General features: G+C 69.4%; 47 protein-coding genes (1 of these 47 running past the window's edge). 18 read left to right on the forward strand and 29 right to left on the reverse strand.

The window, feature by feature from the left end; translation table 11 throughout:
- Positions 1–947: 947 nt before the first annotated feature.
- A complete protein-coding gene (locus D7X99_RS22045) occupies positions 948–2,033 on the reverse strand; it encodes an SGNH/GDSL hydrolase family protein (RefSeq protein ID WP_120575795.1) in 1,086 nt (361 codons plus the stop codon).
- Positions 2,034–2,260: 227 nt separating this feature from the next.
- Between D7X99_RS22045 and D7X99_RS22050 the strand changes: the two genes are divergently transcribed.
- Positions 2,261–3,547, forward strand: a complete 1,287-nt coding sequence (locus D7X99_RS22050) for a chloride channel protein (RefSeq protein ID WP_121779494.1) — start codon at positions 2,261–2,263, stop codon at positions 3,545–3,547.
- Between the two features lie 7 nt (positions 3,548–3,554).
- Here the strand turns inward: D7X99_RS22050 and D7X99_RS22055 are convergent, their stop codons facing one another.
- The 11 genes from D7X99_RS22055 to D7X99_RS22100 form a co-directional block, all read right to left on the reverse strand.
- The gene (locus D7X99_RS22055; RefSeq protein ID WP_121779495.1) at positions 3,555–4,280 is read right to left on the reverse strand and encodes a carbonic anhydrase; all 726 of its coding nucleotides are present in this window, start codon (positions 4,278–4,280) and stop codon (positions 3,555–3,557) included.
- 128 nt (positions 4,281–4,408) lie between these two features.
- Positions 4,409–5,698 carry a CapA family protein gene (locus D7X99_RS22060; RefSeq protein ID WP_121779496.1) on the reverse strand — a complete coding sequence of 430 codons (1,290 nt, stop codon included), beginning with the start codon at positions 5,696–5,698 and terminating at the stop codon, positions 4,409–4,411.
- Positions 5,698–6,456, reverse strand: coding sequence for a trans-aconitate 2-methyltransferase (locus D7X99_RS22065; protein ID WP_120575799.1), 759 nt, complete (start codon positions 6,454–6,456; stop codon positions 5,698–5,700). The genes D7X99_RS22060 and D7X99_RS22065 overlap by 1 nt, the downstream gene beginning before the upstream one ends.
- 63 nt (positions 6,457–6,519) lie before the next feature.
- Positions 6,520–7,365: a hypothetical protein gene (locus D7X99_RS43810; protein WP_233613608.1), complete on the reverse strand. Its 846-nt coding sequence runs from the start codon at positions 7,363–7,365 to the stop codon at positions 6,520–6,522.
- 7 nt (positions 7,366–7,372) lie between these two features.
- A complete protein-coding gene (locus D7X99_RS43815) occupies positions 7,373–7,912 on the reverse strand; it encodes a hypothetical protein (protein WP_233613610.1) in 540 nt (179 codons plus the stop codon).
- Positions 7,913–8,019: 107 nt separating this feature from the next.
- Entirely contained in the window at positions 8,020–8,793 is a 774-nt protein-coding gene (locus D7X99_RS22075; protein ID WP_158627048.1) for a serine protease, read from the reverse strand.
- A gap of 55 nt (positions 8,794–8,848) precedes the next feature.
- Positions 8,849–9,493 (reverse strand): uracil phosphoribosyltransferase, encoded by a 645-nt coding sequence (gene upp, locus D7X99_RS22080; protein WP_121779498.1) that lies wholly within the window; start codon positions 9,491–9,493, stop codon positions 8,849–8,851.
- Between the two features lie 23 nt (positions 9,494–9,516).
- Complete coding sequence (locus D7X99_RS22085) at positions 9,517–10,725, reverse strand: URC4/urg3 family protein (RefSeq protein WP_121779499.1); 1,209 nt, start codon at positions 10,723–10,725, stop codon at positions 9,517–9,519.
- Positions 10,718–11,971, reverse strand: coding sequence for a GTP cyclohydrolase II (locus D7X99_RS22090; RefSeq protein WP_121779500.1), 1,254 nt, complete (start codon positions 11,969–11,971; stop codon positions 10,718–10,720). The genes D7X99_RS22085 and D7X99_RS22090 overlap by 8 nt, the downstream gene beginning before the upstream one ends.
- A gap of 70 nt (positions 11,972–12,041) precedes the next feature.
- The gene (gene mmsA, locus D7X99_RS22095; RefSeq protein ID WP_121779531.1) at positions 12,042–13,526 is read right to left on the reverse strand and encodes a CoA-acylating methylmalonate-semialdehyde dehydrogenase; all 1,485 of its coding nucleotides are present in this window, start codon (positions 13,524–13,526) and stop codon (positions 12,042–12,044) included.
- 180 nt (positions 13,527–13,706) lie between these two features.
- Complete coding sequence (locus tag D7X99_RS22100) at positions 13,707–14,147, reverse strand: hypothetical protein (protein ID WP_120575805.1); 441 nt, start codon at positions 14,145–14,147, stop codon at positions 13,707–13,709.
- 268 nt (positions 14,148–14,415) lie between these two features.
- Here D7X99_RS22100 and D7X99_RS22105 point away from each other — a divergent pair, with 268 nt between their 5' ends.
- From D7X99_RS22105 to D7X99_RS43825, 3 genes are read left to right on the forward strand one after another with little or no spacing between them, the layout of a single operon-like run.
- Positions 14,416–16,155 (forward strand): PilZ domain-containing protein, encoded by a 1,740-nt coding sequence (locus D7X99_RS22105; RefSeq protein ID WP_158627049.1) that lies wholly within the window; start codon positions 14,416–14,418, stop codon positions 16,153–16,155.
- Positions 16,152–16,481: a hypothetical protein gene (locus D7X99_RS43820; RefSeq protein WP_233613612.1), complete on the forward strand. Its 330-nt coding sequence runs from the start codon at positions 16,152–16,154 to the stop codon at positions 16,479–16,481. The genes D7X99_RS22105 and D7X99_RS43820 overlap by 4 nt, the downstream gene beginning before the upstream one ends.
- A gap of 45 nt (positions 16,482–16,526) precedes the next feature.
- Complete coding sequence (locus D7X99_RS43825) at positions 16,527–16,898, forward strand: hypothetical protein (RefSeq protein ID WP_233613614.1); 372 nt, start codon at positions 16,527–16,529, stop codon at positions 16,896–16,898.
- A gap of 15 nt (positions 16,899–16,913) precedes the next feature.
- Here the strand turns inward: D7X99_RS43825 and D7X99_RS22115 are convergent, their stop codons facing one another.
- The 4 genes from D7X99_RS22115 to D7X99_RS22130 form a co-directional block, all read right to left on the reverse strand.
- Positions 16,914–18,143, reverse strand: coding sequence for an AAA family ATPase (locus tag D7X99_RS22115; RefSeq protein ID WP_121779502.1), 1,230 nt, complete (start codon positions 18,141–18,143; stop codon positions 16,914–16,916).
- 179 nt (positions 18,144–18,322) lie between these two features.
- Positions 18,323–18,847, reverse strand: a complete 525-nt coding sequence (locus tag D7X99_RS22120; RefSeq protein WP_121752984.1) for a GNAT family N-acetyltransferase — start codon at positions 18,845–18,847, stop codon at positions 18,323–18,325.
- Positions 18,848–19,085: 238 nt separating this feature from the next.
- Entirely contained in the window at positions 19,086–21,071 is a 1,986-nt protein-coding gene (locus tag D7X99_RS22125) for a DUF4091 domain-containing protein (protein WP_121779503.1), read from the reverse strand.
- A gap of 103 nt (positions 21,072–21,174) precedes the next feature.
- On the reverse strand, positions 21,175–22,419 hold the full coding sequence (locus D7X99_RS22130; RefSeq protein ID WP_121779504.1) for a phosphatidylserine/phosphatidylglycerophosphate/cardiolipin synthase family protein: 1,245 nt from the start codon (positions 22,417–22,419) through the stop codon (positions 21,175–21,177).
- Positions 22,420–22,614: 195 nt separating this feature from the next.
- Between D7X99_RS22130 and D7X99_RS42885 the strand changes: the two genes are divergently transcribed.
- Positions 22,615–23,457, forward strand: a complete 843-nt coding sequence (locus D7X99_RS42885; protein ID WP_158627050.1) for a hypothetical protein — start codon at positions 22,615–22,617, stop codon at positions 23,455–23,457.
- A 166-nt stretch (positions 23,458–23,623) separates the two neighbouring features.
- Positions 23,624–23,797 carry a hypothetical protein gene (locus D7X99_RS43185; protein WP_167548584.1) on the forward strand — a complete coding sequence of 58 codons (174 nt, stop codon included), beginning with the start codon at positions 23,624–23,626 and terminating at the stop codon, positions 23,795–23,797.
- A gap of 86 nt (positions 23,798–23,883) precedes the next feature.
- Here D7X99_RS43185 and D7X99_RS22140 read toward each other — a convergent pair whose 3' ends face one another.
- The 4 genes from D7X99_RS22140 to D7X99_RS22155 form a co-directional block, all read right to left on the reverse strand.
- A complete protein-coding gene (locus D7X99_RS22140; RefSeq protein WP_167548614.1) occupies positions 23,884–25,104 on the reverse strand; it encodes an ABC transporter permease in 1,221 nt (406 codons plus the stop codon).
- Between the two features lie 27 nt (positions 25,105–25,131).
- Positions 25,132–26,358 (reverse strand): ABC transporter permease, encoded by a 1,227-nt coding sequence (locus D7X99_RS22145; protein WP_121779506.1) that lies wholly within the window; start codon positions 26,356–26,358, stop codon positions 25,132–25,134.
- A 153-nt stretch (positions 26,359–26,511) separates the two neighbouring features.
- The gene (locus D7X99_RS22150; protein WP_121779507.1) at positions 26,512–28,521 is read right to left on the reverse strand and encodes a lysyl oxidase family protein; all 2,010 of its coding nucleotides are present in this window, start codon (positions 28,519–28,521) and stop codon (positions 26,512–26,514) included.
- A gap of 100 nt (positions 28,522–28,621) precedes the next feature.
- Complete coding sequence (locus D7X99_RS22155; protein WP_121779508.1) at positions 28,622–30,607, reverse strand: lysyl oxidase family protein; 1,986 nt, start codon at positions 30,605–30,607, stop codon at positions 28,622–28,624.
- A 247-nt stretch (positions 30,608–30,854) separates the two neighbouring features.
- On the opposite strand from D7X99_RS22155, the gene D7X99_RS22160 reads away from it, so the two are divergent.
- Positions 30,855–32,615, forward strand: coding sequence for an MDR family MFS transporter (locus tag D7X99_RS22160; protein ID WP_121779509.1), 1,761 nt, complete (start codon positions 30,855–30,857; stop codon positions 32,613–32,615).
- A 66-nt stretch (positions 32,616–32,681) separates the two neighbouring features.
- Here D7X99_RS22160 and D7X99_RS22165 read toward each other — a convergent pair whose 3' ends face one another.
- On the reverse strand, positions 32,682–34,193 hold the full coding sequence (locus tag D7X99_RS22165) for a M20/M25/M40 family metallo-hydrolase (protein WP_121779510.1): 1,512 nt from the start codon (positions 34,191–34,193) through the stop codon (positions 32,682–32,684).
- Between the two features lie 644 nt (positions 34,194–34,837).
- Between D7X99_RS22165 and D7X99_RS22170 the strand changes: the two genes are divergently transcribed.
- Positions 34,838–38,230: a PAS domain-containing protein gene (locus tag D7X99_RS22170; protein WP_121779511.1), complete on the forward strand. Its 3,393-nt coding sequence runs from the start codon at positions 34,838–34,840 to the stop codon at positions 38,228–38,230.
- A 4-nt stretch (positions 38,231–38,234) separates the two neighbouring features.
- Here the strand turns inward: D7X99_RS22170 and D7X99_RS22175 are convergent, their stop codons facing one another.
- Together D7X99_RS22175 and D7X99_RS22180 are read right to left on the reverse strand one after the other, a co-directional pair.
- Positions 38,235–38,702, reverse strand: a complete 468-nt coding sequence (locus D7X99_RS22175; protein ID WP_158627051.1) for a hypothetical protein — start codon at positions 38,700–38,702, stop codon at positions 38,235–38,237.
- A gap of 409 nt (positions 38,703–39,111) precedes the next feature.
- Positions 39,112–42,555: an amidohydrolase family protein gene (locus D7X99_RS22180; RefSeq protein ID WP_121779513.1), complete on the reverse strand. Its 3,444-nt coding sequence runs from the start codon at positions 42,553–42,555 to the stop codon at positions 39,112–39,114.
- A 160-nt stretch (positions 42,556–42,715) separates the two neighbouring features.
- Between D7X99_RS22180 and D7X99_RS22185 the strand changes: the two genes are divergently transcribed.
- Both D7X99_RS22185 and D7X99_RS22190 read left to right on the forward strand, forming a co-directional pair.
- Complete coding sequence (locus tag D7X99_RS22185) at positions 42,716–43,165, forward strand: PaaI family thioesterase (protein ID WP_121779532.1); 450 nt, start codon at positions 42,716–42,718, stop codon at positions 43,163–43,165.
- On the forward strand, positions 43,165–43,617 hold the full coding sequence (locus D7X99_RS22190) for a PaaI family thioesterase (protein WP_121779514.1): 453 nt from the start codon (positions 43,165–43,167) through the stop codon (positions 43,615–43,617). The genes D7X99_RS22185 and D7X99_RS22190 overlap by 1 nt, the downstream gene beginning before the upstream one ends.
- A gap of 21 nt (positions 43,618–43,638) precedes the next feature.
- Here D7X99_RS22190 and D7X99_RS22195 read toward each other — a convergent pair whose 3' ends face one another.
- The gene (locus tag D7X99_RS22195; RefSeq protein ID WP_158627052.1) at positions 43,639–43,965 is read right to left on the reverse strand and encodes a pilus assembly protein N-terminal domain-containing protein; all 327 of its coding nucleotides are present in this window, start codon (positions 43,963–43,965) and stop codon (positions 43,639–43,641) included.
- Between the two features lie 2 nt (positions 43,966–43,967).
- Here D7X99_RS22195 and D7X99_RS22200 point away from each other — a divergent pair, with 2 nt between their 5' ends.
- The 3 genes from D7X99_RS22200 to D7X99_RS22210 all read left to right on the forward strand — a co-directional run bounded on the left by D7X99_RS22200 (position 43,968) and on the right by D7X99_RS22210 (position 46,947).
- Positions 43,968–45,374 carry a tetratricopeptide repeat protein gene (locus D7X99_RS22200; RefSeq protein ID WP_255429489.1) on the forward strand — a complete coding sequence of 469 codons (1,407 nt, stop codon included), beginning with the start codon at positions 43,968–43,970 and terminating at the stop codon, positions 45,372–45,374.
- 107 nt (positions 45,375–45,481) lie between these two features.
- Positions 45,482–46,597: a TIGR02269 family lipoprotein gene (locus tag D7X99_RS22205; RefSeq protein WP_233613615.1), complete on the forward strand. Its 1,116-nt coding sequence runs from the start codon at positions 45,482–45,484 to the stop codon at positions 46,595–46,597.
- Positions 46,597–46,947: a DUF2019 domain-containing protein gene (locus D7X99_RS22210; RefSeq protein WP_121779517.1), complete on the forward strand. Its 351-nt coding sequence runs from the start codon at positions 46,597–46,599 to the stop codon at positions 46,945–46,947. The genes D7X99_RS22205 and D7X99_RS22210 overlap by 1 nt, the downstream gene beginning before the upstream one ends.
- Before the next feature lie 78 nt (positions 46,948–47,025).
- On the opposite strand, the gene D7X99_RS22215 is transcribed toward D7X99_RS22210, so the two are convergent.
- Positions 47,026–47,307, reverse strand: coding sequence for a hypothetical protein (locus tag D7X99_RS22215; RefSeq protein WP_121779518.1), 282 nt, complete (start codon positions 47,305–47,307; stop codon positions 47,026–47,028).
- A 235-nt stretch (positions 47,308–47,542) separates the two neighbouring features.
- Between D7X99_RS22215 and D7X99_RS22220 the strand changes: the two genes are divergently transcribed.
- Both D7X99_RS22220 and D7X99_RS22225 read left to right on the forward strand, forming a co-directional pair.
- The gene (locus D7X99_RS22220; protein WP_120575829.1) at positions 47,543–48,901 is read left to right on the forward strand and encodes an RtcB family protein; all 1,359 of its coding nucleotides are present in this window, start codon (positions 47,543–47,545) and stop codon (positions 48,899–48,901) included.
- 112 nt (positions 48,902–49,013) lie between these two features.
- Positions 49,014–49,910, forward strand: a complete 897-nt coding sequence (locus D7X99_RS22225; protein ID WP_233613617.1) for a TIGR02266 family protein — start codon at positions 49,014–49,016, stop codon at positions 49,908–49,910.
- Positions 49,911–49,914: 4 nt separating this feature from the next.
- Here D7X99_RS22225 and D7X99_RS22230 read toward each other — a convergent pair whose 3' ends face one another.
- Positions 49,915–50,637, reverse strand: coding sequence for an immunity 52 family protein (locus D7X99_RS22230; protein ID WP_121779520.1), 723 nt, complete (start codon positions 50,635–50,637; stop codon positions 49,915–49,917).
- A gap of 76 nt (positions 50,638–50,713) precedes the next feature.
- Positions 50,714–51,979: a Tox-REase-5 domain-containing protein gene (locus D7X99_RS22235; RefSeq protein ID WP_233613618.1), complete on the reverse strand. Its 1,266-nt coding sequence runs from the start codon at positions 51,977–51,979 to the stop codon at positions 50,714–50,716.
- Between the two features lie 127 nt (positions 51,980–52,106).
- On the opposite strand from D7X99_RS22235, the gene D7X99_RS22240 reads away from it, so the two are divergent.
- Positions 52,107–53,558: a metallophosphoesterase gene (locus D7X99_RS22240; protein ID WP_121779521.1), complete on the forward strand. Its 1,452-nt coding sequence runs from the start codon at positions 52,107–52,109 to the stop codon at positions 53,556–53,558.
- Between the two features lie 76 nt (positions 53,559–53,634).
- Here D7X99_RS22240 and D7X99_RS22245 read toward each other — a convergent pair whose 3' ends face one another.
- Entirely contained in the window at positions 53,635–54,708 is a 1,074-nt protein-coding gene (locus D7X99_RS22245) for a hypothetical protein (protein ID WP_121779522.1), read from the reverse strand.
- A gap of 157 nt (positions 54,709–54,865) precedes the next feature.
- Here D7X99_RS22245 and D7X99_RS22250 point away from each other — a divergent pair, with 157 nt between their 5' ends.
- Entirely contained in the window at positions 54,866–55,348 is a 483-nt protein-coding gene (locus tag D7X99_RS22250; protein WP_121779523.1) for a hypothetical protein, read from the forward strand.
- Between the two features lie 147 nt (positions 55,349–55,495).
- Entirely contained in the window at positions 55,496–57,028 is a 1,533-nt protein-coding gene (locus tag D7X99_RS22255; RefSeq protein WP_121779524.1) for an ATP-binding protein, read from the forward strand.
- Positions 57,029–57,038: 10 nt separating this feature from the next.
- Here the strand turns inward: D7X99_RS22255 and D7X99_RS22260 are convergent, their stop codons facing one another.
- Positions 57,039–57,233, reverse strand: the 3' portion of a protein-coding gene (locus D7X99_RS22260) for a hypothetical protein (RefSeq protein ID WP_147476216.1). It continues 366 nt past the right edge of the window; only the last 195 of its 561 coding nucleotides appear in the window; its start codon lies beyond the right edge, outside the window — the gene reads right to left on this strand; its stop codon occupies positions 57,039–57,041.

Raw genomic sequence — 57,233 nt, forward strand, 5'->3', positions numbered from 1 at the left:
GTGTTAGGCACGCCGCCAGCGTTCGTTCTGAGCCAGGATCAAACTCTCCAATTGTATTCTTGGTTTGCTTGAACCGGCGTTCCCCGAGACCCGGCTAAGGAGTCTCGGCTCGCTGATTCGTCGGCACCTCCCTCTCGCTGCGCTTTTCAGCGCTGCTCTTGAGGTGAAGCGCCCTCAAAAAATTGACTGCGGGTTTCCGCAATCCATTACTTCTTGGGCTTGCTATTTGGTTTTCAAAGACCGAGCCGCTTGTCGCGACTTTGTTGCTTGCCGGCCTGTTCCGTCCGGCGGGGTTGCAGCTTCTATTTCAGTTCGCAGTCAGCGTCAACTTCGCTTTTGCGTCCTGCAGGCTTCTTCGAAGTTCGTCGGCGCCGTCCAGTGACTTCCGCCGCTTCTTTTCGAAGGGGAGCGGCTTCTACTTCAGCGCCGCGTTCCCTGTCAACCGCTTGCTGTCAGCTTTCCTCACCGCTTTGCGTCCGTCGTGTTGCTTTCCGGACTGCTGCTTCTTCGGTGGGGCGCGGCTTCTATCTCTTCGCCGCGTTCGCTGTCAACTCGCTTGGTTGACTGCCCTATTTTCTTTTCGGTGCTGCTCTCTCCCCGAAGTGCCTTCCGCGCCAGTGCGCGGGCTTCGAGGTGAGGGGCGCGGCTTCTACCTCTTTGCCGCGTTCGGGATCAACAACCTTCGTCGATCCTTTTCTTCCCCCGCGCTGACCTTCCGAGGCCCAGGGGCCCGCCGGTCGTCGCGGAGGGGGCACTCTCTAACGCTTCAGGCCGAAGACGTCAAACCTTCGTTTGAGCCGAACCTGATCATTGGCGCTCCGACGAATAGAGGCCTGAACGCCTGGCCGCTGACAGGGCTGCTGGCCGCTCCGTCGGTACGGACACGACAAGGCCCCCGACCCGGTGACAGGTCGGAGGCCCTTTCTCCCTACGGATGCCGCCTCAGCTCACGGCGTCGCGGGGTCGAACGTGGAGATGCTCCAGCCCATGCGCTCGTGGCCGAACTTGTTCCAGTCCGGGTTCTTGCCGTTGACGACCTGGGCGTCCGTGTAGGACGGCGCTCCGGAGCCGGAACCGGAGCCGGAGAAGATGTTCACGCTGATGGTGGAGCCCGTGTACGTGGGGTGCGTGTTGTCCGACTGGATGTAGTCGTAGCTGGTGCTGCTGTTCGCCAGGTGGCCGTTCGCGTCGCGCAGGGTGCTGCGCAGGGTGACGCTGATGCGCTGCACGTAGGCGTCCTCGGTCTCGCCGGCGCGGTACGCGATGGCCTCGGAGTCAATCTGGCCGTCGCCGTTGCGGTCGTAGTCCGACGCCATCATCTCCGCGAAGGCGTCCGAGCACTTGAAGCCGTACTTCGCCGCCAGGTTGCAGGCGCGCCAGTTGCTGCGCGCCAGCAGCGGCAGGAAGTACTGCTGCTTGTTCACCTTCTGGCCCGTCGTCGCGTCCGTGCAGGCCGTCAGCACGTTGTCCGCGTCGTAGCCGGGGTAATAGATGTTGGAGATGACCTTCACCTTGGCGGTGGTCGCGTACTGGTTGATGGTCTGCATGCCACGTTCCATGTACGTGGTGCAGGTCGCCAGCGCGTTCTGCAGGCCGCTGTAGTTACAGGTGCCGGTCTGGTCGGTGAACGCGCTGCGGGCCTGCAGGTAGTCGTTGCCGCACATCTCGAACATCACGACGCGCGTCTTGGCGTCCTGCATGTAGGAGCGCTCAGAGACGATCTTGTTGTTGTAGATGTCGTCCGCCTTCGCGCCGGACTTCGTGCGGCGGATGACCTCCACGTTGGCGCCCCACTTCTTCGCCGCGTACTCACCCTCCACCACCGGGGCCGCACGACGCCCCACGCTGGAGATTCCGCCGTTATAGCCGGCGAAGATGGAGTCGCCGTAGGCCACCACCCGGTACGTCTGCGACGCCGAGCGGTTGATGGTCCACGACGTGTTCTGGTTGATGGTGCTGGCCAGCGCGGTGCCACTGAGGGTGGTGGCGGCGAGGACGGCGGCGAGGGACAGCCCGCTGCGACGAACGGACATACCGGCTCCTGAAGAGGTAGGGGGTTCCCGCCCCGGCAATGGGGAGAGGCCGCGCACGGTACACGGCTTTGATTCAGGAATCACTCCGCAGACCGGAATTAACTCCGCACTATGTATTCCATGTTGAACATGAATTCCGCCACGATGCGTCAGAGTGGTGCTGTCGCGCGCCCTTCTCTGACGCGGCGCTTCCGGTTGACGCGTTGTTTCACGACTGGAGTGCGGCCATGAACATCTCCGGGAGCGCCCGAGCACTGGGCCAGTGGCTGCTGTTGGGCGCCATCGTGGGGGGAGTGTGCGGCGTGGCGTCCGCGGTGTTCCTGGCGCTGCTCGAGGAGGCCACGGAGTTCCGGCTGGCGCATGAGTCGCTGGTGTACGCGCTGCCCGTGGCGGGACTCGTCCTGGGCTCGGTGTACGGCCGGTGGGGCGCGTCCATCCGGGGCGGCAACAACCTGGTGCTGGACACGGTGCACGCGGGCGACGCGGTGATTCCCCTGCGCATGGCGCCCATGGTGCTGCTGGGCACGGTGCTCACGCACCTGTTCGGTGGGAGCGCGGGACGCGAGGGCACCGCGGTGCAGATGGGTGCGAGCCTGGCGGACCAGATTGCCTGGCGCTTCCGCGTGGCTCCGGATACCCGGCGAGAGCTGCTGGCGGCGGGCATCGCGGGCGGCTTCGGTTCGGTGTTCGGCACGCCGCTGGCGGGCACGGTGTTCGGGCTGGAGGTCGTGTGCGTGGGCCGGCTGGGCTACGAGGCGCTCCTGCCCGCGCTCACGGCCGCCGTCGTGGGCGACCTGGTGACTCGCGGCCTGGGCATCCATCACACCGCGTACCCGGTGCCTCAGGCGCTGGCGCTGACGTTGCCCGTGCTGGGCAAGTGGCTGGTGTTCGCGGTGGGCATCGCGGGCGTGGCGGTGGCCTTCATCGAGGGCACGCATGGACTGAAGCGGATCCTGGAGCGCCGCGTGCCCTGGCTTCCTGTGCGCATGGCCCTGGGTGGCCTGGGGGTGGTGGGGCTCTGGAAGCTCGCGGGCACCAGCGACTACCTGGGCCTGGGCGTGCCCGGCATCCTTCGCGCGTTCGAGGACGTGTCGCTGCCTTGGGGCGCGTTCGCCTGGAAGCTCGTGTTCACGGTGGTGACTTTGGGCGCGGGGTTCCTGGGCGGTGAGGTGACTCCGCTGTTCTTCATTGGCGCGGCGCTGGGCAATGTCCTCGCTCGGCTGTTGGGACTGCCCGTGGACCTGGGCGCGGCGGTAGGCATGGCGGCGCTGTTCGCGGCGGCGGCCAATACGCCGCTCGCGCTGTCCCTGATGGCGGTGGAGCTGGTGGGCGCCTCCGTGCTGCCTCACGTGGCCATCGTCGCCACGGTGGCGTACCTGCTCACGGGCCACCGGGGCATCTATCCGTCGCAGCGCATCGCCCGGAAGAAGCTGGGCGGGCCCCTGCTGGACCGTGTCGTCGCGTTGCGCGACCTGCACGAGGCGCCCCGGAAGGAACCCGGGGCGCCTCGCTGAGCGGGCGCTACTTGGAGGGGACGAGCCCCTCCGTGTGCCAGAACTCCACGTGCCCGGTGTCCAGCGAGTAGATGGCGGAGACGACCGCGAGCTCGCCCGCGTCGACCTTGGCCTTGAGGAGCTGGGAGCGCTCGGTGAGCTGGCGGGTGACGGCGTCCACGTTCGCGTGCGAGGCCTTCACCACCTTGGGGTCGTGCTTGTCCGCGTCCGTGAGGTGGGCGTCGATGAGGTTGCTCTTCACGGCGGAGACGAGCGCGTCGAGGTTGGGCGAGCCGGTGCTCTGGCCGTCCGGAATGGCGAGACCCGCCTTCACTGCGCCGCAGGACTCGTGGCCCATGATGACGATGAGGCGCACGCCCAGGTTGGCGACGCCGTACTCGATGCTGGCGATGGCGAGGGGCTCCAACTCGTTGCCGGCCTCGCGCACGACGAAGAGCTCACCCAGGCCCTGGTCGAAGACGAGCTCCGGGGGCACTCGCGAGTCGCTGCAGGCGACGACGATGGCGTGCGGGTGCTGCTCGTTGGCCAGCGCGTGGCGCACCGCGAGGGTCTGCGCGGGGTGGCGTGCCACGCCCTTGGTGAAGCGCAGGTTGCCCTGCTCCAGCCGGTGGAAGGTGACCGGCGGCGCTTCGGGCTTCACGGCGGGGTGGGCTGGATGCGGGTCCTCGGCGAGCGCGGGCATGGCGAGGCCCAGCAGCGCGATGGCCGCAGCGGTGCGAAGAAGAGGAATCATGGGGTGTGACCTGGGGTGGGGTGTACGCCAGGACGCGAGTCCAAGCGCCCCTCAGGGGTAACAGGGCGGCGGACCGGAAACCATGGACTCCACGACACTCCGCCGTCGCACGTCCTCCTACCTGAGGTTCAGGGCACGGTCTGAGCCGCCAGCCCCACGGCTCTGTCGTCCCTCCGCCTCAGCTCCGGGGTGGCTACCCGGAACTCCGCGGGCAGCATCCTCAGGATGCGTTCGCGGCGGTATCGGGCGCTTGCCAGGCGCTGCTCAAGGGCGGCCTTCTCGGCTCGGGCTGTCTTGTCGGGCGTCGCTGTGCGCTGGGTCAGTGCGGCCAACCTTCGTGATACCTCTTCAATCTCGCGGTCGATGAGTACCGGTTGGATGTTCCGCTTCGCTTTCGCCTTGCGGCCCTGGGCGTTGTTTTCAATCCAGACCGGCAACACTGAAACATCCGCCAGGGACACCGGGGCTCCGGGCTCCGCCCTGGTCACTCCGACTCGCAGGAGCAGTGTGTCTCTCTTGTCTCCGTCCTTGCCCAGCTGCCCCTTCACGTGACGGTAGAAGCGCGCCTGGTTCGCCACCAGATTGCCCAATGAGTAGGCGATGAAACCCCGGCGCCCGGACTTCGTCGTGTATGCCTCCAACGGCTGCAACACGTGCGGATGGTGACCGATGACCGCGAAGGCTCCTGCTTCCAGGAAGGACTGCCCCAAGGCCCTGTCCATGGGATTCTGCGTGTCCGTGTACTCGCGCCCCCAGTGCCCCATCACGAAGAGCGCGTCACATTTCGCCGCCGCTGCTCGCACCCGCTCCAGTGCTTCCTCCGGTTTCAGCCCCCTTCTCGACGCGTGCTCCGGATAGGGCAACAGCGCCACGTGCGGCGCGTCCGATTCCTTCGGGTTGCTGAAGCCGTTCAGGCTCCTCGTGAAGGAGAGGAAGCCCAGCTTGATGCCTCGCACCTCCATGAACACCGGCTCCCAGGCCGCGTCTCTTGTCGTCCCCGTTCCCGTGTGGCGCAGTCCCGCCGCGTCCAGGTGTCGCAGCGTCTCCACCAGGCCTTCCATGTGCTGATCCCTTGCGTGGTTGTTGCCCGTGGACACCACCTTCACTCCGGCGTTCACCAGGGCCTGCACCATGGCTGGGGGCGCGTTGAAGACCAGCTCCTTCGTGAAGGCCTTGGTGTTGGCCGTGACCGGCGTCTCCAGGTTCACCACGCCCACGTCCGCTGTTCGCAGCACGTCCGACATTGGGCCGAAGACGTGGTCCCAACCTTCGTGGTTTCCACTGCGCGCGTGGGCTTTCGCCACCGACTTCACCTCGCCGTGCGGAATCACGTCTCCGCCAAAGACGAGCTCCACTCGCGCGGGCGCGGCCATCCCACACAGCGGGATGAACACCAGCAGGGCCCCCCACCCTCGCATCAGTCCTGCTCCCGCACTCCGATGAATACTTCCCGGTTCCAGGGGTCCCTGCGCGTCGTCGCGGGACAGCCGGCCTCTCGCATCCATTCGAGCCAGTCTTCACGCCGGAACAGACCGAAGCGGTGGCGCTCCTGCGACATGCTCACCGTTCCGTCCGCTTCGCGCAGCAGATAGGCGAACGCGGTCTCGAACGTCTCGTCGTCCGGATCTGGATCCCACGTCCACATGAGGTAGCGCATTCCGCGCCCGTCCGGCCCGTCGTGTCCTCCAGACTCGGTGAGGGGCTCGAAGGTCTCACGCACGCAGTCCGGCAACAGCACCACCCGGCCTCCCGGACGGCAGTGCGCCGCCGCCGTGTGGACCGTGGCCCGCGCGTCCTCGCGATCCACCGCGTACATGATGGCGTCGTGCACCATCACCCGGTCGAAGGTGCGCCCCAGCCGCAGCGAGCGCATGTCCCCCACGCGGTGCTCGCACTCCGGATTCACCTTGCGGCTCACCGCCACCATCTCCGCCGAGCGGTCCGTCAGCGTCAGCGTGAAGTGCTTCTTCATGTGGAAGGCCAGGCTTCCTCCGCCCGACCCCAACTCCAGCATCGTGCGCGCCGGGCCCTCCTCCGGATGCAACATGGGGAGCAGGTCCTCCGCCTCCTCGCCATACTCCTCCGGTGGCGAGAACAACGGCCACCAGCCGGCAAGGTCGGTGTAGAGCTGTGGCTCCTCCACGGGAGGCGGGAGCACGGTGCGCAACGACGCCATGGATGACTTCCTCGGAGATGGGGCACCGTTCTACCGCCCGGACAACCCGTGCGTCCATGAGGCCTAACGGACCTGGATGGCGTCCGCGACCACGTAGGTCCCCGCCGTCACCCACCGGCTCAGCTGGACCTTGTTCCACCCCGCCGGGAAGCTCCACGTGCCGAGCGTGTTCCACCTTGCGCCGTTGACCGTCTGGTTCACCTTCACGTTCGCCAGCTGCGTGCCGGAGGCGTTCGTGACGATGAAGGGCGCGACCGTGGAGCGGTCGCTCGCCGCCGTCCACCATGCGTCCACCGTCTTCGTTCCCGCCGCGGCCAGGTAGAACCAGAACGTCGCTGGCTCCGACACCGCCGCTCCCGCCGACACCAGATAGCTGGTGCCGTAATAGCCCGCCACGTTCGTGGACGACGCCCAGCTGGTGCCCGTGAGTTGGATGTAGCCCTTGGACTGGTCGTTGTTCGCGTTGTTGCTGTCGATGACCAGCCCCGTCGACGAACCTCCGCCGGACGTCCACAGGTACGTCACGTCCACCCAGTCATTGTTCGACATGCCCAGGTCCGTCCAGAACGTCCCGTCCGCGAGGTCGATGCCCGCGGGGTTCGCCGGCCGGAGCCCGAACTGGTCCAACCCGCCGTTGAAGTTGTCCTGGTACGCCGCCTGCGACTCCGGCTTGCCCTGCGGCAGCGTCTTCCACATCTCGCGCACGCTGGACGGGTTCCAGTAGTCGTCCTTCGTGTTCCACGGGCCCACGTCCCAGACGGACGTCGTCGCGCACTTCGCTGTCTTCGAATAACAGACGCGCACCTGGTACTCGGAGCCTCCGTTCGACGCGAGCCCTCGCCGCGACGGCAACGCGACGAAGCGGTCGTTGGTCTTGATGACGTGGCCGTTCGCCGTCGTGCCGCCCACCAGGCCCTCACGGGTGGCGTAGACGCGGTAGGTCAGCGGCGCGAGCGTCTGGAGCCCCTCCTCCGCGCCAGCCCTCCAGGCCCACCGTCTGGACCACGGGACCGCGGCCTCGCTCGTCCGCGATGAGCACGAGGCGCACCTGCACCTCCGTGCCCGAGCGGGGCAGGCGTACGGCTTCGTCTCCCGTGGCGGTGCGCCATTCGCTCCAGGCTCCTCCGGGGGTTCTCACGCGCACGTCCACTTCGACGCCCTGCCCCAGGCCTACCGACGCCTGGACCTGGGGACGGAAGGTGTCCACCGGCTGCTCGAGCGTGCGCGCCGGGAACTCGAAGAGGCCCGTGAGCCGGCTCAGGCCTTCGGGACGGCGCATCACGGCGTTGGGTTCGTAGAGCAGCCCGTCTCGCGTGCCCACGAGCTCCGACGTGCCTGTTCCGGCGGAAAGATTCTCCGCCCAATGCTGCGTGCCGGGCTCCGCCGCCTCCACTCCTTCCGCGAAGACCGCGCCCAACATCACCGCCATCAGGGTGGACCGCCACGACGCGCGCATGCCTGGACTCCCGGGAAATGGACAAAAACGTTTAGACCGTTCAACGTTTAAATCCGTCTTTCCAGGTTCTCAAGAGCCAAGGTGCGAAACAGCGTTGGCTCAGTGCATCACGTCCCGTTGATGACGGAGCGGATCCACGGCGTGTACGTGGCCACGTTGGTGAACATGGAGAACGTGTTGCACTGGTTGGAGCCGAACCCGCTCACAATCCCATACAACTTCCCGTTGAAGGCCAGGGGCCCGCCGTCATCCTTCGTGCAGACGTTGGCAGTGGCGCTCGGCGCCGTGCACAGCACCGCGCCGTTGACGTAGTCGCTTCCCACCATGTCTCGGCAGGTGGCCGTGGAGGTGATGCTCAGGCTCACTCGCTTGAGCGCATCGGAGGTGGGCGCTGTCTGGGTGCGGCCCCAGCCGCTCGCGACGTACGGCGCACCCAGGGGCGCGGGCGCATCCGGCAGCGTCAGCGTCCGCACCGCCTGGGAGAGGTTGAAGGGCTGGGCGAGTTGGAGGAGCGCGACGTCGTGGACCGACCCGTCGTAGGACGGGTGCATCACCTTGCGCGACACCGCTCGGTACTGCTCGTCCGCCTCCACCGAGCCCAGCCGCAGGTCTCCCGCGTAGATGCGCATGGAGGCGGGGGTGACGCCCTCGACACAGTGGGCGGCCGTCACCACCCAGCCGGCCCGGAGGAGCGTGCCTCCGCAGGTGAACGCGCCCGTCACGTGGAGGCGCACCTGGTGGGGCAGCTCGTACCGGGCCGCGAGGCTTCCGCCGAGGATCTCCTGGGTCTGGACGCCGGGGACCGCTACCTCATCCGGCTCTCCACCACAGGCGAGGAACCCCAATGCCATCAACGCGGATGCGAAACGGGATGTCTTCATGCGGTGAGACATGAAGGATTCATGCCTCACCGTCAATCCAGGAAATCGAGACTAGTCAGTCCACCGACTTCGTGCCGAAGAGGCGGTCTCCCGCGTCGCCCAGGCCGGGCAGGATGTAGCCGTGCGAGTCCAGCTTCTCGTCGATGGCGGCGGTGAAGACTCGCACGTCGGGGTGGTGCTCGCGCAGGTTCGTCAGGCCCTCCGGACACGCGAGCAGACACACGAAGCGCAATGAGCCCGGGCGGCTTCGCTTCACTCGCTGGAGCGCCGCCACCGCGGAGTTGCCTGTCGCGAGCATCGGGTCGCAGACGATGACGTCGCGGTCCTCCAGGTTGGCGGGCACGCGGTAGTAGTACTCCACCGCGGTCAGGGACTCCGGGTCGCGGTACAGGCCGATGTGGCCCACTCGCGCGGAGGGGACGAGTTGCAGCAGGCCGTCCAGGATGCCCTGCCCCGCTCTCAGGATGGGCACCAGCACCAGCTTCTTGCCGTCCAGCGCCCAGCCCGTGGTGCGCGCCATGGGCGTTTCAATCTCCTCCTCGCGCAGCTTCAGGTCTCGCATCGCCTCGTACCCGAGCAGGAGGGAGATCTCCTCCAGCAGCGCCCGGAAGGACGCCGTGCTCGTGTCCGTCCTGCGCATCACCGTCAGCTTGTGCTTCACCAGCGGGTGATCCACCACCGTGCAGTTCGGGAAGTCCATGTGTCGCCGTCCTTGTATGGGTTTCAGAACACCGTGCCGTCACTGCGGATGCGGATGGGCGGCACTCCTCCGGGGCGCAGCTCCGCGGCCACCCGGCGCCCCGCTGTCCACGTGCCGCCCTGGAGCACCTTCGCCAGCGGCAGCTCCTCCGCGCTCAATTCCAGACGCCCTCGCACCAGCGCGGCCACCCGGTCCAGCAGCGCCACCGTCAGCGCACGCCACTCCACGATGGGCGGGTCACCCGGGCCGTAGACCTCCGTCGTCAGGCGCGGGTCCTGCGGCACCAGCACCCCCAGGTCCACGAAGAGGCCTCCGTTGCGGTACTCCGGCAGGCCGGTGAGCGCGTCCAGCTCCGTCACCGTCACGCCCGCCTCCGCCAGCGGCTCCACCAGCGAATAGGCCAGCCACTGGGACAACTTGTGGAAGGGCACCAGCGCGTCCGCGCTCCCCGGCGGCCCGAGCGCCGGATGCGGCCACACGTCCCCCAGGTTCACTCCGTCCACCGTCGTGCGACCCGGCCAGATGGGGCCCAGCACCTCCAGCAGCGTGCCCAGCACCTCCGCCGCTCGCACGCTGCGGCGGTGCGCGGCCAGCATGTCGAACAGCGCCCCCGGCCTGGGCAGCACGCGCGACAGCGCCTGCATGAGGTGCAGGCGCCCCTCCACGCCCAGGAGCGGATTGGACTCCGACACCTGGAAGCCGCGCTCCAGCTGCTCGCGCGTCATGCGGCCCAACGCCTCCGCATCCGCGCGCAGCGGCCGGTCCGGATCCGACGAGAAGCCGCCCGCCATGAACATGCGCAGCGACGCCACCGCCAGTCCCTCCGAGCGCACGTAGGACGCGCCTCCGGGTTCCTGGTAGCGCCACGCGGGTCCGCTGCCCGCGTCCAGCAGCACGCTCACCACGCCCAGGTCCACCTTCGCCCTGGCTCGTTCCTCCGGCGGCAGCGGGGCCAGCTTCGCCTCCAGTTGCGCGAGCCTGGGCACTCCTCCCGCGTCGAAGTGCCTCCAGCGGCTGTGCACCGGGATGTCCAGCCGGGGGTATGCCTCGTGCGTCACCGCCAGCACCCGGTCCACCACCGTGGGCAACCGGGACGGCTCCACCCGGAAGTACTCCAGCCGGCCGGCGAGCCCCAGGTCCAACACCTGATGACAGCGCTCGCGGATGGCCGCCGGGCTGCGCAGCCACGCCACCGTCGGGGACACCTCCTGCACCCGGATCGCGTCAAGCATCGAGGTCCCGTCCCTTCACCTGCGCCAGCTCCCCCGCGTCCGCCACCGGCCCTCGCGTGAAGTAGCCCGCGGCCTTCTTCGCCTCCATCTCCACCTTCGCGTCGGCGGGGATAAGTCCATCTGGGATGGGTACCCGCTCGAGAATCTCGATGCCCGAGCGCACGATGGCGTCGTGCTTCATGTCGCTCATGGAGATGAAGCGGTGGATGCGCGTGATGCCCAGCCAGTGCAGCACGTCCGGCATCAGCTCCTGGAAGCGCATGTCCTGCACGCCCGCCACGCACTCCGTGCGGTGGAAGTACGTGGCCGCGGAGTCTCCGCCCTCCTGGCGCTTGCGTGCGTTGTAGACGAGGAACTTGGTCACCTCGCCCAGCGCTCGGCCTTCCTTGCGGTGGTAGACGATGAGCCCCACGCCGCCCTGCTGCGCCATCCGCACGCACTCCTCGATGCCGTGCACCAGGTAGGGCCGGCAGGTGCAGATGTCGCTGCCGAAGACGTCCGAGCCGTTGCACTCGTCATGCACTCGCGCCGCCAGCGGCACGTCCCGGTCCGCCAGTGCGGCGATGTCTCCAAACACATACAGCGACAGACCGCCGATGGGCGGCAGGAAGACGTGCAGGTCCGGGCGGGTGATGAGCTCCGGGTACATGCCTCCGGTGTGCTCGAAGAGGCCGCGGCGCAGCGCGCCCTCCGTGAGACCGAAGCGTTCGGCGATGCCGGGCAGGTACCAGACGGGCTCCACCGCGGCCTTCGCGACCTTCACGTCGCCATTGGCCGCGACGAGGTCGCCGTCCACCTTGAGGCGCCCGGCGGCCATGGCCTCGCGCACCTCCGGCATGTTGATGTGGGCCCGGGTGACGGCGATGGTGGGCCGGTAGTCCACGCCCTGCTCGGCGTAGGCCCGGAACACCTGCGATGCCACCGCGCCCCAGGGGTCCAGCGACACGATGCGCTTGGGGTCGCTCCACGCCGGATGCGGGCCCACCTGCGCCGCCGGCGAGGTGTTGGTCAGGTCCGCCTTGTGGTCCTGCGGCAGCTTGCCCGCGGACACCGCCAGCGCCCGGTAGATGGAGTACGCGCCCGAGTGCGTGCCGATGACGTTCCGGTTCGCGGGGTCGGAGAGCGTGGCCACCACCGGGCCCCGGCGCAGCGGCTCCGACTCGCCCCAGCGCAGGGGGACTCCGGGCGCCTGCCCGTCGGGATGGGACGTAAGACGGATGTGATTGACGGGCTTCTTGTCAGCCATGGGTGCACCCTCCTTGGGGGGCGCGGGAGAGGAATGATGTCTGGGAATGGAAAGACGCCGGCGTTCGGCGTCAGCTCATCCACGAGCCGTCGGTGCGCGCGGACCACTTGCGCGTCACCTTCTTGAGCTGGCTCCAGAAGTCGAGGCTCGACGGTCCCGTGATGTCCCCGTGGCCGAACTTCGACTCGCCCGTGCCCCCGAAGGAGAAGGGCTCGCGCGGCACCGGCACGCCCACGTTCACGCCCACCATGCCGGCCCTGGCGCCCTCCACCACCGTCTGCGCCACCGCGCCGTGGGTGGTGAAGATGGACGCCGCGTTGCCATACGGCGACGCGTTCTCCACCGCGAGCGCCGCTGACAACGTGGGCACCCTCACGATGGACAGCACCGGGCCGAACAGCTCACGCCGCGCGGCCTCCATCTCCGGACGCACCCCGTCCAGCACCGTGGGTCCCAGCCAGTGGCCGTTCGCGTACGCCTCGCCCGCGGGCCTCTTGCCTCGCCCGTCCAGGAGCACTCGCGCCCCGTCAGCCTGGGCCTTGGCGATGGCCGTCTCCAGCCGGTCCACCGCGCCCCGGTCGATGAGCGCTCCCATGCCCGGGCCGACCTCCAGGCGCGATGCCCGCCGGAGGATTTCGTCCACCAGCGGCTGCACGTCTCCCACCGCGAGCATCACGCTGGCCGCCATGCAGCGCTGGCCCGCGCAGCCGGTGAACGAGTCCACCACCGCCTGCGGCGTGAGCTCTGGGTCCGCGTCCGGCACGACGATGAGGTGGTTCTTCGCGCCGCCCAGCGCCAGCACGCGCTTGCCGTGGCGGCTGCCCTCTACATAGACGTGCCTCGCGACCGGGGACGAGCCCACGAAGGCCAGGGCCTTCACGTCCGGGTGCTCCAGCAGCGCGTCCACCGCGGGCTTCGCGCCGTGCACCACGGAGAAGACGCCCGGCGGATAGCCCGCCTCCACCATCAGCTCGCCCATGGCTGTCGCGGTGAGCGGCACCTTCTCCGACGGCTTGAGGATGAAGGCGTTGCCCACCGTGACGGCGATGGGGAACAGCCACAGGGGCACCATCGCTGGGAAGTTGAACGGCGTGATGCCGGCGACGACGCCCAGGGGCTCGCGGCGGTATTCGCAGGTGACGCCCCTGCTCACCTCCAGGTGCGCGCCGCTGTCCAGGTTCTGGAGTGACAGGGCGAAATCACAGACCTCCATGCCCTTGAGCAGGCCCGCGCGGCCCTCCGCCACCGTCTTGCCGGATTCGCTCGCGGCCAGGTGCGCGAGCCTTTCCAGGTGCGTCTCCAGCAACGTGCGGAAGCGTTGCAGGAATTGGGTGCGCTCGCGCAGCGGGGTGACGCGCCAGCCTTGCGCGGCGGCCTTCGCGGCCTCCACGGCCTGGGCGACACCAGACGCGGTCGTCAGCGGCACCCGGCCGATGAGCGCGCCGGTATAGGGACTGCGAACATCCTGCGCGGACGCTCCGGACGGAGAGACCCACTCTCCGCCCACGAGGTTGCGACAAGAGACCACGCTCTCGGGTAACCGAACAAAGGACACGCGCACCCCCCCGGTGTTGCGTGACAAATGGGCGGCAAGGATAGACGCAAAGCCGGAAGCCAGGGCAAGGCGGGGAGCGTCACCGTGTCATTGCTTGATCGGAAGCAATGGATCTCCCCATGTTGCTCTGTCGCAAACCCGACCGATGCACGGGTGCGCGAACGTGCGCGCCGCGCCTCGTCAGGCCTGGGAGAGCATCCGCTGGTGCCGCTCCGACAGCGCGGAGGTGTCCGTGAGGGTGCGCAGCTCCGCGATGGCGGTGGCGTCCTCGGTGTCCGGGTTGAGGCCGAGCGAGATGGCCTCCAGGTACAGCTCCAGCGACAGCAGGAAGCGCGAGTCGGCGGTGAGGGGGTCTCCCTGCTCGCGCATCAACTCGCCGTCCTCTCGCACCAGCTTCGCGAGCATGCGCGCGCGGGAGGCGGTGCCGAGCAGGCGCGAGGTGGACTCGGCGTCCGCGAGGATGAGCGCGCCGTACTCCATGCCCAGCACGGTGAGGGCGGTGTCGCGGATGTGGTTGCGTGCGTCCCCATACCGCTTCTCCTTCCGGGCCTTGAGGATGCTGGCGATGGCGGCGGCGAACTGCTCGGCGGCGCGCTCGATGAAGTCCTTGCGGAGGGACATGGGCTCCACAGGGTAAGCCCGACCCGGGGCGCACGCACCTTTCCCACCGTGGCGGCCCCCCCTGTCACATGAAACCCATGGGGTTCCACGTGGTTTCAACGTCAGGTGAGACGACGAGAAAGCCGCGGGCCGCACCGCCGGTGTTCGTGTCCCCCGGGATTCGATGACCAACCGGGCGGCCCGGTTTCGTATCCATTTCAAGCGCGGATCCACGGAAGCCCTGGGTGATTCGCGCGCCCCCCGACGTCATTCATCTGGAGAGTCCACCGTGGGAGCGCCTTTCGCTCGCGCACAGCTGCGTCCGCCGTCCGAGGCACCGGCCCAGGAATGGGAGGTACGGTGGGACGTCACCGACTCCGAACGCATCCGCGTCATCCTCGCCACCGCCGCCGCGCTGGGCTCGCCCGCCCTGCTGCGACGGGGAGACGCGGCGGCGCCGCTGCGGCTGGAGACGCTGGAGCTGGAAGGTGGAGTCCTCCACTGGTCCGGGCTGACGGTGGATCCGGGCGCGGACGCTTGGGAGGTGGAGGTGTTTGGCCATGGCTGCGTCTACCGGATGCTCCTGTCCGGCGAGACCCCGGAGCCGGGGACGTGGGTGACGCCACTGCCTCGTCAGTTGATCCAGGTGCGCCGCCGGGCGCAGCGGCGTGCTCCTGCTCCTCTGGATCTGCGCTTGCGGCTGCCGCTGCCGGGATGGCTGGGCCGGGAACGCGACGCGGTGGATGTGTCCCTGCACGGGATGGCGCTGCGGATGGGCGCTGGGGAACGTCTTTCGCCGGGCCGGGTGCTCCAGCCCATCGAGCTGCGCACGGCGGCGGGTGAGGTCCTGTCGCTGCGCGGGGAGGTGCGCCATGTGTCGGACCGCGCCGATGGGGAGCTCCAGTGCGGGCTCCTGGTGACGCCGCTGACCGCCGAGGATTCGGAGCGATGGCAGGCGCTGGTGTCACGGGCCCTTCATCCGACGACGTGCACCGATGGCGCGCGGGTGGAGGAGCAGTGGAGGCTGTTCATCGACTCCGGCTACTTCAACCTGGCGGGCAGGGCCGCGGAGGACTTCGAGTCGCGGCGGCGGAGCTTCATCGAGCTGGGACGCCAGGCCGGTTCGATGGGCTCCGTCCTCACCGAGGTGGTGTGGCCTTCCGAGCGCGGCGTGGAGGCGACGCTCTCCGTGATGAAGCCCTACCGCTCCGTGTGGATGGTGCACCAGCTGGCGCGGCGCCAGGACGCCACCCGGTTCGAGCGCCTCAAGGGACAGATGCTGCGCGAGCTGTACGTGCACTGCGTGGAGCACGCGCAGCGGGACAGCGGGTTCCGGTGGTTCGCGGCGTACATCGAGTCGACCGTGCCCTTCACGTACCGCTCGCACGTGGGCTTCGCGGACCGCATGGCGGCGACGGGACGGACGCTGATGCTGCCGATGCGAATGATTGACGTCGAGTGTGGCCATCCCCCTGCCCCGCCGTCGGTGGGTCTGGAGTTGGGACCCGCGACGGAGGCGGAGCGGCGGCTGCTCGTGGAGCGGATCGCCCTCACCCGCCCCGCCTGCTACGCCGAGGCGTTGGACCTGCGCCTGGAGACGCTGGACCTGCGGGACGTGACTCGGGCCTGGCAGGCGGTGGGCCTGGAGCGCGAGCGGCACCTGCTGGTCGCTCGGGAGGGCGCGAAGCCGGTGGCGGTGGCCGTTTTGGAGTCGGGGCCTCCCGGCACCAATCCCTTCGGGCTGCTGGACTCCGTGCGGGTGTTCGCGCTGTCGCCTCGTGCACGGCAGGCCTATCCGGCGCTGATGGATGGGGCTCGCCGCTGGTTCGCGGACCGGGGCCGCGACGGATTCACCTTCCTGGCTGAAGAGGCGGGTGACGTGGAGGCCTCGGGCCTGCACGACGCCGCTCCCGACGCGAAGCCCTCCCTGTGGCTCATCCCCGCCGACCTCGCTCCCGAGTTCCTGGAGCACATCCGCGAGCAGACGGCACCCCGTCCGCTCTCCCACCCCCAGGAGGAGCTGTCATGAGCCTCATCCAGACGCAGTACCTGCCGCACGCCACGGAGACCCGCGCCCGCCTGGAGACGGACCCTGTCGTGCGCACGCTCCTGTCTCCGGACATCACGCCGGACCTGATGGCGCGCTTCCTCATCGAGTGGTCCGCCCGGGGCGCGTACATGACCGAGCCCGTGGACGGATGGATCCGCGGCGCCGGTGAGCGCTGCATCTCGCTGGGCCAGGAGAAGGTGGGCCGGCAGCTCATCACCCACGCGAAGCACGAGGCCGGCCATCACCTGATGACCCTCCAGGACGCGCGTGTGCTGACGGCGCAGTGGCACGCTGGCCACTCGTAGAAGCTGGACGCGGATGCGCTGGTCGCCCAGGCACCCACGGCCGCCATGCGCGAGTACCGGCAGGTGCACGACGAGGCCATCACCGGCGACCTGCCGCTGGGCCAGGCGGCCATCGAGTACGAGGTGGGCTACCTGGCGGTGGTGCTGGTGCCGCGCATCCTGGCGAACGTGCGCGCGGTGCTGGGACAGGGGACGCTGGACACGCTCACCTTCCTGCGCGAGCACGCGGAGGTGGACGTGGGACACACCGCGCTCAATGAGCGGATGATGGAGGGGCTCCTGAGCACCCATCCCGAGGAAGGTCGGCGGCTGGCGGCGTTCGGCTCGCGCGGGCTGGACTGCTACCTGCGCTTCCTGGACGACTGCATGGAGGCGGCGCGCCGGAGCGTGGGCGGCGTCACCGCGGCGGCGGCCTGACGTCTTCCTGGAGGGTCACGGAGCCGCGTGGCTCCGTGACTTCCAGTACTCGCGCTGCGCGGGCACCGAGACGAGCTGCCGCTCCGGATAGCGCAGCGCGGTCAGCTTCCCTCCGAACACACAGCCTGTGTCCACGCAGAGGGTGTTGTTCACCCATTCGGATTCCGTGACAGGGGTGTGGCCGTACACGACCGTCGCCGGTCCCCGGTAGTCCCGGGCCCAGTCGGCTCGCACCGGCAGGCCGTAGGCATCCGCCTCGCCGGTGGTCTCTCCGTAGAGGGCGAAGTCGCGCACCTCCGGGGTGTCCCGGCCGTGCATGGACTCCTTCAGGCCCGCGTGCGCCACCACGAGGTGACCGTCGTCCAGGACGTAATGTGGCGAGCGGGCTTCGATGAAGTCGGCGACTGCCTGGGAGAATCCGGGCGGCTCACGTTCCAGCTGCTCCAGCGTCATCGCGAGCCCGCGCGCCACGCGCACGTCCTTGCCACGCAGCTTCTTGAGCAACTTGATTTCGTGATTGCCCGGCGCGCACAGCGCCGTGCCCGCCTCGACCATTCCCATCACCAGGCGCAGCACGTCCGTCACGCCCGGCCCTCGGTCCACCAGGTCGCCCAGGAACACGACCTTGCGCCCTCCGGGCGTGGCCACGTCGAAGCCGGGGCCTCCGTCCGCTCGCGGCGCGACCGTGTAGCCCAGCTCCGTCAGCAGGGCCTTCAGCTCATCGAAGCATCCGTGGATGTCTCCGATGATGTCGAAGGGGCCGTGCTCGTCCTGGCGGTGGCACGGCAGGGGGCGGTGCTCGAAGGCCACCGCGCCCGCCGTCTCCGGCGTGAGCACGTGCACGTGCCGGATGCCTTCCTTCGTCAGTCCCTTCAGCGCGTTCTGCAGCTGCTGCATCTGGTTGCGCAGGGCTCGGGGACTGGCGTGCGACCCGGAGCGCGTGCGGTTGCGCTCCAGACAGAGCGTCTCCGGCGTGTCCATGGCCACCGCGACCAGGGCCACGTGGTGGTCGCGTGCCAGGGTCACGTAGTGACGGCGTGACTCGGCGCTGAGCGGGACGCCGTCGATGACGGTGAGCGTGCCCTTCGCGAGCCTTCGCGCCACCTCGTCGTGGAGCTTCGTTTCATTGCCCGTGCCGGGCAGCACGTCCTCGGGGAGGAAGTGCGCGTTCGCGAGGGTGGACTTGCCGGAACCGGATGGGCCTAGGAGCAGCACGAGCGACTGCTCGGGAACAGGAATCATCATGATGGGAACACCGGGGTGGGGGTCGGCGTACCGACCGGCGCCCCTTCCGGGGCAGGGCGCACGCCACGACTCCGGCGCACGATCCCTTCCGGTGCCCGGGTCACGCGAGCCTTCGCGGACCCTCCGGCGTCAGACGGGATGCGCAATCCACGGATGACCGCGTTCCCGCCTGACATGCGTTACTTCAGGGGCAACAGGTACGCTTCCAGGAACACGTCCGGACGGCGGTCCATGTCGCCCTCCGGCGTACGCTGGTAGCCCCGGCGCTGGTACATGCGCGCGACGCCCAACGCACCCTGGCGCACGTGGAGGGAGATGGCGTCCACGCCCCAGCGCTTCGCAAGGACTTCCGCCTCCGCCAGCAGCGGCTGGGCCAGGCCCTGGCCGTGGTAGCGCACCGACGTGGCCAGGGCGCGCAGGTCCGCTGTGCGGGGCAGCCAGGCTTCGGTGCCGGGCGCGCCGGGCGGGTACAGGGCCACCGTGCCCGCGACCTCTCCGTCCACCTCCGCCACCATGATGGTGCACACCTTGCGCTTGGAGGCGACGTCGCGCAGGAACGCCTTGCGCTCCTCGGAGTAGACGACCTCCGGCAGCTTCTTCGCGTACTGCGTGACGTAGGCCTCCACCAACAGGTCGCCAATTGCCTTGTCGTCCTCGGGCCGCGCCTCGCGGATGACGGCTCGCTTCACCACGTCCGTGCTCATGCGCCGCCCTCTAGCATGACGCCCCGGAGCCCGCGCGGCGCTTCCGGGCAGGCAGCCAGCGTTGTACCTCCCCCGTCCGACACGGGCCCGACCTGGCTACCAGGACCGGGGGTCCGGGACGCGGCGCTCCAAAACCTGTCCGACTGTCGGACAAGTTCGTGCCGTGTGCCTCCGGACAGGGAGGGCCCCGTCCTGGCGCGCTGCGGCAGGCGCACGTGGGGGCGTGCTCCGCGTGCGCCTATTTCCTCCGGGCGGGCACGGTCACGCGAGCGTGACGACGACGCATGCCGCCGAGTGCCCAGGCCGCGAACAGCAGGCCTCCCGCGACCGCCGCCGTTCCGCCTCCGCCCGTGGTGCAGCCTCCCGCCTGTGCGTCATCGACTGCATCCGGCGTCACATCGGAAGATGAGCCGGGCGCTCCCTGCGAGGGGCCTCCCGCGGCTTCGTCCGGCATGGGCTCCGTGCCTCCGTCCGCCGACGTCTGCGTGCCCGCGTCCGGCTGCTGCGTGCCCGCGTCCTGCGGCGTCGTTCCGGCGTCCGGCGTTTGGGGCGCGGTCAGTTCCTCGTAACGCTGGATGAGCTTCAGCCTCGCTGCGTCGAACGCGGCGCCGTCGTCCGTCACTCGCGACGCGGCCGGGATCAGGTCCCTGGCCACCTTGCGCGCGAAGTCCGGGTCTCCCGCGTCACTCACCGCCTTGAGCCACTCGTAGTCCTGCATGCCCTGGCGGATGAGCTTGAGCCGCAGCGACGCCACCGGTACGTCCGTCTTGCCACCGATGGCCTGTGGCGTACCCGGGTAGAAGAGCGTCCCGTCCCCGTTGCCGTTGAAGCGGTACTGGTCCGTCCATGCCGTGGAGAGCATGCCCACCGACTGGTAGTAGAGCTCGCCCGTCGCGCCCTCCAGGAACGTCACCCACTCCATCGCGCGCGCCTTCGCCGCCGACCGGTCCAGCATGTACGACGGCCAGCCCGCGCCCGGCTTGTTCTCCGGCGCGTTGGTCCCATACGCACAGCCGTGGCTCATGCAGCTCTGATACATCCACAACGCTGTTCCCGGACGCTCCAGGAAGTTCGTGTACGTCCCGCGCTGGTCACCCCGGAAGTTCGCGTCCGTGCCGTCCAGGTGGTTCACCAGCGGCACCGCCGTGTCCACCGCGTCTTCCAGGCCGTTGGCCTTCAGCTCGCGCGAGTTCGTCGTCAGCATCGTGCGCAGCCCGGGCGCCGCCTGGCGCACCAGGTCTCCCGTCGCGCGCACCTGCGCGAAGGGCGTGCCGTAGGGCGGCTCGTCCCCCAGCTGCACGTAGGCCCGGTCCAGCCAGCCCTTCTGCTTCATGTGCGCCGTGAAGTCCTTCAGGTTCGCCGCGTCGAGCGGACCCACGTACTCCAGGCTCGTCATCCTCGCGCCCTGCAACCGCGTTGGCGCCGTGCCGTCCAAGTAAGGGCCCCACGTCGCGTCGAAGGTGCTCCACTCCGGCGGCCACGGCTTGCGCGGGAAGAGGCTGGAGAGCGTGAAGCGGTGCTCCAACGCCATCCGCTGGTAGCGCGTGAGCAGCGGCTGCAGCTCCTCCGGCGTGCAGTCCTCGCGGCCCGTGTGCGCGCGGCACACGTGCGGCGGCCAGAGCAGGAACGCCGACGACAGCGAGGACGTGCTCGGCAACGCCGCGTCCACCACCGTCAGCCTCGCCGTCACCTGCCGCTGGAAGCCTCCGTCCGCTTCCACCGTCACCGTGCCCGTGTAGTCCCCGGGCGGCGCGTCCTCCGGCACGTGCACGTCCACCCAGAGGGCTCGTGCCTCCTTCGCGGGCACGTCGAAGGGGAAGGCGCTTCGCGTCTCACCGGCGATCTCGTCCGTGTCCGGCACCAGCCCGTCCGGCCACGCACCCACGGACTCTCCCGCCACCGACGCCTGCTTCGTCGTGACGAGCGCCTGACGGTACAGCGTCACGTCCGGCCCCGTCAGCGTCGTGGAGCCCGGGCCCTCCAGCGCGGGCAGCTTCGCGCGCACGCCCTTCAGCCCCGTGTCTCCGCCTTGCAGCGCTACCTGGAAGGAGACGAACTCGTTGCGCGCGGCGGTGAGGCGCACCTCGGTGGCGCTCCGGGCGGCGGTCCCTGACCGCACCTTCACCATCATCCCCTCGCCCCACACGGCGGGCCCGGCCGCGTACACCGGCAGGGCCACGGTCAGCGACAACAGGGCGGCACGGAACGGTCGAATCGAAGGCATGAAGAGACCAACGCGACCCGGCACCGCCTGCCTTCCCGCCCCGGATGTTCCTTGTCAGCTGGACAGGCAGACGGCCGGGGGCTCTACGCCTCGGAGGGTGGGCTCAGAGGAAGTCGCCGATGAACCACGGCAACTGCTCGCCCAACCTCTGAAGCAGGCCTCTCCGCTTCCAGCCGTGCCAGTGGACCTCCGCCGAGTGCTTGAGGTCCGCCTCGAAGGACTTCGCCAGTTCCTCCGCCAGCACCGGGTCCTCCACCATCACCGAGCCCTCGTCGGTGTGGCTGAGCGCCAGCAGATCCAGGTTGGTGGAGCCCACGATGCTCAGCGTGTCGTCCGCGACCAGCGTCTTCGAATGCATCATCGAGATCTCGTACTCGTAGATGCGCACGCCAGCCTCCAGGAGCCTCGCGTAGGACGCCCGCTGCGCGTTGAGCACGGGCCTCACGTCGTGGTAGCGGCCCGGCACCAGCACCCGCACGTCCACGCCCTCGCGCGCCTTGAGGATGAGCATGTCGCTGATGGCTTCCGACGGGAGGAAGTACGAGTTGGCGATCCACAGCCGGTGCTTCGCTGACGCGATGGACAGCAGCCACATCTTCGTGGCTTCCGACAGGAAGCGGTGCCCGGTGCTGGCGACGAAGAGGGCCCGCGCGTTGCCCGCGGGCGCGAGCTCCGGGAAGGACTCCGGGGGCAGGAAGGCGCCGCCGGACTCCTGCCAGTTCTGCGCGAAGGCGAGCTGCATGCCTCGCACGACGGGGCCCCGCACCCGCACGTTGGTGTCTCGCCAGGTCTCCGCCGCGTCGCCGTTGCCCAGCCAGCTGCGCCAGATGCCGAAGCCGCCGGTCAGCGCGACCTCGCCGTCACGGATGACCATCTTGCGGTGCATGCGCGCGCGGATCCTCGCCGCGTCCAGGGACGTCACCGCGCCCTGATAGGGACGGTAGATGCGCACGTCGCAGCCCGCGTCCGCGAGCACCGGCGCCACGACCTCGAAGTTCACGCTGCCCAGCGGATCCACGATGACCCGGCACTGCACTCCAGGGGCCCGCTCTCGCAGCGCGATGAGCAACCGGTCCGACGGGATGCCCGGACGCCAGATGTAGCTGGCGATGTGGATGCTGGAGCGCGCGGCGCGGATCTCCTCCTCGATGACGTCGAAGACGCGGCCGTTCTGCACCAACTCCACGCCGTTGCCGGGCTCCATCGGGATGCCCAGCGTCTGCTCGATGGCGAGCTCCCTCTCCGCCGGGTCCTCCGGCAGCGCGCGCAGGCGCAGGTCCTGTCGGTGGTTCGGGTAGGGACACCCCGCGGTGAGCAGGGCGAGCAGGATGGGCCAGACCAGCCGCACGGTCCGGAAGCTAGGGCAGCCCCCGCCCTTCCGCATCCGCCGTGTGTCTCCGAGTGGAGGAAGCGTGTGGATGGACACCGACACCGTCCACCCGCCGACGCTTGAGCCCCGTGACACCCCAGGCCGGTGGTGCCGGACGCGCCGCGTGCGCACTGCTGGGTGCGGACAAAGGATTCACAGGAGGACGGACACGGCATGGGGCGACAGGGGATGGCACCCGCGTACGGAGCGCTCCTGTGGGTGGGCCTGCTGGGGGCACCGGCCGCGTCCGCCTCGGTGTGGATGCAGGACGTGCCGCCCTCGAGGGATGTTTCATCCACGCCTCGGGATGAGCAGCCGCCCACGCCGGACGCGCCCGCGCCTCATGATGAATCGAGCGCCGCGGATACGCCCGCGTCACCCGCGCCTGAACCTCCGCCCCCTCCGCTGAGGCCCACCGTCCTGGATGCGCCGTTCCTGGACGCGGATCCTCCGCCTCCCGCCGTGCCTCCTCGCCAGCTGCGGCCGTTCATTCCGCACGGTGAGCCCGACACGGAGGCACCTTTGTCCGCCGGCACCTGGGTCGCGCATGGCGGTGTCACGCTGCTGCCCCTGGGCACCGTCTGGGCCGCGACCCGCGTGGGCGGTGACACGCGCCTGGGCGCCTCCGCCGCGGAGGCCGCCGCGGGCACCGTGCTCGCGTCACTTCCGGGACGCTTCCTCTTCGTCCATCCCTCCTATCCACAAGGGCGGTGGATGGAGCTGGAGGTGGGCGCGTTCGGCGCCGCGATGGTCGTCACGCCTCCCATCGCCGCGCTCGGCACCTGGGGCATGGGCGAAATCGCGTTCGGCGACAGCCAGGATCGCGGCCACGCGTACCTGGGCGCGCTCGGCGGCGCGACCGTGGGAATGCTCCTGGGCATCGCCGCGCATGAAGGCCTGCGCCACCTGGCCGGCTCCAGCGAACGGTTGGACTTCGTGCGCCAGTACCTCGCGTTCTCGCTCATCGGCAGCGGCGCGACGGTGGGCTATCAGTGGAGCCGCACTCCCAGGCGTTGACGCATTGTTTCGCCGCATCGGTGTTTCAAATTTCTTCCCGCGTGCGGCGCCTTGGCACCCCGCCCTCCGCGCGTGCGCGCGTGCCTGCAATCTCGCCAGTGGCGTTGTCAGCCCCCGTCCCTAGAGTGCTCCGTGCAGCGCCAACACATCGCAGGGAGACGACACCATGCAGGCTCGCAAGCACGTCCGTCGCATCGCCTTCGTCCTCGCCGCCGCCGCCACCGTGATGGGCCTGGGCATCGCCGCCACGCCGTCCTCCGCCGACGCGCAGGACTGCACGCCCCAGTGTTTCAAGAACCCCATCTCCGGGCAGATCACCTGTACGTACCCCTGCCCGTAGTCCCGGGCCGGGCACGACCGTGATGAAAAAAGGCCCCACCCGCTTCATGCCGGGTCGGGGCCTTCTTCCTGCGCGAAGAGCGCGTGCTACTCCGAGCGCATCGCCTCCACGGGGTCCAGCTTCGCCGCGCGCGCCGCCGGGTAGATGCCGAACGCCAGCCCCACCCCGCAGCTCATCACCAGCGACACCACCACGGACCACATGGGGACCTCCGTGGGCAGGTTGATCATCCACCGCGCCAGGTGCGCCAGGCCCACGCCCAGCGCCACGCCCACCGCGCCGCCCACCAGCGACAGCACCACCGCCTCCAGCGCGAACTGCGCGAGGATGCGGTAGCGCTTGGCCCCCAGCGCCTTGCGGATGCCAATCTCCCGCGTCCGCTCCGTCACGGCGACCAGCATGATGTTCAGGATGCCGATGCCGCCCACCAGCAGCGACAGGATGCACACGCCGAAGCTGGCCGCGGACACCGCCGCGGAGAGGCTGTTGAACATCTGCGTGGCGCTCGCATTGTTGTAGAGGAAGAAGTCGTCCGCGTCGGTCGGCTTGAGCCCGTGGCGGCGGCGCATGAGCAGCGTCACTTCATCCTGGGCCCGCTGGAGCACCTCCGGGGACTGCGCCTGGATGCTGATGCGGAAGTCGCGCACGCCGAACATGCCCGCGAACGTGGACAGGGGAATCATGGCCTGGTTGTCCTGGCTGCCGCCGCCCAGGAACCCGCCCCGGCGCTTGAGCGTGCCCACCACCTGGAAGGTGCGGCCCAGGAGGCGGAACTCGCGGTTCAGGGGGTCCAGGCCGGGCCACAGCGTGTCCGCCAGGTCCTGGCCAATCACCGCCACGCGCCGGCCGTCCACGAACTCCGCGTCCGTGAAGGGCCGCCCGGTGGAGAGGCTCACCGAGTTGGTGTTGAAGTACTCCGCAGTGCCGGCCCAGACGTTCACGTTGGGACGCGACTCGCGGTCGGCGGTGGAGGCCTTCTGGCCGCCCTTGGAGTCCTCGCCGGCCGCCTGCGCGATGGAGGGCTGCGTGCGGATGGCGTCCAGGTCCGCGTAGGTGAAGCGCGGCCGGCGCGCGAGCTCCGCGATGGACAGCTCACCCTGGCCGAAGGGCAGCCGCTGCACCTGGAAGCAGTCGCTGCCCAGGTCCGACATCTGTTCGTTCACCTGGTTCCGGAGGCCCTCGATGAGGGCCATCATGGACACCACCGTGGTGACGCCGATGACGATGCCCAGCAGCGTCAGGAAGGAGCGCAGGGGGTTGGAGCGGAACGTGCCGAACGCCAGCCGCACCGTGTCCCAGAAAGCCATCCACATGGTCAGGTCTCCCGCTCGCGCCTATTCGTGGCGGAGCGCTTCCACGGGGTCCAGGTTCGCGGCGCGCGCCGCCGGCCAGATGCCGAACAGCAGGCCCACCACCGCGGAGAAGCCCACGCCCAGCACCACCGTCATGGGCTGCACCGCCGCCGCCAGGGGCGTGAGGTAGTTCACCAGCCACGCGAGGCTCATGCCCACCGCGGTGCCCATCGCGCCGCCCACCGCGGACACGCTGGCCGCCTCCATGAGGAACTGGAAGATGATGGTGTGCTTGCGAGCGCCCAGCGCCCGCCTCACGCCAATCTCACGCGTCCGCTCGCGCACGGACACCAGCATGATGTTCATGATGCCGATGCCGCCCACCAGCAGCGTGATGAGCCCGACGCCGGTGGCCGCGCCGTAGAGCGCGCCGGTGAGCTGCGCGTACATGTTGGCCAGCTGATCCGGCCGGTTGATGGCGAAGTCGTCCGGCGCGCCGGGCTTGGTGTTGCGTTCCCGGCGCAGCGTCTCCGTGAGCCGGTCCTGCACGCGAGGGACGTTCTCCTGCTCGTCCACCGCGAGCACCAGGGTCACGTCACGCAAGGTGCCGAAGTGCCCCTGGAACGCGGTGTACGGCAGCATCACCACCAGGTCCACGTTCTGCCCCAGCAGCGTGCCGCGCTCCACGATGACGCCCGCGACGCGGTAGGGGCGGCGGTCCACGAGGATGCGGTGGCCCACCGGGTTGATGCCCGGGAAGAGCACCTTGCCCACCTCCGCGCCAATCACCACGACGGGGGAGCGGTTGTCCACGTCCGCCTGCGTGAGGAAGCGCCCCTGCCCCATCTCCACGGAGGACGTCATCGCGTAGTCGGGGCTGGTGCCCATGGTCTGCACGGAGGCGAGCTTCCGGCTCTGGAAGGACACCTCCGCGTTGACGAACATCATGGGGGCCACCGCGATGACGTGCTCGGAGGCGGCGCGCATGGGCTCCACCAGGTCCAGGGAGAGCGTCTTGCGGTTGCGGTACGCCCACCAGTCCCCGTTCATCACCCAGGGGAACTTGGACACCTGCAGCGTGTTGGAGCCAATCTTGTTGAGCTGGTCCGCGAACGAGCTGTTCAAGCCCTGGATGATTCCGACGATGGCCAGCAGCGTGCACACGCCCACGCCGATGCCCACCGTGGTGAGCACCGTCCGCAGCCGGTTGGAGCGCAGCGAGGTCAGCGCGATGCGCGCGCCCTCCCACACGTCGACCCGGAAGTTCACGAAACCACCCCTTCACGCATGGAAGCCGCGCGGCCTGGCGCACACCGGGAGGGTCCCCGGCGGACGGGCCGCGTCAGGCACTCTACGCCCAGGAGGGCCGCCCATTGCACGCGGCCTTCACCGGACGGCGTTTCACGGCGGGATTTTCCCATTTCAGGGCAGCACGGTCACCGTGTCACCGGTCAAGCGCACCTTGACGGTGACCTCGTTGGGGAGCGTGTCGGCCTCGTCCACGATGTGGTTCTCGTCCACTCCCACGCGCACCGTGTACTCGCCGTCCGGGGTGTCGGTGACGTCCAGCCACTGGCAGGGCAGGTCCGCGGTGTAGACGTCCGACCAGCCAGGCGAGATGCCCGTGCCCGGGTCGTACCAACTGTATGGCTCCCCGTCCGCGCAGTACTGGGTGAAGTCGATCATGTAGAAGCCCTGCTTGCGCCCCACCGACGTCGTGTTGCCCGCCGCGTCCTTCAGGTCGTAGCCGGCGAAGTTCGTCAGGTGGTGGTGCTCGTGGCACTCGTCGTAGACGAAGAGGTCCGGGCGCTCCTCGGGTGAGGGCACCACCAGCGGGCCCGTGCCCATGTTCATGATGGAGGTGGTGAAGCGCAAAAGGCGCCGCTCACCGCCCGCGGGCACGCAGCCCTCGCGCACCTCGCAGGAGTCCGCCGTGAAGGAGCGCCGGTCGATGTAGAGCGAGCGGGCGATGACGTCCCGGTCCACCGTGAGGTCCGGCTTGCCGTTCACGGGGTCCACCTGGAGGCCGCACATCCGCGTGGGAGCCAGCGCGGGCGCGGGCTCCTGCGAGTCCGGCACCGCGCCGCCGCCGAACACCATCACCCGGCCCAAGGCGGACTCGCCGCTGCCTCCCGAGGGTGTGCCCGCGGGAGTGCCGCTGAGGCCCGGGGACACCCCCACCACCAGGTCGTCGTACCCGTCACCGTCCAGGTCGCCCGCGGAGGCCATGCCCAGGTAGTCGGTGCCCATCGACGTCCGGAGGTCGAGCCGGTTGGCGCGAGGCCACGCCCACACCGGCTCCAGCGGGCCAGACACGTTCGCGGTGGGGCGGAAGAGGTACGCGCGGCCCACGGCGCCGATGGCGAAGTCGTGGCCCGTGCCGCCCTCCACCATGGAGCCCACGGAGACGACGGTCTTGTTGAAGGTGACGTAGGCCTGTCCAAAGAGGGGGAAGGCCGCGTCGTCCATCGGCTGCCAGGTGACCTGCGGCGCATAGCCCTGGCCCGCGGCGTCGGACAGGTGCAGGCGCTGGCTGCCGTCCAGCAGCAGGAGCGCCTCCGCGCGGCCGTCCCCATTCAGGTCGGGCAGCGCGGCGAACAGCTCGGCCTGGCCCGTCCACACGGGCTGCGCGGTGAGTGGCCCTTCACAGACGTGAGCGCTGCCCGCCTTGCACCCCAGGAAGAGCTCCACCTTGAAGTCGTCGTGGGTCACGGCCAGGTCCTTGACCCCGTCCCCGTCGACATCCCCCGCGGGGTTGGGGACACCGGTCAGCTTGCGCACGGCGGTGAAAGCGCCCTCCGGTGCTCCCGGCGTCGCCCGGTACACGGTGAGCTCCCCGTCGAGCGTGGAGACGGCGAGCTCGTCCTTCCCGTCCCCGTCCAGGTCCAGCAGCCGCGCGCCGCTGAAGCGCAGGGTGGCGGAGTCCGGCGCACGGAACACCGGCTGGGCCAGCACCTGGGACAGGTCCGGCCCGCCCTTGAAGACGCTGACGCCGAAGGCGGTGGCGACGAGCACGTCCGCGTACGCGTCCCCGTCGATGTCGCCCGTGGTCACCGTCATCCGGCTGCTGGAGGCGCGGGGGCTGGGGTGCACCCACGTCAGCGTCGTGGTGACGGGCGTCTTCGAGAAGTCGCGCGCCTCGCCCGCGTACACCATCACGCGGCCAGGGTCCGTCTGGGTGCCCGAGCAGGGCGCGGACGTCACCAGCAGGTCCTTGCGCCCATCCCCGTTGAGGTCGCCCACCGCCACGGTGCGGCCGAAGCATTCCCTGGGGTTCGCGCCGTCACCGGTCACCTGCCAGCGCGGCGTTTCGGAGAGGGTGGGGCCCGCGTCCGGCGTGCCCGCATCCGGCTGGGGGTTCGGATCATCCTTGCAGCCCGGCAGGCACAAGAGCCCCACCACCGCGCAGGACCGCGCGAATCGCATCCGCATCGTGTCGTTCTCCCCGGAATGAAACCGGCCGGCATTGCACCGGCCCCATCCCCAGGAGTCCCTTCGCGGTGAAACGATGCGCTCGGCCCGCCCTTTCGCTTCAGGGCAGCACGGTCACGGTGTCCCCCTTCAGGCGCACCTTGACGGTGGCCTCGTTGGGGAGCGCGTCGAGCTCGTCGATGATGTGATTCTCATCCACGCCCACCCGCACGGTGTAGTCGCCGTCCGGGGTGTCGGTGACATCCAGCCACTGGCAGGCGGTGTCCGCCGTGTAGACGTCCGACCAGCCCGGCGAGATGCCCGTGCCCGGGTCGTACCAGGCGAACGCGGTGCCGTCCGCGCAGTACTGCGTGAAGTCCACCATGTAGAAGCCCTGCTTGCGCCCCACGGACAGGGAGTTGCCGGAGGCGTCCTTGAGGTCGTAGCCGGCGAAGTTCACCAGGTGGTCGTGCTGGTGGCACTCGTCGTAGACGAAGAGGTCCGGCCGCTCCTCCGGCGAGGGCACCACCGCGGGCGCGGTGCCCAGGTTCACGATGGAGGTGGTGAAGCGCAGCAGGCGCCGCTCGCCGCCCGCGGGCACGCAGCCTTCCCGCACCTCGCAGGCGTCCGCCGCGAAGGAGCGCCGTTCGATGTAGAGCGTGCGGGCGATGACGTCCCGGTCCACCGTGAGGTCCGGCTTGCCGTTCACCGGGTCCAGTTGGAGGTTGCACATCTTCGCGGGTATCAGCAGGGGCGCGGACTCCTCCGAGTGCCCCTCCACTCCGCCACCGAACACCACCACCCGGCCCGGGGCGCGCGTGCCGTCGTTCTCCTGCGACAGGCCTACCACCAGGTCGTCGAAGCCGTCTCCGTCCAGGTCTCCTGGGCTGGCCACGCTGGGGACGGTGAAGCCCAGCATCGTCTGGGGCAGGAGGCGGTTGGCGCGCGGCCACGCCCACACCGGCGTCAGCGGGCCGGACACCTTCTCCTGGGGGCGGAAGAGGTACACGCGCCCCAGCGAGGCGAGCACGAAGTCGTGGCCCTTGCTCGCCACCGCCATGGAGCCCACCGAGAGGCTCTGGGCGGCCACGCTGGGGAAGGCCGGGTCGTCCATCAACGTCCACACGGGCGAGGCGGAGTAGCCCTGCACGGAGGCGTCGGACAGGTGCAGGCGCACGGTGCCCCGGAGCCCCGCGAGCATCTCCGGACGGCCGTCTCCGTTCAGGTCCGGAATCCCTCTCACGCTCTGCGCCGTGCCTTTCCACACCGGCTGCGTGGTGAGCGGTCCATCACAGACACGCGAGCTGTCCGCCTTGCAGCCCAGGAAGAGGCCCTGGCTGTTCTCCTCGTCGTACAGGGGGATGAGCAGGTCCTGGGCGCCGTCCCCGTCCGTGTCTCCCGCGGGCTGCGCGTAGCCGGACAGCACGCGCACGTTGGTGAAGGGGCCCTCCTTCCCTCCGGGCGTCGCGCGATAGATCGTGGTGCTCCCGGTGAAGGTGGAGACGATGAGGTCGTCCAGCCCGTCGCCATCCACGTCCAGCAGCCGCCCGATGGCGAAGCGCGTGGTCGACGAGTCCGGAACGCGGAACAGCGGCTGGGCGAACACCTGGGACAGGTCCGGCCCGCCCTTGTACACGCTGACGCCGTAGTAGCTCTTCACCACCACGTCCGCGTACGCGTCCCCGTCGACGTCGCCCGTGCCCACCGTCATCTGGTAGCCCGACGTGCGCGGGCTGGGATGCACCCACGACAGCGTGGAGGTGACGGGTGTCTGGGAGAAGTAGGACGCCTGCCCCGAGTACACCATCACGCGGCCAGGGTTCGTGGGGCCGCTGGTGCACGGCGGTGAAGTCACCACCAGGTCCTGGCGGCCGTCCCCGTCGAGGTCCCCCAGCGCCACGCCTCGGCCGAAGCACTCCTTCGCGTCGAGGCCATCGCCTTCCACCTGCCAGCGTGGCGTTTCGGAGAGGGTGGGCCCGGCGGTGCCGGCATCGTCTTGAGAGCCCGCGTCCGGGACACCCGCGTCGGGCTGGGGCTTGGGGTCGTCCTTGCAGCCCGCCGTCAGGAACATCACCACGGCGCAGGCCAGCGCTCCACGGGTCCGCATGTTCACTCCTGGGCAGGACGCGCTCACGCCCCCAGCGCATCCGATGTCCGGCATGAAGGGGTGCGCAGGATAGAGCGGCGCGCTCCGTTCCCCGAAAGGCCCTTGCTGAATGAACGGTGCTTCCGACACCTGCCCGACGGCGCATTGCCTTCCGGACGGAGAGCAGCCGGGCAGGCGGACGTGGCCAGCCCCCGACGCCGTCCCCAGATTCGCGCGAATGCGCGCGCCCTGAGTGCGTGCCCGAGCCATGGCCGACACCGCCGCCGACACCGCCCTGGACTCCCGCGCCGCTCCGGCCTCCGAGCGGTTCAGCCGTTCACAGAAGGCCTTCACGCTGGCGGGAGCGCTGCTGGGGCTGCTGCTGGCGGCGTTGGACCAGACCATCGTGGCCACGGCGGGCCCTACCATCCAGGCGGACCTGCACATCGCGCCGGAGCATTACCCGTGGCTCACCACCGCGTACCTGGTGGCCTCCACGATGATGGTGCCCGTGTGGGGCAAGCTGTCCGACCTGATGGGCCGCCGCGCGGTGCTGGTGGCGGGCATCGCCGTGTTCCTCACCGGCAGCTTCCTGTGTGGCGCGGCCCGCTCCACGCTCGTGCTCATCCTCTGTCGCGCGGTGCAGGGGCTGGGTAGCGCGGCGCTCTTCACCGGTTCGCTGGCGGTGGTGGCGGACCTGTTCCCGCCGCGCGACCGGGGCAAGTACCAGGGCCTGTTCGGCGCGGTGTTCGGCCTGTCCAGCGTCATTGGCCCGCTGGCCGGCGGCTTCATCACCGACTCGCTGGGCTGGCACTGGGTGTTCTTCATCAACCTGCCGGTGGGCGCGCTCGCGCTCGCGCTCATCTTCCTGCGCATGCCGCCGCTCAAGCCGGAGGGCGTGCACGGCGGGAAGCTGGACCTGTTGGGCGCGGTGGCGCTGGCGGTGGGCGTCGTGCCGCTGCTGCTCGCGCTCAGCCTGGGCCATGGCGCGGCGACACCCCGGGCGGGCGGGTTCCCGTGGGGCTCCGCGCCCATCCTGGGATTGTTCGCGCTGTCGGCGGTGGGGCTGGGGCTCTTCGTGTGGCGGGAGCGCCGTGCGAAGGAGCCTCTCTTGGATCCGTCACTGTTCCGCCTGCGCGCGTTCTCCGCGGGCAACGCGGCGGTGTTCACCATTGGCGCGGTGTTCCTGGCGTCCGTCACCTTCCTGCCGCTGTTCATGGTGAACGTGGTGGGGCTGTCCGCGACGCACTCCGGGCTGACGCTGACGCCGCTGACGCTGGGCGTGGTGGCGGGCAATGTCCTGTCCGGGCAGCTGGTGTCGCGGATGGGCCGCTACAAGGCGCTGATGGTGGGGGCGCTGCTGTTCCTCATGGGCGGCTTCGCGGTGATGGGCTTCACGCTGACGCCCGACTCCACCCAGGCCGAGGTCACGGTGAAGATGGTGCTGGTGGGCCTGGGCCTGGGCCCGTCCATCCCGCTCTACACCGTGGCCGTGCAGAACTCCGTGCCGCCCCAGCGCATTGGCGTGGCCACGTCCGCGACGACGTTCTTCCGGCAGCTGGGCATGACGGTGGGCGTGGCGCTCCTGGGCTCCGTGTTCGCGGGCACGCTGGGCCGGGAGATGCACGCGCGCACGCAGCAGGCCACGCGCGGGCTGCCTCCGGACGTGCGACAGGAATTGCACGCGTCCGCGCCGTCGGGCCTGGGCGGAGGAGAAGGCGCGCCGCAGGGCCAGCGGTTCCAGCCGGAGCAGGTGAAGGCGAAGCTGCGGGAGGGTTTCGCCGAGGAGCGGCGGCAGGTTCTGCAAGAAGGGCCCGAGGCTCGCGCGCGCGTGGACGCGGACGAGGCCCGCGCATTGTCCACCGTGGACCGCGTGGAGCGCGCGATGAAGGAGTCCTTCACCCGCGCGACGATGGCCGTGTACCGCTTCGCCATCTTCGTCGCGCTGGCGGCTCTGCTCGTCACGCTGCTCTTGCCGGAGCTGCCGCTTCGCAAAGGCAGTCCACGCAAGGCCGCCGCGGAGGCGTAGCGCTCCCGCCGCGCGGAAGCCGGACTCGTGGGTCCGGCCCCTTCGCGCGGCCTGCGTCGATGCGCGCTACTTCTTCGGCGGCGGAGGCGTGTCCGACTCCGGCGCGGTGGGACGCACGAGCGTGCCCGGCGACTCCGCCAGCGCGTACGCCATCCACGTCACCGCGGCGGTGCTGCGCGACAGGTCCTGGGGGTCCACCTTGTCCAGCGTGTCCGCCATGGAGTGGTGCACGTCGAAGTAGCGGCTGCTGTCCACCCGCACGCCCACGAAGGGCACGTGCGCGGGCTCCATCGGACTCAGGTCCGCGCCCGTCGCGTGCCCCACCAGGAACCGAGCGGCGCCCAGTCCTTCCAACGGCGCCAGCCACGGACGCATCAGCGCCTCACCGCCCGGCCCCGCGTGCAGGCTCACGCCCAGGGGCCGCCCGCCGCCCGCGTCCATTTCAATCGCGGCCACGTGCTTGGGCAGCTCCTTCGCGTGCGCCTCCGCGTACGCGCGGCCGCCGCGCAGCCCGTTCTCCTCGTTCATGAACAGCACCACGCGCACCGTGCGCCGGGGCGCCTGGGGCAGCTTCGCGATGAGCCGCGCGGCCTCCATCACCATCACCACGCCCGCGCCGTCGTCATGCGCGCCCGTGCCCACGTCCCACGAGTCCAGGTGCGCGCCCAGGAGCACCACCTCGTCCGGCTTCTCGCGGCCCCGCACCTCCGCCACCACGTTGGACGAGTCCGCGTCCGGCAGGTCCGAGCACCCCAGCACCAGCCGCACCTTCACCGCCCCGCCCTGGAGCATCCGGTGCAGCGTGAGCGCGTCTTCCACCGACACCGCCGCCGCGGGCAGTCGCGGGCCGCCTTCGTCGAAGCGCGTGGACCCCGTGTGCGGCGTGCGCAGCGACGCCGTGGCCAGCGAGCGCACCAACGCGGCCACCGCGCCCTGCTTCGCCGCCGCCGCCGGACCCCTGCCTCGCAGCCCCGCGAACCGGCCGTAGTCCGCCGCCTCCGACATGGTGTGGTTGAAGAACACGATGCGGCCCTTCACCTTGTCACCCAGCGCCGCCAGCTCCTCCAGCGAGCTCACCTCCACCACCTCCGCCGTGATGCCCTCCGGCGGCGTGGGCGCGCTGCCGCCCAGGGCCAGCAGCGCCAGCGGCAGGCCGCGCGTGCGCTCGGAGGCGAGGATTTCGCCGTGCTCCTCGCCCCGCACCCAGCGCGGCACCTTCACCGGCTCCTTCCACGCCTTCACCCCGTCCGCCTGGAAGGAGCGCAGAGCCCACTGCACCGCGGCCTCCGCGGACTCGGAGCCGGACAGGCGCGGCCCGATGCCATCCGTCAGCTCCGCCAGCCGCGCGTACGCATGGCCTTCCGCGAGCGCGGGCCCCACCAGCTTCGCCGCCGTGGCCTGCTGCGCGGCGCTCAGCTTCGTCACGGCCGGGGGCGTGGCCTTCACCGACGAGGTGGCCGGGGACTTCGGCGCGGGCTCCTGGGACGGAGCGGTCGCCGTGTTCTGGGGGGAAGGCGATGCCGAGGTGAGCAGCTGCAGCGCCAGCGAGACGGGCAGGACGAAGGTGGACGTGGACACTCGAATCCTCGAGGGGACTTGATGAGTGATGAGGGGCGGGGTGGAAGTCCCAGGGGCCACCGCGCGCCGAGAGGGGGAACGCGGCGCGCGGGGCTCAACTGGGACGTCACGCACCGGTTCCGCGGTTGGGGAACGCGAGGCCCGGTACATACGCCATCTTCCAAGAAGAAGAGGACGTGCGTGCATTCTTTAAAGAAATTCCCGGCAGCGTCAAGGCGGGAAGTGAGCATTGCGACCCGCGGGTGATGTGAGTGTTCACGACTCTCCGCAACGCGGGACGTCCCATGGCTCGCATTTGCCCTGGGTAACCCGTGACGTCTTCCAGCTTCTGGAGGCCCTGGACCCGATTCCGGAGGCCCAGGACACGCCGCCGCGCGCCGTATTCCCAGGGTTCAGGACGACCTGACGCCCTGGCTGCCCTGCGTCAAGGCGACAGGGCGGAGGGGCCCGCGCGCCGGCACGACGGACTGGCGACGCACCTTCGGGCGTTCACCCGGAACAGCCGGGCGCGGACGCCGTCACCGGGGAGGTGTTCCGGTTCTGGAGGAATGCCTCCTTCGGAATTCTCCGTTGCCCACCCCGGAGGACCCGGGCGACAGTGCCACGGCCGGAGGTCGTCCCCCCCGACCCGCGGTCCCCCGCTCATGATCGTGCCCCTTTCCGAAACGGAACAGGCCCTGAGGGCCGAGGTCGAACGTCTGCGATTCCGCCTGCGCGCCGCGGGCCTGGATGACGGCACAGGCACGGTCCCCAACGTCCCGGCGCCCCCTGGCGGGAACGCCGACGCGCGCGTGAAGCAGGAACAGCTGCGGCTGGCCCAGGAGGCGGGCGGCATTGGGGTGTTCACGCTGGACATCGCCACCAACCAGCTGACGGTGACGCCGGAGTTCTGCCGGCTGTACGGCGTGCCGGTCTCGGACATCCTGCCCGCATCGGTCATCGAGGCGCTCGCGCTGGAGGAGGACCGGCACCACGTGTCCAACGCGCGCACGCGCTCCTCGGGGCGGGTCACGCCGTCGGTGGAGTACCGCATCCGCCGGCATGACACCGGGGACGTGCGGTGGATCCACCGGCGGGCGTCGCTGGTGTACGACGCGGCCGGCAAGCCCGTGCATCTGGTGGGCATCACCCAGGACATCACCGAGCGCCACCAGGCCGACGATGCCTTGCGCGAGGCGAACGAGCGCGTGCAATTGGCGCTGAACGCCGAGGCAATGATTGGCACCTGGGTGTGGGACGTGCCCGGCAACCGCGTCGTCGCGGACGAGCGCTTCGCGCACTCCTTCTCACTGGACCCCGTGCAGGCGCGCGAAGGTCTGCCCATCTCCCAGTTCGTGGCCGCCATCCACCCGGAGGACCGGCCCCGGGTGGAAGCGCTCATTGCCCGCGTGCTGGAGACGGGCGGTGCGTACCGCTCCGAGTACCGCGTGCTCCGCGCCGACGGCGCGAACCGGTGGGTGGAGGCCAGCGGCCACTGCCAGCTTTCCGCGCGGGGCGCGCCGCTGCGCTTTCCCGGCGTGCTGGTGGACATCGACTCGCGCAAGCGGGCGGAGCTGCGGCAGACGGCGCTGCTGGAGATGGCGGACCGGCTGCGCGAGGCCTCTTCCCCGGACGCCGCCGCGAAGCTGGCCATGGAGGTGGTGGGGCGGATGCTGGGCGTGCCGCGCGCGGGCTACGGCACGGTGGACGCGGCGCACGCGCTGGTGCTGATGCACCCGAACTGGGTGGCCTCGCCGGACGTGGTGCGCGTGGAGGGCGTGCACCGCTTCCACGACTACGGCGTGTTCCTGGAAGACCTCCTGAAGGGCGAGGTGGTGGCCATCCCGGACGTGCGGGAGGATCCGCGCACGGCGCCCCATGCGGCCACGCTGGAGCAGGTGGGCATCCGGGCACTGTTCAACATCCCGCTGCTGGAGCACGACCGGTTCGTGGCGGTGCTGTTCCTGCACGACGTGCAACCGCGCACGTGGACAGCGGAGGAGATCGAGCTGTCGCGCAACGTGGCCGACCGCGTGTGGGCGACGCTGTCCAGGCTCAAGGCGCTGTCGGACCTGAAGCTGGCCAACGAGACGCTGGAGCAGCGCGTGGCGCAGCGCACGCGGGAGCGGGACCGCGTGTGGAACGTGTCCCAGGACCTGCTGGTGGTGGGGAGCCTGTCGGAGGGGAAGTTCCTCAGCGTCAACCCTGCCTGGACGCAGATGCTGGGGTGGACGGAGGAGGAGCTGCTGGGCCGCACGTCGGAGTGGCTGGAGCGCCCGGAGGACTACTCGCGGACGCGCTCCGAGGTGCACCGCCTGGAGGGAGGAAATCCCACGCTGAACTTCGAGAGCGCCTACCGGTGCAAGCACGGCGGCTACCGGCGCATCTCCTGGACGGCGGTGCCGGTGCCGGAGGACGGCGTGCTGTACGCCAGCGGGCGCGACGTCACCGAGCAGCGGCAGACGGAGGAGCAGCTTCGTCAGGCACAGAAGATGGAGGCGGTGGGGAAGCTCACGGGCGGCGTGGCGCACGACTTCAACAACCTGCTCCAGGTGGTGGGCGGCAACCTGCAACTGCTCCAGCGCGACGTGGCGGGCAACGAGCGGGGCTTGAATCGGGTTCGGTCAGCGCTGGGCGCGGTGGAGCGCGGGGCCCGGCTGTCCGGACAGTTGCTGGCGTTCTCGCGGCGGCAGCCGCTGGAGCCGCGCTCCCTGAGCCTGGGCCGGCTGGTGCGGGGCATGGACGACCTGTTGCGCCGCGCGCTGGGCGAGGACGTGGAGGTGGAGACGGTCATCGGCGGCGGGCTGTGGAACACGATGGCGGATCCGCACCAGTTGGAGAACGTCATCCTCAACCTGGCCATCAACGCGCGCGACGCGATGGGAGGCGCCGGGAAGCTGACGCTGGAGTTGAGCAACGCGTCGCTGGACGACCACTACGCGCAGGCGCACCCGGAGGTGATGGCCGGGGCGTACGTGCTGCTGGCGGTGTCGGACACGGGCGGGGGCATGTCGCAGGAGGTGATGGAGCGCGCGTTCGAGCCCTTCTTCACCACGAAGCCAGAGGGCCGGGGCACGGGTCTGGGGCTGAGCATGGTGTACGGCTTCGTGAAGCAGTCCGGCGGGCACGTGAAGCTCTACAGCGAGCTGGGGCTCGGCACGACGGTGAAGGTGTACCTGCCGCGCGCCTTCCAGCCGGAGGCGCCGGTGACGGAGGTGGTGACGGGGCCCGTGGAGGGCGGGAAGGAGACCATCCTCGCGGTGGAGGACGACGCGGAGGTCCGCGCGACGGTGGTGGAGCTGCTGACGGAGCTGGGCTACCGCGTGTTGCGCGCGGTGGACGGCCAGAGCGCGCTGTCCATCCTGAAGAGCGGCGTGGCGGTGGACCTGCTCTTCACGGACGTGGTGATGCCGGGGCCGGTGCGCAGTCCGGAGCTGGCGCGGCAGGCGAAGTCGCTGCAGCCGGACATCGAGGTGCTCTTCACGTCCGGCTACACGGAGAACGCCATCGTGCACGGCGGCCGGCTGGACCCGGGCGTGAGCCTCTTGTCCAAGCCGTACCGGCGCGAGGACCTGGCGCGCAAGGTGCGGGCGCTGCTGGACCAGCGGCAGCAACGGATGGCGACGCCGAAGCTCCAGTGGCCGGAGGTGCCGCGCCCCGGGGAAACGTCGGCGACGCTGGAGGCCGCGCGGCGGATGCGCGTGCTGCTGGTGGAGGACGACGAGGACATCCGCGCGTCCGCCGGCGAGTTGCTGGGGCTGCTGGGCCACGCGGTGATGTCGGTGGCGAGCGCGGAGGAGGCGCGGGTGGCGCTGGCGGCGGAGCGGTTCGACGTGCTCTTCACGGACGTGACGCTGCCGGGCATGTCCGGCGTGGACCTGGCGCGCGAGGTGGCGCTGCGAAAGCCCGCCATGAGCATCATCATCGCGTCCGGCCATGGCCGCGCGGCGCTGGACGGGGATCCGCGGCAGTGGCTGGGCGTGGTGGTGCTGCCCAAGCCCTACGCGCTGCCGCAGATACAGCAGGCCCTGGCCCAGGTGGCCGCGACGGCCCGCTGAGTGGTCAGCCGCGCTGGCGCTCCAGGAAGGCCAGCAGGCCTTCCGTGTTGCGGCGCTCGTGGTCGTCCAGGGATGGCAGGTACTCGCGGACCTCCGCGAGCATGGCCTCCGCGGCGGGCAGGTCCGCCGGGGAGACCTTGAACGCCCACTGCCAGTACTCCGCGGCCGTGTACGAGTACATCCGGGTGTCCACCGGATGCTTCAGGTAGGCGCGCAGGGCGCCTCTTACGATCCGTGGGGTCTGCCCCCAATGCGCGCCGCAGAAGAAGGCGGTCTTGGCGATGAAGCGGAGAAGCGAAGCTGACGGAACCCGTCCCGCATGTCGCCGCTCCACCTGCTTGAGGCCCGCGCGGAACCGAGGCCAGTCCCTGGGCGCGAGGCCACTCACGTCCGACACATCATCGATGAAGGCACTCCAGGCCGGATCCCTAAAGGGCGGATCCTGGAACGCCTTCTTCATTTTCGCGGGCATTCCAATGCCTTCCCGTTCCAGCTGTAAACGGCGTCAGGCCAGAACCCGTTGGCCATGCAATAGGACCGACACGAGTCACAACGGCTCTCTCCCTCCACCCGTCCTGGCTTGCGCTCTCCGCCCGCATCGACACAGCGAATGTAGTCCTGGGTGCAGGTCTCCCTGACCCGTTCCTTCTCCGTCTTCTCCAGTTCTTTATCCGCCCCGGGTGGAGGCAACGGGTTCGGCTTCCGGGGCCGGGGCGGCGACACGGTTTCAAGCTGCTCGCACGCCGCCGCCGAGCCGCTCTTGCATTGGCAATCCACCGTGCTGACGCAGCCCGGCCCGGGCCCCGGGCCCAGGGACTGCCGGAACTGTCGCGGGCCACCTGCGCAGCCCGCGACAGTTCCACAAAACAACATCACGAGTCCTAATCGCACACCTGCTCCGTGGCGTGCGTGGTGGCGCGGGGGCTCCAGCCCTCGTTGCCGTCCTTCTCGAAGTAGAACTTCGCGCGCGTGCGCTGCCGCGTGCCCACTTCATTCAGCGTGTTCGCGTCGTACAGCCGGCCGTTCACCATCGTGTAGCGCACCGTACGGCTGTTGGAGATGTCCTCCAGGGGGTTCTTGTCCAACACCACCAGGTCCGCCAGCTTCCCCACCTCCAGCGAGCCCAGGTCCTTGTCCATGCCCAGGTGGCGCGCGCCGTTGATCGTGCCCGCGCGCAAGGCCTGCATCGGGGACATGCCGCCCTGCACGAACATCGCCAGCTCCCAGTGCGCCGCCAGGCCTTCACGCTGACCGTGCGCGCCCAGTTGCACGCTCACGCCCAGGTCGTTCAGCTCCTTCGCCGCGCGGGCCACGTTCTGGTGGTTGAACTCCTCGTCAGGAATCATCACGCGGCGCCGTGAGCGCCCGTCCACCACGCGCCGGGGCACGAACGACAACAGGCGCGTGTCCTCCCAGACGTTCGTCTTCTGGTACCAGTAGTTCTCCCCCATGAGCCCGCCGTAGGCCACGCCCAGCGTCGGCGTGTAGTCCACCTGCGTGCCCTTCCAGAGCTGGCGCACGTCGTCGTAGATGCGCGACACCGGCAGCGAGTGCTCCAGCCCCGTGTGCCCATCCACCACCATGGTCAGGTTGTGCTGGAGCAGCGATCCGCCCTCGGGCACCACCAGCATGTCCAGCTCGCGCGCCGCCTGGAGGATCTTCTGCCGCTGGTCGCGCCGGGGCTGGTTGTAGCTCTTCACGCTGAACGCCCCCAACGCCTTCATCCGCCGCAGGTGACGGCGCGCGTCGTCCAGCGTGTCGATTTCCACGTGCGCGTCCGCGCTCGCCGCCCCGTACAGGATGGTGCCCGTGGAGAAGATGCGCGGCGACGTCAGCATCCCCGCCTTGCCCAGCTCACTCGCGGCGAAGATGGTCTCCGAGTGGTTGGACGGGTCGTGCAGCGTCGTCACCCCGAACGCCACCGACGCCGCCTGCACCCAGCTCTGCTCCGGCATCAGCCCGTCCACGCCCATGGCCCCGTGCCAGTGCACGTCAATCAGGCCCGGCATCAGCGTCTTGCCCTTCACGTCCACCACCTTCGCGGACGCGGGCACGTTCACCTTCCCCACCGGGCCCAGCGCCACGATGCGGTTGCCCTTCACCACCACCACGCCCTCCTCCACCACCTGCTCGCCCTTCATGGTGACCAGCCGCCCGCCCACCAGCGCCAGCGTCCCCTCCGGCACGTCCGACTTCGCGGAGAACGCCACGTCCACCCCGTCCGCCTCCGGCGGCGGCAGCGTCTTGGGCGCGCCGTCCATGAACGTGAACGCGTCCTTCAGCGCCCGCGTGTAGAGATTGGACCCCAGCGCCCAGTGCAGGGACAGCCGCGCGTCCGTGCCGGACCAGTGCAGGTATTCGCCCGCGTCACGGCTCACCTGCGTCACCGGCATCGCCTTGGTGGACGGCCCCACCCGCGCCTCCTTCGCGCCGCGCACGAAGGGCGTCACGTAGGCGTTGAAGTCCTCGCGGAAGGCCACCCACTTGTCGTCCGGAGACACGCGCATCTCCAGCGCGCCACCGCTGGTCAGGTGCGTGCGCGGCTCATCCCCGTCCAGCCCGATGCTGCGCAGCGTGCGCACGTCCTCCACGTCCTTGGACTCCACGTGCAGGAAGTACACGCGGTCCGACTTCGCGCCGAAGTGCGGCTGCTCCCCGTCGCGCGTCAGCTTGCGCGCCACGCCTCCACCGGTGGACGGCACCACGAACAGCCCCGTCTCCCGGCTCCACGTGCCCGGCATCAGGTAGCCGTCGCCCGTCGTCCGGTACACCACCCACCTGCCGTCCGGGCTCATCGCGGGCTCCACGTAGAAGCCCGGCTGCGTCGTCACCACGCGGCCCTCGCCGCCCGTCACCGACACCACGCGCACCGCGCCCAGCGCGTCGTCGTCCCACGTCGTGTAGACGATGGAGCGCCCGTCCCGAGAGAACGACGGATAGAACTCCAGGTGCTCGTTCTGCCGCGTCAGCCGCCGCGGCGTCCCGGACGGCAGCTCCTTCACGTACAGCTTGCCCAGCGCCTGGTACACCAGCCTCTTGCCATCCGGTGACACCTGCATCCAGCGCAGCATCTTCACGTCGAAGCGGTCCGGCGCCACGTCGCGCGTGCCCTTCACCGCCGCGAACACCGTGCGCGTCCCCTTCACGTGGAACGGGATGGGCGACACCTTCTTCGTCGCCACGTCGATGCGGTGCAGCTTCCCGCCCGCCCAGAACACCAGTGACTTGTTGTCCGGCGTCCACGCCATCACCGGAGACACGCCGTGGATGGCCCACGTCTCCTGCATGTCCCGGTCGAGCCCGTCATGCAGCGGCCGCTCCGCCCCGGACTTCACGTCCGTCACGTACAACACGCTCTTGCCGCGGACCCGCCGCACGAACGCCAGCTGCTTGCCGTCCGGCGACGGCGTGGGCCGGATGGAGCCACCCGGACCGGTGACGAAGGGCTCCACCTCCTTCGCGTCCAGGTCCAGCCGTTGAATGGCGTAGAGCTCCTTGTTCGGATCCTTGTCGTACTCGAAGGACTTCCCCGGCGTGACGTCCTGGCTGAAGTAGACGTAGCGGCCGTCCGGGGAGAACACGGGCTCGCCCAGGTCCTTCTGGTCGTTGGCGCGCTCGGTGAGCTTCACGCCCTCGCCGCCCGCGCGGTGGTACATCCACACCTCGCCCGCGCCCAGCGAGCGCCGGCCGGTGAAGTGCTTGCGCGCCACCAGGAACTGGCCGTCCGGACTCCACGCCGGGCTGTTGAGCAGCCGGAACTTCTCCTGCGTCACCGCGCGTGGATTCTTGCCGTCGCGGTCCATCACCCAGATGTTGTCCCCGCCACCCCGGTCGCTGGTGAACGCGATGGACTTCCCGTCCGGGCTGTAGCGCGGCTGCATGTCCCACGCCGCGCCGGACGTCAGCGCGCGGGCCTCGCCGCCCGCGATGGGCAGCGCGTAGAGGTCACCCAAGAGGTCGAAGAGGATTTCGTCTCCGCGCGGGCTCACGTCCACGTTCATCCACGTGCCTTCGCGCACGTCGATGGGCACCTGCGTGCTGGCCACGCCCGGGGGCGCGTCCACCTTCCACTCCTCCTTCTTCGCGTCCGGCTGCTCCGTCGTGGCGACGGGGGCCAGGGTGCCGCCGTCGCCCTCGCTCGCCCGGGCGGCTTCGCGCGCGGTGTCCTTGGGCGCGGGCGGCTTGGGCGGTTCCTGCGGAGGCGCTTCACCCTGCCCTGGAGGTGCGGGCTCGGGTGCACTCGCGGGCCGGGGCAGGGGCTGCGCCGCCAGGAGCAGACCTGGGACGAGCAGTGCGAAGCAGAGGGCGGAGAGGGGTCGGTTCACCGGAAGTGTCCTCGGGGAAGACGCGGGGCGCGGCATCCTGCCAGGATGCGTGGGCTCGCAGGGCGCCCGTGAACTCGTGGACGGGCAGGCGTGTTCCTGGGCGCGGCGTGCCGCGGTGCGTCCCCCCGGCGCGGTCCGAATCTGCTACTGCCTCCAGCCCATGTCTGACTTCAGTCTTCCCACGGACCCGGCGGAGCGGCGCGAGGCGCTCTCCGTCCTGTTCACCGAGGCGGTGCCCCACAACCATGCGCTCGGTCTGCGGCTGGAAGCGGTGGGGGGCACGGACGCGACGGTGGTGATGCCGTACGCGGACGTGCTCGTCGGCAACCCGGAGACGGGGGTGGTGGCGGGCGGCGCGGTGACCACGCTCATCGACGCGGCGAGCGGCGCGGCGGTGATGGCGGCGCTGGGCGCGTTCGCGGCCATCGTCACGCTGGACCTGCGAATCGACTACCTGCGCCCCGCGCGCCCGGGCCTGCCGCTGACCGCGCAGGCCGAGTGCTACAAGGTCACCCGCATGGTCGCCTTCGTGCGCGCGCGGGTGCACCAGGGTGACCCGGCGACGCCGGTGGCCTCGTCGCAGGGCACCTTCATGCGGGTGGAGAACTGATGAGCACGCCTTCGCTTCTCCTCGCGGACCTGGTGCGGCAGGTGCGCCAGTCGCGCGAGTACCACCGCCTCACCGACGCCATCCCCTACACGCGCTTCATGGGCATTGGCGTGGAGAACCTGGCCGGCGAGATGCTCTGCCGCATGCGCTACGCGCCGCACCTCATTGGCAACAGCATGCTGCCCGCGCTGCACGGCGGCACGCTGGGGGCGCTGCTGGAGTCGAGCGCCATCTTCGAGCTGCTGCTCCAGACGGACACCGAGCGCGTGCCCAAGGTCATCTCCACCACGGTGGACTTCCTGCGCTCGGGCAAGGCCCAGGACACCTTCGCGCGAGCGTTCATCACGCGGCAGGGGCGGCGCGTGGCCAACGTGCGCGTGGAGGCATGGCAGGACGACCGCACGCGGCCCATCGCCAGCTCGCACGCGCTGTTCCTGCTGTCGGAGCCGTGAGGCTCCGGAGCTCGGGGGACGCTAGCCGTCCACCACGATGCGGTACGTGCGGCGTTTGCCGTCACTGCCCCAGATGATGAGCGTGGTCGTCCCCTTCGCCAGCGCGGAGACCTCCACGCCGTCCTTCCCGGTGGTCTTCACGTCCGCGACGGACGGGTCGCCCAGCGCCACGCGGCTCATCCCCTGCACCGTCAGCACCTGCTTCGCGCCCTTCTTCAGGGTGAGCGTCTCGTCCGCTGGAGGAAGCTCCTTCGAGTCCCCGGCGCGAGCAGCGGGCTCCTTCGCCCCCGCGGGCAGGGCGCTGAGCAGCAGGGTTCCCAACGTCAGGGCCACGAAGCGTAAAGCCATGGATGCAACCTCCGGGTGACTCCGGCGGAGTCCGGAGCTGTCCCAATGTCCCATGCGCTGGCATCCGACGTCTCCTGAGAGACCCCCGCGATGCGTGCACTGACGTTGTTACAGCGTGGTTTCCATTTCTACAGGGTTCATGCCGGGTCCTTCAGCGGACAGCGTGCACAGGGGCACGGTGGATTGCCTTGGGGTCCGCCGCGTGGAGGACAGGGTTTCCAGCCTGGGGTCGCGGTGGTGGCACGGAAGTGAACGCGAGCGCGCGTCACGGGGGCGCGGCACGTCGCCTGCTAGCTCACGAGAGCGACACCGACGCGGAGACCCCCATGAGCGAGCGCGAGTCGATGAAGCTGCGGGAGCTGAAGGAAGCAGCCCATGCGCTGTACCAGCGGGGGAGGTATGCGCAGTGCGTGGAAACGTACGCGCAGCTCGCGAAGATGCTCCCGCGCGACGCGAATGTGCGCATCCGGCTGGCGGAGGCCTGCCGCCGCGCGGGGCAGAAGGAGCAAGCGATCGCCGCGTACCGTAAAGCCGCGCAAGTGCTGTTGTCATTGGGTTGCGAGTCTCGTGCAAGGGGCGCGCTGAAGGCCGCGCTGGAGTTGGATCCGCGCGACGCGGCGTTGCAGCAGGAATTGGCGCGGATGGGTCAAGGCGCGGTGACGCCGACGGCGCTGGAGGACGAGGAGCTCTACCGTTTCGACCGGCTGCCGCCGCCGACGCCGCCGCCCGGACGGATGCGCAGCGTGCTGTTGTCTCCGCCGCCCTCCTTCGTGCACAACTCCGCGCAGCAGCCGGACGCACCGAAGGGTCTTCCGGCGGCGCCGTCCATCTCGCCGGTGAACGTCCGTGGGACACCGGGCGCGATGCCAGGGCCGGGACGGCAGGCGGGGCTGCCCCATCCGCGTCCTGCCATGCCGATCGTGACGCCCGCGCTGGATTCGGCGACGGGGACGCTGTCGCGTTCCATGGCGCAAGTGGCGGCAGGTGCGCCGGAGGCCGCGACGCTGCCGAAGGTCATCGTGTCGATGTCCGCCTTCGAGGAGCCACCGGCGGAGGGGGCCGCGCAGCCGGGAGGGAATACGCCTCCATGCATCACGCCGGTCATGGTGGGCAGGAGCGTGCCCCAGAAGGCACTGCCGGCCGTGCCGCCGTCCACGGTGAATCCTGTTCCGACGCCGGAGCGCCCCACGGTGAAGGTCCTCGCGCTGAAGAACCGCGCGCCCGGGGCCCCACCAAAGACGACTCCGTCCGCGGTGATGCCCTACAAGCCGGAGATGCGTCGCCTGGCGCCGAACGTGGTGGCCCTGCGCGTGTCGCCGCAGGCACGCTGGGTCATCATCCGCTCGGAGAGTGACCTTGAAGTGAGCCGTTCCGAGGTACTTCCCGGGGAGCCTGCCGCCGCGCATTGAGGCGGGGCTTGGTTGGCGGATGGAGCGGCGCCTTCTGCATTCGCCTGCCATTGCATGCTCAAATGACTCCCACGGAGCGTCCCCGGCTCCGGGGAGGGTTTCCGTATGTGGAGCCGCGCAGCGGTTCGTATCTGTATGACCCACGCAGCCGCCACATCACGCCGCTGGGGCCGGGTGAGCACCTGGAAGGCGATGCCTCCAGTGCGGACGTGGAGCTGACGCGTGCCTACCTGCGCTGGTGCGAGCGCACGGGCCGACCTGGCGACTGCCTGCGCTTGTTGCAGGAGGGCCCTACCGTCAACGGAGACGGACGCTACGCCCTGGCCATGGCACTCGCGCAGGGGGCCGTGCTGGAGGAGCTGCTGGATGCATTCAAGGACATGGCCGATCCCCAGGCCATGCTGACGACGGTCCTTTGGACCTGGACCACGTACATGGTCCTGCTCGCGGTGCCCGAACCCTTCTCCAAGGGGCTCGCGGCGGTGATGACCGCCACACTCATCGCCTACGTGGGCGTCGACACCTTCTGGAACCTCATCGTGGGCTTCAAACAACTGGTGGAAGCCGCGGACCGGGCCACCACGTTCAGCGCACTGCGAGAGGCGGGCGAGCGCTACGGAAAGGTCATGGGCCGCAACGCGGCACGCGCATTCGCCCTGCTGGCCACGGCGGCGATCGGCTCCACGGCGCCCGGGTTGGCCGCGAAGGTGCCTCGGCTCCCCGGAGCCGCCCTGGCGACGGTGCAGGCCGAGTCCCAACTGGGCCTGCGGTTCGCGGCGGTCGGAGAAGTGCAGACCGTGGCGGTGAGCGCCGGGACCGTGACGGTCGCGCTCGCGCCCGGCGCGGTGGCCATGGCCGCCAACGGTGGCACCGGCGGTGGGTCCACGCCTCCTGCGGGTGCGCCCAGGGGTTGGGGCTCATTCAGTGGGTTCAAGAAGGCCCGGGGGCCGGCGGGTCCTGGCAAGGAGTGGCATCACATCGTCGAGCAGACGCCGGGCAACGCGCAGCGGTTCGGCCCCCAGGCCCTTCACAACACCGAGAACGTCATCCCGCTGGATAAGGCCGTGCATGCCCGCGTCAGCGAACTCTATTCTGCGATCCGGCGTAACCTCACGGGCACGGGGAGCCTGACCGTGCGGAAATGGTTGAGTACGCAGTCGTACGAGGCACAACGCGATTTCGGGCTGCGGGCCATCGAGAACGTGTCGAAGGGGCTTTGGTGATGACCCTGGAGAAGCTGGTCGAACAGGTCGCGAAGCATGTCGCCGCCCAGACCGACGCCATCTGGCAAGGCGATTCCAGGACCGGAAACAAGCACGCCAGGAAGTACAACGCGGCGATCGATCAACTCCTGGCCCACGGTGATGCCGGACGGGATGCGCTCCTCGTGTTGTTCAAGCATGAGCGCATGGACGTACGGGTGACGGCCGCTGCGACCCTGCTCCGCTACCGGACGGCTGAAGCCAAGGCCGTCCTGGAGGAAGCCGCCAAGGGCCAGGGCCTCGTTCCCTTCGAAGCCTCGATCGTATTGAAGCACTGGAATGAAGGCACCTGGTCCCTGGACCCAGGATGACCGTCCCACAACGCACCGTGGCGCCCTCCCCTCTTCAGGGAAGGACGCCCGGAGGCTCCACCCCGTTCAGGAACCGTCCTACATGGACACGGACTTCGCCGGGTCGATGAGGCTCTGGAGGGGATTCGTGGCCTCCGCGGTCTCCTGCTCCACGTCCGGCTGATAGGCGCGGACCTGCGCCTCGCAGTGGTTGCTCTTCCGGTTCTGGTGGCAGTGCCGGATGCCGTACACGTGATGGCACCCGCATGGATCCACGCGCTTCTTGGCGCACAGCGACGGATTGAACACCGGAGCCGCGGTCATCTCCACCGGCCCCGCCTGCAACGCCACCGCCAGCACCATCCCCGTCAAAAACCCCATCGCCCACCCCCTTGATGCACGCTGGAGAAATGGGAATGCCGATCCTCCGCCGCAACCCCCGGGCTTGTCTGAATGCCGCTCCGTGCACTCCAGGCCGTTCCCTCCGTCCACCCCAGGGGATTTCCCCTCGGCGAACGCCAGGCAGGCAGCCAATCGTGTGTCCGGAAACCGGCACCGTCAGGGATGATGGAGGGCTTCGTCCCTGCCGCGGGTTCACCCACCTGGGGGATTCACCATGAGCTGGAAGCAACACCTGGAAAAGGTCTCCGAGGGCCACTACGTCCTGCCGCGCACCAAGACCATGCGCGTGCACGCGGACCTGTTCCTCTCCGACAAGCTCCTCTGGGGGGAGGAAGGCAACCCGGAAGCCCCCCCGCTGGAAGACGCCGTCTTCGATCAGGTCGTCAACGCCGCCACCTTCCCCGGCGTCACCCGCGTCGCCGTCACGCCCGACTGTCACGTGGGCTACGGCGTCCCCATTGGCACCATCGTGGAGACGGACGGCGTCCTGCTGCCCACCGCCGCCGGCTACGACATCGGCTGCGGCATGGTGCAGTTGCAGACGTCCCTCACCGTGGAGGACGTCGCCGACCCCGCGAAGCGCCGCCAGTGGATCGACGAGGTGACCGACCGCATCGCCGTGGGCGTGGGCGCCACCCGGGCGCGCAAACAGCGCAAGCTCAGCGAACCCACCCTCAAGGAAGTCCTGCGCCACGGCGCCAAGGCCCTGGGCCGAAGCCGCTCCGTCACCGAGCGCGACTTCATCCCCGTGGAGGACACCGGCGTGTCCATCCCCGAGCGCGCCTATGACAAGCGCGGGCAGTTGGGCAGCCTGGGCGGCGGCAATCACTTCACCGAGATGCAGGTGGATGAAACGGGCCGCGTCTGGGTGATGCTCCACACCGGCAGCCGGGGCTTCGGCTGGAACATCGCGAAGCACTTCTTCGTGGCGGGCGCCGCGCAGTTGGGCCTCAAGAGCCGCAGCGAGGACTTTGTCTGGCTGGACGCGGACAGCGCCCTGGGCCGCAGCTACTGGAACCTGCACAACATGGCGGCCAACTTCGCCGTGGCCAACCGGTTGCTCATCGGAGAGGCCGTGTGCGGGGCGCTCGAGGACGTGTTCGGCGGCACCGCGAACATCTACTACGAGATCAGCCACAACCTCATCCAGCGCGAGGGCGGTAGGTTCGTCGCACGCAAGGGCGCCACGCGGGCCTTCCCCGCGGGCCATCCGGCCCTCAAGGGGACGACGTGGGAGGCCACCGGGCACCCCATCCTCATCCCCGGGTCCATGGAGACGGGCAGCGCCATCCTCTTCGCGGAGCCGGGGGCTGAGAAGTCCATCTACTCGGTGAACCACGGCTCCGGCCGGCGGCTGTCACGCTCCGCCGCGCGCCGGCAGCTCCAGCAGGAGGAGACGGACCGGCGCATGGCGGAGGCCGGCATCCTGCTCAACACCCGCACCACGCCGCTGGACGAGTCCGGGCCCTGCTACAAGAACCTGGACGACGTGCTGGAGACGGTGGAGCAGGCAGGACTCGCCCGGGTGGCCCACCGCCTCAAGCCGGTGGCCTGCATCAAGGGCGCGGACTGACGGGATATCCCGAGAAGAGGGACTCGTGGGGGAGGCCGGGCGGCGGTAGACTGGGCCTCCGCCTGGAGCCCCACCCATGCCCCCGTCCCCCACCCCTTCCCGGGAAGCTGATTTGGCGCGCGCCGAAGCCGACATGGCCCGGCTGGAAGCGCAGCTCGCCGAACAGGTAGCCCGCGCCAGCGCGGATGCCGCCGCGTTGGCCGACCGGCTCGCCCGCATGCGCCAGGCCCTGGCCCGGCCGGAGCATGCCGGAGACTCGCGCCTGTCCCAGTGGGCCATGCGCCTGGAGGACACCGAGTCCCCCGAGCCGTCCCCGGAGCTCGCGCGGCTGCGAGAGAAGGCCCTGGACGCGCGCGAGGCCGCGCTGGACACGCGCCGGCAGGCCGGGCTGGACCTCCAGTCCGCGCTGCGCGTGCAGCAGGAGGACGCCGCCCGGGTGGACAAGGCGCTGACGTCCGCCGAGTCCGACCTGAAGCGCGTGGAGGACGCCGCCAGGGCGCGCGCGGAGGCCGAGGCGAAGGCCCGCCGCGCGGCGGAGGCGGAGACCCAGAAGGTCGTCCCGCCCCCGGCCCTGCGTCCGTCCCAGGAGAAGCCGTCCACGGAGGCGCCGACGCGCGCGGAGCGGCTCCCGGCGCGCGCGCCCGTGGCCGTCACTCCGGCGAAGAGCGACGGGCGCAAGGCGGGCCGGGTGCGGATGCACACGACCATCGACACGCGCAGTGATTCCAACTTCTTCACCGGCTTCTCGATGGACATCAGCGAGGGCGGCATCTTCATCGCCACGGTGGAGGCGGTGCCTCGCGGAACGCCGGTGGAGCTGGACTTCACGCTGCCGGGGGGCCGGCCGCTGACGGTGAACGGCGTGGTGCGTTGGGCGCGCGACGGCAACGACCGCACGCCAGACTTGATGCCCGGCGTGGGCGTGCAGTTCACCACGCTGCCGTCGGAGGTGGCGCACGCCATCTCGTCGTTCGTGGCGACGCGCGACCCGATGTTCTATCCGGACTGAGGGCTCAGGTGCCCCAGGGGCGCAGGGGCGTGAGCAGCCCCGCGTCCTGGAGGCGCGCCTGGACGTCCGCGGCCAGGGCGACGTGGGCCGGATTGGAGACGGTGAACTTCTCCTGAGTGAGGGTGATGAGCGTGCCCCGGTCCGGGATGTGCTCCACCTGGACGGGCGTGGGCAGTGGGGGCACGGAGCCGCGGAAGTCGGCGAAGTACATGACCCAGCCGACGAAGGTGCCGGGCTCGGGAAACCGACCGGCCGTAATCTGTTCCCGATGCGCATCGGAAGTCGCGATGCCGACCTCGGGTTCCCACGCGAGGGCCATGGCGCGCATGACTCCGGTGAGGATCGACGCGGTCAGCAGGCGCTCCGCGACACGGCCCCGGCTGCCGGTGGTGACGACACAGACGGAGTTTGAATGAATGGAAGCGCTCCCGCAGTTGCCGTGCGTGCCCGAGGTTTCCTCTTCGTTCTCACCCGCCCAGAGCCAGAAGCTGGAGCTGTCCATGAACCGATGGGCCTTGCTCTTCATGAGCTTCGCGAACGTTGACGCGTCCGGCTGGATCTGACGCTTCCGGGCTTTCTCGAAGTTGGCTGCCGCTAGATGCCAGCGGTTCCACGTCGGCTCCAACGGACCCAGTCGCTGGACGAAGGATGCAAGACGCTGAGCACAGGTTTCGACCGGCTCTGAACGCGCCAGCCAATAGCAGCCTGCGTAATACGTCTCGGACATGGTTCCACGACTCCTCATTCAAAGGGCGCGATGACGACGACCTCTATCTTGCGCCCCTCTCGGGCGAAGACCTTTTTCAGAAGGGCGGCAAAGCGATCCTCCGCGACAATCCAGCGAATGCGTCTTCCCTACGAATCGCCTGAGCAAGTACCTTTCCAAAGCCCTTGTAGAACTCCTTCAGTGACATGTCGTCCTTGATGAACTTCGCGTAGCCCTGGCCCTTGGCCTCCAGCAGCGAATCGTCGACCAGGTCGTAGCCGTCGAAGTCGACCTCTTCGTCTCCTACCTTGAGCCGGTACGCGGAGCCCTTCGGTGCTCCCGTCACCTGGGCCTGATAGTCGCGGGCGCGGTCGGACATCGCCTCGTTCACGTGCACCCACTTGCCCGGGCCACCTGCGCTGCTACTCGAAGGCGGAGGGCCCATGGCGGCCATGGCCACCGCCGTGGACGCGAGCGTCACCTCCACCACGCCGTCCACCACCGCCACCGCGCTCACGTCCAGCACGCGCGCCGGGTTGAAGCCCGCCTGTGTCGATCCCAGCCGCACCGCGTCCGGGAAGCGCGGCATCCACTCGAGCGCGGACGACAGCCCCATCGTCACTCCGTGACTCACCAGCATCGTCACCGCGAGCACGAAGACGCGCGCCACCTCCGGCCCCAATGCCCGCGCGAAGGCCTCCGCCGCCTCCTCCAGCTCCTGGAACGTCCGCGCCCGGTCCGTCGCCGCCTTCAGCGCACCGCAGGCCCGGACCACCGTGAGGAACGACTGCACGCCCACGTACGCCAGGAACACAGCGGCAATCACCGCCGCGGCCTTCGTGAACACGGGCTCCGGCGCCGCGGCCAACACCACCCAGGACGCAATCGCTCCCGAAACCACGGACACGAAGAACTCGGGATTCAGCGTGTCCTGAAGCGCCGCGCCAATGCTCGCATGCAAAGGGTCCAGCGACATGCCCACCGCGAGCGTCAGCCGGTCCAACTCACCGAACCCCGCGCCATCCTCCAGCAAGGACAAACAATCCCCCGGAGCCTCATGCGCCCGGCACCACCGTCCGTACCCGTCCCGCAGCATGAACCCGAACCCCAGGTCCAGCTGCGCTCCCTTCTTCGCGACCGTGCGCACCACCCTCGGTGACCGAACCGTCAGCGGCACCTCCAGCACCAGCCGCGCCAGCGCCTCCTCGAACTCCCGAGCGCTGACCGGCACCCGCCGGTCCCACGTCTCCGGGGCGTAGGTCCGCGTCCCCTGCTCCGTGCGCAACCGCACCGTGGGCCCGCTGCCGCAGCCCGTGAGCAGTACGAACAACAGCCCCCACACCCCGGCCTTGCGCGCACTCATCGGTCCTGCCCCTGTGGCACTCGCGACACTCCTCGACAGGCGCCTTCTCCGGCCCCTCCACCAATGCTATGCGCATCCCAGCAATTCATTTTTAACTTGAACATCTTGACTTCACTGGGAGCACATCTTGAAGCCTTCTTCCCTCCTCGCGGTCCTGGCCCTGACCGGCGTGCTGTCCGCCTGCGGCCCTGGCGAGGCACCTGAATCCCAGCAACTGCCCGCGCAGGACCTGGGCAGCACCACGGCGGCGCTGGACTGCGCCGCGTTCAGCGGCCCCGTGTATCACCGGGTGCGTCCGTCCTCGGGCGACAGCCTCCTCACCCTCAATGCGAACGAGGCCGCCAACGCGGCCACCACCTACGGCTACACCGACGACCGGGGCACGCCCTTCAAGGCCGCGAAGTCCTCCGGCACCGGACTGTCTCCCGTCTACCGGCTCTACAGCCCCAGCCGGGGTGAACACATCGTCACCATCGACGCCACCGAGCGCTCGAACCTCATCGCCTCCGGATTCACCACCGACGAGGGCGTGGGTTTCTATGCGTCCAAGACGGCGGACGCGTGCCTCGTGCCCGTCTACCGCTTCGACAACCCGGGCCTGAAGAAACACCGCCACGCCGTCACCCAGGCGGAGCGCGACGCGCTCACCGCCGCGGGCTGGGCCAACGAAGGCATCCAGTTCTACGCCGCGTCCACCACGGTGGACACGAAGTTCACCTTCGTCGTCATCCCCGACACGCAGCAGGAGACCGTCTACGCCCCCACCCGGCTCACCCAGCGCATGCAGTGGATCGCCGACAACAAGACGGCCCAGGACATCCGCTTCGTGCTGCACACCGGCGACCTGATGGACTGGGACACGCCCGACCACCTCCACTACCAGCGCGCCAGTGATTCCTACCAGGTGCTCGACACCGCCCAGATTCCCTACGCCATCGCCCTGGGCAACCACGACACGGCGGCCGTGTGCCAGGGCGGCAGCGCGTGCCCCGGCAACGTCAACGCCAACCTGCGCAACACCGCCACCTTCAACACCTACTTCCCGCTGTCCCGCTTCAAGGCCCTGGGCGGCGTGTTCGAGTCCGGCAAGTGCGACAACGCCTACCACACGTTCAACGCGGGCGGCCTGAACTGGCTGGTGTTGAACCTGGAGCTGTGGGCCCGCACGAACGCCGTGAACTGGGCGAAGACCGTGCTGGCCCAGTTCCCCCAGCACAACGTCATCATCATCACCCACTCGCACCTGAACGGCAGCGGCGGCATCGAGCAGTCGAACGGTGGCTACGGCAACAACAGCCCCCAGTACGTGTTCGACAACCTCATCAAGCAGTACGCCAACGTGCGCTTCGTCTTCTCCGGCCACGTGGGCAACGCCGCCTACCGCACCGACACCGGCGTGAACGGAAACACCGTCTACCAGATGCTCAACACGTTCCACGACGGAACCACCAATCCGACGCGGCTCGTGGAGGTGGACACCGCCGCCAACACCATCAACACGCGCGTCTACGCGCCGCTGACGAACACGGAGCGGGCGGACGGCGCGAAGTCGTACAGCAACGTGAACTGGGTGCGCTGAACGGACGCCCCCGATGAAACACGTGAGCCCGCTTCCCCACAGAGGAAGCGGGCTCCGTCATCGGACGCTTCCTGGGTCAGGGCTGGTTGGGATTGCCGATGTTCTGGAAGGGATTGAACGTGTACGTCGTGGAGAACTGCGACGACGGGCTGAAGTAGTACGCGGCCAGCTTCGCGGGGTCCTTGGCGATTTCACCGCGCAGGATGGGGCCGTCGTTCTGGTCGTCCCAGCCCCAGGGCGCGTTCGCGGAGTTGGTGCCGCAGTTGCCCGCCACCAGCCCGCAGCCGCCGCTGGTGTCGCCCCGGAACGTGCCGTCGGAGGAGAAGAGCGTGGTCAGGTCGCGGCGCGTCCAGAAGCCGTCGGTGGGGCTGAAGATGTCGAGCAGTTTGTAGCGCACGTCCGAGTCCGTGGCGGACGACGGCTGCTCCGCCAGCGTGAGCGACGGGTAGTACTTCACGCCGTCTCCGACGATGTCGTAGTACGGCCAGGCCTTGAGGCCGTGGCCCTTGGCCTCCTGCGCGGTGATGGGGTGGAGCTCGCCCTCGAAGGAGGCCATGGACAGCGTGCCGTCGATGGACTCCGACCCCGACCCGAGCGGACTGCCGGACGGCACGAACGAGTAGAAGTCCTTGTGCGCCACCGTCACCGCGCCCACGAGCGAGCCGTACTCACTGCCGTCGCGCTTCACGATGAGCAGCACGCCCTCGCCGTCGTTCTCGTGCTCGGTGTCGAAGATGGAGTCGGACCAGTCGCGCGGGTGGAAGAACGTGTAGAGCAGGTACCAGTGCGTGGAGGTCTCCACCACGGACTGGTAGGCGTGCGCGGTGAGCGCTCGCGAGCCGGTGTTGTCCCAGTTGTTCGTCCCGCTCCAGTCCCCGTCGAAGTCCACGCGGGTGATGAAGTCGGACTTGCCACTCAGCGAATGCGAGCCCGTGACATCCACGTCCTGGTAGTGGATGGGCGCCCACCGCTTCGTCAGCGCCGCCCGCGCCGCGGACGAACCCACGCCGTTCAACAGCGCCTGCCGGCCCTGCGCGAACAGCTCCTCTTCTTCCAGCACGCCCTCACCGCAGGCGGAGAGCCACATCAACGCCGTGGTGACGGCCGTGAACTTCAGGACAGAGGGAAGACGGCGCAGCGATGACCGCATGGGGGAACCGGCCTTTCCTTGAGGGGAAGGCGCTCATCAGACATCACCGAGAAATCTTTGTGAACGAAGGTTTGCTTGAATTTCATGTCAAACCCGAGCCGCCTTGCGGGTGACCGTTCCGTCCGTGGGGCGGTCATTTCCAGGAAGGTGCTCCGTGATGAACCTCCGTTCGTGGCTGGCGCTGTCGACGCTGGGATTGACCCTGTCCGCTCCGCTGGGCGTGGCGCAGACGCGGTCCAGCTATGTCGACGCCACGTCGTACCTGTCGTCCCAGCCGGAGTATCTGTCGTGGCTGGAGCTGCGCTCGAACCTGAAGGAGAACTTCGACGACATCTGTGGAGACACGTTCTGCGAGGGCGACTACAGCAACATCCAGTCCCTGCGCTTCCAGTGTTCCGTCAACAGTGGGACGGGTGTCATTGGCCAGTGCGTCTGGGTGTTCGCCGCGAGCAACGAGGAGCTCAACCCATCCACGGGTGGATTCTCCGTGCAGACGCAGACCTGGACCTGCCAGAGCCCGCTGGCCAGCGGCACCACCATGGCCTCGCTGCTGACGGCGCTCTCCGGGACCTCGCCCCTCTACGCCACGCTGCCCGGCACCAGCACGACGATCTACGACGGCCTGGTGGACTGCCTGTAGTTGCCGGACGCCGGCACACGGTGACACACCGTCTCCGCGCGTGAACGCAGGGTCCCGGTCCGTATGCCGCACGCGCGAGTGAGGCGTCGGCCCGGAGGGAACAGCGTCGAATATGGCGGGCCCGGATGATGCGGAGACGGGCCCGCCATGATTCCAGACCTCGCCCACCTCGCCGCCAGGGGAGAATCCGTCACACTCGAACTGAAGCGCTCGACCGGTGAATTGCGTGAGGCGATGCACACGCTCTGCGCCTTCGCGAATGGACAGGGAGGCCAGGTGCTGCTGGGCGTGAAGCCTGGCGGAGAGCTCATCGGCCAGCAGGTGAGCGAACAGACCCTGCATGACATCGCGACCGCTCGGGAGCGCTTCGAGCCCCCGCTCGACCTCCACATCCAGAGCGTGGAGGTCGCTTCAGGGCGGAGCGTCCTCGTGCTCACCTTGGGCGGCATCAGCGATTCCGTGCCGTACACCTTCGACGGCCGCGCCTATGAGCGGGTGGGCAACACGACCCGCAAGATGGCGCAGGAACGCTATGAACTGCTGTTGCTGGAAAGTGCGCACAGCCGACGTCGCTGGGAGAACCAGGAGGCTGACGAGGTTCCGCTCCAGGAGCTCGACCGCCAGGAGGTGATGCGCATCGTCGAAGCGGCTCGCTCCGCCGGGCGGCTCGTGGGACCGGTGGGACGGGGTCTGCCCGAGCTGCTCGACCGCCTTGGCGTACGTCACAAGGGCAGGCTCCTGCGCGCGGCGGTCGTGCTCTTTGGCAAGACGTTCCTTCCCCATCATCCCCAGTGCGAGCTGCGGATGGCCCGGTTTCGAGGCACCGACAAGACTGAGTTCCTCGACCAACGCAACGTGCGCGGACCGGCCTTCCGGCTGCTCGAGGAAGCCGAGCTGTTCTGCCAGCGGCATTTCCCGTTGGCTGGCCGCATCGAATCGGGCCGCCTACAGCGTGTCGACCGTCCGCTCATCCCTCCAGATGCAATGCGCGAACTCCTGGTCAACGCCTTCATCCACCGGGACTACAGCATCGCGGGTGGCGCGGTATCGCTCGCCATCTTCGACGACCGCGTGGAGATATGGAGCGCGGGGCGATATCCGATAGGCATCACGCCTGAATCGCTCACACGTCCGCATCTGTCGGTGCAGCGCAATCCCATCATCGCGGAGGTCTTCTACCGTGCCGGCCTCATCGAGAAATGGGGCCGGGGCACGAACCGCGTCGCCGAGATGTGCCGCGCCGCCGGACTCTCCGCCCCGGAATTCGCCGAGGTCACGGGCGCCGTGGTCGTCACGCTGCGGGTGAATGTGGGACAGACCCTGGCCGCGGATTGGGGGGTGCTCGCGCCCGATCGGGGGGGAGTCGCCGACGGATTGGGGGGTGCTCCGGACGGATTGGGGGAGGTCGCTGTCCGAAAGGAAATCGACGCGAAGGCGCGTGAAATCATCGAAAAACCAGGTCCCCGACCCAGAAAGGCAGCCCTGCGCGAGGCCATCATGGCGCTTACCTCGCTTCGGCCCTGGCTCCCTGCGGAGCTTGCCAATGAGCTGCATTACAACCCGGACAAGCTGACGGAGCGGCACCTCAAGGCCATGGTCGAAGAGGGTCTCCTCGAACGGACCCACCCCGATAACCCCAAGCATCCCGCTCAGGCCTACCGGACCACGCACAGGGGCTGAACCATGGCCGTCAGAAGCTCAGCGTGCCCAGCAGCTCGAAGGTGTTGCGATACACGTGCACCGGCTCCACGACGATGCCCTGCAGCCCGTTGTCGCCGGTCAGGTCCTTCACGCCCAATTCGTGGCGCGACAGGATGTAGCCCGCGCGCAGGCCTCCATCCACGCCGTGCAGCCCTGGAATGAAGTCCTTCACCAGGATGACGTC

Source organism: Corallococcus sp. AB032C (genome assembly GCF_003668935.1).
GTDB classification, from domain to species: domain Bacteria; phylum Myxococcota; class Myxococcia; order Myxococcales; family Myxococcaceae; genus Corallococcus; species Corallococcus exiguus.

What these genes read in the sequence shown, in the direction of transcription:
- upp (WP_121779498.1), bottom strand. Translation starts at nt 9,493, where the DNA reads ATGGACTTCCCGAACTGCACGGTGGTGGATCACCCGCTGGTGAAGCAC.
- D7X99_RS22215 (WP_121779518.1), bottom strand. Translation starts at nt 47,307, where the DNA reads ATGGGGTTTTTGACGGGGATGGTGCTGGCGGTGGCGTTGCAGGCGGGG.
- D7X99_RS43815 (WP_233613610.1), bottom strand. Translation starts at nt 7,912, where the DNA reads ATGCGCGCGTCGTGGCGGTCCACCCTGATGGCGGTGATGTTGGGCGCG.
- D7X99_RS43820 (WP_233613612.1), top strand. Translation starts at nt 16,152, where the DNA reads ATGAGCCTCATCCAGACGCAGTACCTGCCGCACGCCACGGAGACCCGC.
- D7X99_RS22190 (WP_121779514.1), top strand. Translation starts at nt 43,165, where the DNA reads ATGAGCACGCCTTCGCTTCTCCTCGCGGACCTGGTGCGGCAGGTGCGC.
- D7X99_RS22140 (WP_167548614.1), bottom strand. Translation starts at nt 25,104, where the DNA reads ATGGCTTTCTGGGACACGGTGCGGCTGGCGTTCGGCACGTTCCGCTCC.
- D7X99_RS22255 (WP_121779524.1), top strand. Translation starts at nt 55,496, where the DNA reads ATGATTCCAGACCTCGCCCACCTCGCCGCCAGGGGAGAATCCGTCACA.
- D7X99_RS22115 (WP_121779502.1), bottom strand. Translation starts at nt 18,143, where the DNA reads ATGATGATTCCTGTTCCCGAGCAGTCGCTCGTGCTGCTCCTAGGCCCA.
- D7X99_RS22170 (WP_121779511.1), top strand. Translation starts at nt 34,838, where the DNA reads ATGATCGTGCCCCTTTCCGAAACGGAACAGGCCCTGAGGGCCGAGGTC.
- D7X99_RS22235 (WP_233613618.1), bottom strand. Translation starts at nt 51,979, where the DNA reads ATGAGTGCGCGCAAGGCCGGGGTGTGGGGGCTGTTGTTCGTACTGCTC.
- D7X99_RS43825 (WP_233613614.1), top strand. Translation starts at nt 16,527, where the DNA reads ATGCGCGAGTACCGGCAGGTGCACGACGAGGCCATCACCGGCGACCTG.
- D7X99_RS22125 (WP_121779503.1), bottom strand. Translation starts at nt 21,071, where the DNA reads ATGCCTTCGATTCGACCGTTCCGTGCCGCCCTGTTGTCGCTGACCGTG.
- D7X99_RS22230 (WP_121779520.1), bottom strand. Translation starts at nt 50,637, where the DNA reads ATGTCCGAGACGTATTACGCAGGCTGCTATTGGCTGGCGCGTTCAGAG.
- D7X99_RS22055 (WP_121779495.1), bottom strand. Translation starts at nt 4,280, where the DNA reads ATGATTCCTCTTCTTCGCACCGCTGCGGCCATCGCGCTGCTGGGCCTC.
- D7X99_RS22250 (WP_121779523.1), top strand. Translation starts at nt 54,866, where the DNA reads ATGAACCTCCGTTCGTGGCTGGCGCTGTCGACGCTGGGATTGACCCTG.
- D7X99_RS22075 (WP_158627048.1), bottom strand. Translation starts at nt 8,793, where the DNA reads ATGAAGACATCCCGTTTCGCATCCGCGTTGATGGCATTGGGGTTCCTC.
- D7X99_RS22245 (WP_121779522.1), bottom strand. Translation starts at nt 54,708, where the DNA reads ATGCGGTCATCGCTGCGCCGTCTTCCCTCTGTCCTGAAGTTCACGGCC.
- D7X99_RS22085 (WP_121779499.1), bottom strand. Translation starts at nt 10,725, where the DNA reads ATGCTTGACGCGATCCGGGTGCAGGAGGTGTCCCCGACGGTGGCGTGG.
- D7X99_RS42885 (WP_158627050.1), top strand. Translation starts at nt 22,615, where the DNA reads ATGGGGCGACAGGGGATGGCACCCGCGTACGGAGCGCTCCTGTGGGTG.
- D7X99_RS22155 (WP_121779508.1), bottom strand. Translation starts at nt 30,607, where the DNA reads ATGCGGACCCGTGGAGCGCTGGCCTGCGCCGTGGTGATGTTCCTGACG.
- D7X99_RS22210 (WP_121779517.1), top strand. Translation starts at nt 46,597, where the DNA reads ATGACCCTGGAGAAGCTGGTCGAACAGGTCGCGAAGCATGTCGCCGCC.
- D7X99_RS22160 (WP_121779509.1), top strand. Translation starts at nt 30,855, where the DNA reads ATGGCCGACACCGCCGCCGACACCGCCCTGGACTCCCGCGCCGCTCCG.
- D7X99_RS43185 (WP_167548584.1), top strand. Translation starts at nt 23,624, where the DNA reads ATGCAGGCTCGCAAGCACGTCCGTCGCATCGCCTTCGTCCTCGCCGCC.
- D7X99_RS22195 (WP_158627052.1), bottom strand. Translation starts at nt 43,965, where the DNA reads ATGGCTTTACGCTTCGTGGCCCTGACGTTGGGAACCCTGCTGCTCAGC.
- D7X99_RS22185 (WP_121779532.1), top strand. Translation starts at nt 42,716, where the DNA reads ATGTCTGACTTCAGTCTTCCCACGGACCCGGCGGAGCGGCGCGAGGCG.
- D7X99_RS22100 (WP_120575805.1), bottom strand. Translation starts at nt 14,147, where the DNA reads ATGTCCCTCCGCAAGGACTTCATCGAGCGCGCCGCCGAGCAGTTCGCC.
- D7X99_RS22150 (WP_121779507.1), bottom strand. Translation starts at nt 28,521, where the DNA reads ATGCGGATGCGATTCGCGCGGTCCTGCGCGGTGGTGGGGCTCTTGTGC.
- D7X99_RS22050 (WP_121779494.1), top strand. Translation starts at nt 2,261, where the DNA reads ATGAACATCTCCGGGAGCGCCCGAGCACTGGGCCAGTGGCTGCTGTTG.
- D7X99_RS22200 (WP_255429489.1), top strand. Translation starts at nt 43,968, where the DNA reads ATGCAACCTCCGGGTGACTCCGGCGGAGTCCGGAGCTGTCCCAATGTC.
- D7X99_RS22045 (WP_120575795.1), bottom strand. Translation starts at nt 2,033, where the DNA reads ATGTCCGTTCGTCGCAGCGGGCTGTCCCTCGCCGCCGTCCTCGCCGCC.
- D7X99_RS22065 (WP_120575799.1), bottom strand. Translation starts at nt 6,456, where the DNA reads ATGGCGTCGTTGCGCACCGTGCTCCCGCCTCCCGTGGAGGAGCCACAG.
- D7X99_RS22060 (WP_121779496.1), bottom strand. Translation starts at nt 5,698, where the DNA reads ATGCGAGGGTGGGGGGCCCTGCTGGTGTTCATCCCGCTGTGTGGGATG.
- D7X99_RS22120 (WP_121752984.1), bottom strand. Translation starts at nt 18,847, where the DNA reads ATGAGCACGGACGTGGTGAAGCGAGCCGTCATCCGCGAGGCGCGGCCC.
- D7X99_RS22220 (WP_120575829.1), top strand. Translation starts at nt 47,543, where the DNA reads ATGAGCTGGAAGCAACACCTGGAAAAGGTCTCCGAGGGCCACTACGTC.
- D7X99_RS22175 (WP_158627051.1), bottom strand. Translation starts at nt 38,702, where the DNA reads ATGCCCGCGAAAATGAAGAAGGCGTTCCAGGATCCGCCCTTTAGGGAT.
- D7X99_RS22090 (WP_121779500.1), bottom strand. Translation starts at nt 11,971, where the DNA reads ATGGCTGACAAGAAGCCCGTCAATCACATCCGTCTTACGTCCCATCCC.